This window comes from Streptomyces lancefieldiae, assembly GCF_031845825.1.
GTDB classification, from domain to species: Bacteria; Actinomycetota; Actinomycetes; order Streptomycetales; family Streptomycetaceae; genus Streptomyces; species Streptomyces lancefieldiae.
This window is the reverse complement of record NZ_JAVRFH010000051.1, coordinates 1-51,525: the sequence shown is the minus strand read 5'-3', so window position 1 is coordinate 51,525 and position 51,525 is coordinate 1. Positions and strand designations below refer to the sequence as shown.

Sequence of the window (51,525 nt, the reverse complement as noted above, 5' to 3'; positions counted from 1 at the left end):
GTGCGGGGGAGGACGCCGGAGCGCGGGGGAAAGCGGTTCGCGATGTCGTCCACGACCGCGGCGAGCGCATCGGCCTCGGCGAGCACCGTCTGGACGGGGAGCGGGAGGCTGGCGTCGTGGACGGTGTGGACGAGGCGTTCGGCGGCCGTCAGCAGGCGGCGGCGGGCGTGCTCGGCCTCGACCATCCGGGCATAGGCGGGGGCGTGGTGGGGCCAGGGGCAGACCTGGACGAGTGTGTGCAGGTAGGTGGCGGTCAGCCCGCGAGCCTGCTCCCGGCTGGTGGCGAGCACGCGGTCGAGCCACTTGGTGTTCTTCGCGTGCTCGGCGGGGTCGGGTTGCGGCAGAGTGCTGATCGCGGTGTACACGGCGACGTGGGCGGCGGTGGTGAACGAGTCGGCGGTGATGCCGCTCACGTCGTCGAGGCGGCGCGGGTCGAGGCGGAGGGCCCCAGGAGGGCCTGCGGCGCGGCCGCATGAGCGGACCAGATCGGCGAGCGCTCCGACGGACGTGGACCCGTGCCGGACCACCGCGGAGACAGCTGCGGTCACCTCGCCGTCGTCGGTGGTGACGGGCGCGGCGACGGAGAGGGTGTCGGTGGACAGTTGCCGGTCGCTGACTGCGTAGCCGCACGTGCGTGCCTGGGCGAGGACCGCCCTGAGCCGGCCGCTGACGGTGAGCGTGAACGGGGTGTGCCGGGGTACCGTCCGCGCGAGAGCCTCCTCCTGAACGGCTGCCGGTGCGTGAGCGAGCAGCATCAGTCCCGCCGCTGTCGTGGTGCTGCCCAGCCGTCCTCCCACTCGTTCAGCGTGGGCACGGCACAGCTCGGCGCGATGCGTTCGATGAAGACCACCTCGCTTGCGTCACGGACGGCGAGCTGCACGTTCTCACGGACGACGGAGGAGAGGTCTCCAGGTAAGGCAGTGCGCGCTCGCGCAGCCCTTGACTGCGCGGAGCCAAGGACGCGACCTCCCACAGACGCAGCCCGATGCGGTAGCGGCCTTGCGCGCCGCGTTCCAGAGCGCCCCACACGAGCAGGTCCCCCAGCATGCGGTGCACGGTGGACACGGGCAGACCTGATCGCCGGGCCAGCTCGCTCAGGGACAGGTGAGGACGCTGTGCGCTGAAGGCACCGAGGATGCGCAGAGCCCGGCCGATGACGGGCCCTGTCGCGGTGGCGGGCGAGGAACCGGCTTCCTGCGGGGAAGGGGAGAAAGGCGCGCTTCGCAGGGCGTGACGGGTCAAGGCGTGAGTCCTTCCTCGCTACCTGGACGTCCCGCGCTTCACCTAGCTCACGGGCCGTCGCTGAGTGCCTCGGCGTCCAGCGACGCGATTTTGCGAAGGATGTCGACGGCCAGCTTGCGTTCGTCACCGGGAAGCGCGTCGAGCAGTTGCTCGTTGACGGCTTCGGCCGGACGGATCAGGGAGTCGAGTAGTTCGGCTCCCTGATCGGTGAGGCTCAGCAGGGTCCGCCGACGGTCCTCCTCGTCGCGTACCTGACTGACGTAGTGCTGCTCGGTCAGCCGGCGGACGATGTGGTTGACCGTCGAACGGTCCAGTGAGGTAAAGCGCGCCAGGGTGCGCTGGTCGATGCCGGGGTCACGGCTGAGGGCGTTGAGGACGGCGAACTGCTGGGAGGTGATCTCCCTGGACACGTGCCGGTACCACAGGGCGGTGTGCACCTGTTCCGCGCGCCGGATCAGGTGTCCGACGTAGTTGTGCAGTTCCAGTGCGTGCGCCACAGTCTTCCGTCCGTCTGTCGCCGGGGTGGTGTTGGCCGGGTGCCGGCCGGTGTGGGGAGTCTACGAGTGCCGGCACCACCCCGGCGGCGACCGCGTGGTCAGCGGCTGCGGCGGCCGGGGCGCTGGTCGTAAGGAAGGGCACGGGAGCCGTCGACACCGACCTCCAGGCGACCGACCTTCTCGATGTCCAGGACCACGCGGTCTCCGTGGCTGAGCGGTCCCACTCCGGCCGGGGTGCCGGTCGCGATCACGTCGCCCGGGTGCAGGGTCATGACGGAGGAGGTGTACGCGATCAGTTCGCGGACGCCGAAGATGAGGTCCGCCGTGTTGGTGCGCTGCCGGGTGGTGCCGCCGACGTCGCAGCGCAGGTCGAGGGCGTCCGGGTCCGGGATCTCGTCGGCGGTCACGATCCAGGGGCCGAGCGGGGTGAACGTGTCGAAGGACTTGCGGGTGGAGCGGTCCTCGCCGGAGCGGACGGTGATGTCCAGGGCGCAGGTGTAGCCGAAGACGTGGTCCAGGGCTTCGTCCGTGCTCACGTGCGAGGCGGTGCGGCCGATGACGACGCCCAGTTCGCCTTCCTGGTCGGTGCGCTTGTCGGAGTAGGGGAGGAGGATGTCCTGGCCCGGGCCGATGACGGAGGAGTTCGCCTTGAGGAAGACGCCGAGGTCGGCGACCGAGGTGGTGTACTCCATCTCGGCCTTGTGGTCGAGGTAGTTGACCGGTGCGCCGATGATCTTCCCGGGGCGGGGGAGCGGGGCCTCCAGGACGGCTTCGGACAGGGGGATGCGGGGCCGGCCGGCTGCTTCGAAACAGGCCGTCTCCCCGTCGGCGGCCGCCTCGACGTACCGCTGGAGCGCACCGACGGGGCCGGCGGTGTCGGCTCCGGCGACCTGGTCGGTCACGTCGACGAGGTCGTCGCCGTCGACGAGTCCGAGGCGTCCCTTGTTGAACAGTGCCAGACGCATGCTGGCCTCCTTGTGGGTGTCGGGTGGGAGGGTCAGGCGCCGGGGTCGGCGTCTTCGGTGCGGTAGAGGCCGAGGGAGCGCATGACCGGCTCGTCGCTGTAGGAGAAGAGGACGGCGTCCGCGGAGGCCGAGGTGTTGACGTGCCGGTAGGAGGCCCAGCCGGGGACGGCGAAGGTGTCGTGCTCGGACCACTCCAGCCGCTCGCCGTCGACGATCGTGGCGCCCTCGCCGCGGACGACGTTGAAGATGGTCGAGGCCGTGTGGCGGCGGCCGGCTCCCTCGAAGCCCGGGCGCAGCCGCTGGACGCGGCAGCCGATGGTGGGCATGACCGGGCCGCCGGTCCAGGGGTTGCTGTACTCCAGGACGACGCCGTCGACGTCGCTGCCGTCGGCCGTGTCGGCGATGGCGTCCAGGGCGCGTTCGGTCTCCTGCCAGGTGTACCGGGTGACGGGGGAGTTGGGGCCGTCCTGGGTGAGCCAGGCGGGGGTGAGCCGGCCGTGCAGGAACTGGCGGCTTCCGGCGTCGTCGGGCTTGGTCACGGGCTGGAGACGCTGCGGGTACTGCTCGTAGAAGCCGGCCTCCAGGGCGTTGACCAGGGGGTAGTCGAGTGCGTCGAGCCAGATCATCGGCGCGTCGCCCTCGTGGGTGTGGTCGTGCCAGTGCCAGCCGGGAGTGAGCAGGAGGTCGCCGGGGGCCATGAAGACCCGCTCGCCGTTGACGGTGGTCCAGGCGCCGTCGCCTTCGAGGATGAAGCGGAAGGCGTTGGAGGTGTGCCGGTGGGCCTGTGCGGTCTCGCCGGGCAGGATGACCTGGAGGCCCGCGTAGAGGGTGTTGACCGTGGCCGGGGGGTCGGTGAGGCCGGGGTTGACGAGCATGAGGACCCGTCGTTCGGCCTCCTCCAGGGACAGAGCCTTGGAGAAGTGCAGGAGATGCGGGCGGAGTTCGCGCCAGTCCCAGCGGTAGGGGACGGCGCGGCTCTTGGGCTGGGCGGGGAACAAGTTGCCGTAGAAGCGCCACAGTGGGGCGGCTCCCAGGCCCTCCAGGGCCTTGTAGGCGAGTTCGTCGGTTGTCATGGTGTCCTCCTACGCGAGCCGGATCACAGGGCGGGAGCAGGTGCGGGGGTGGGCGTCCACACCCAGGAGATGTCGTCGAACGCCTCGGGGCCGCGCGACGAGAGGAGCATGTTGCGCAGGGTGGCTCCCATGCCTTCGAGGTGGCAGATCTCGCCGAAGCGGCGGGCGTTGGTCTGGACGAGAGTTGCCCGTTCCCGACGCCGGTCCGCGTATGCGGCGAAGGCTTCGGCGGGGTCCGCGCTCTGGCCGAGAGCCTGGCCGAGCGCCACGGCGTCCTCCAGCGCCTGGCAGGCGCCCTGCGCGAGGTACTGGAGCATGGGGTGGGCGGCGTCTCCGAGAAGCGCGATCCGTCCGTGCACCCAGGTGCTGATCGGGGCGCGGTCGTACAGCGGCCAGCGACGGTCACGGGAGACGAGCGGCAGCGCGTCCCGCACGGCCTCGCAGGCGCCGGCGAAGCGCTCCTCCAGCTCGGCCTCGGTGCCCCAGTCGTCGGAATCCGGCGTGTAGTGGTCGCTCTCGAACACGGCGACCTGGTTGTACAGCTCGCCGCGACGTACGGGGTACTGCACCAGGTGCATGCGCGGCCCGGCCCACACCATGACCGCCTCCGAGGCGGCGTGCTGGGACATCCGGCCGGTCATCTTCCCGGTGGGCAGGGCGCCGCGGAAGGCGACGTAGCGCGAGCAGACCGGTTCCCCGTCACCGACCAGTTCCTGGCGCAGCCGGGAGTGCAGTCCGTCCGCGGCGACGACCGCGTCGGCGGTCAGCGGGGCGTGGCCCTCCGCGAAGTGCAGGTGTACCCCGGATCCGTCCTGGTCTGCCTCGGTGACGGTGTGTCCCGTGCGCAGCGTGACGGCGGGGTGCTCCTGACAGGCGGTCAGCAGTGCGGCGTGCAGGTCGGTGCGGTGGGTGACCAGGTACGGGTGCGCGAAGCGGTCGGTGTAGGCCGAACTGCGCAGATCGAGGGAGGTGACCTCGTCACCGGTCAGGGCGTCCATCATGACCAGCCGGGGCGGGGCTACCGCGGATGCCCGGACGGCCGGCAGTACGCCGAGTTCGTCGAGGGCGAGGGAGGCGTTCGGGGCGAGCTGCAGGCCGGCCCCGATCTCGCCGAAGCGGGCGGCCCGCTCCACGAGCGTCACGCGATGGCCGGCGCGGGCGGTCGCCAGCGCGGCGGCCAGTCCGCCGATACCGCCTCCGACTACGGCGATGTGGAGTGGAGAGGTGAGGACGGGCATCTGGCCTCCAAAAGTCAGCTCGGGAGGACATCGGGAGCGGAGGCGGTAAGACCCGGCCGATGATCCGTACACCAATCATTGGTGTACGGAATATATTCCGAGAGTGTTTCCTCCGTGTCAATGGTTTGTGGAGCAACTCTTTCGGCCGCCGGTCGGCGCGCGGCGGAGACGCTGTCCACCTCTGGGGCGGTGCCGGTGCGGGCGGTGATGTCCTCGACGGTGGTCATTCACGTTACGGATGGGATCCATCCGTAACGTGAATGACGGTGAGGGTGGGCAGGGTGGCCCGGCAGGGCGCATGCTCGGACGGGGCCCGTCGGTGCGCTCTCGCTCGACGTCTCTCTCCGACAGCCGGAGATGATCATCGTCTCCGCGGTCGACCCTCCCGTACCGTCGGCCGGAGTTTCGCCGTGCTCGTCTTCCCCGCAGTACCCGGCATCGCTCCCGCACACGCTCCCCACGGCCCCGAGCCGACCCCGTCAGCGCGCGGGAGCCGCCAGCGTCGACCGGCGTACGACCAGTTCCGGTTGCAGCACGACGTGGCGGTGCGTGTGCCTGATTCCGTGGGCCGTGTCCTCGATGAGCAGTCGGCCGGCCTGCCGTCCCATAGCGGATGCCGGTCGTCGCACCGAGGTGAGCGGTACCACGGCGGACGCGGCGAATTCGATGTCGTCGTATCCCACCACAGCGATGTCGTCCGGCACTCTCAGACCGGCCTCGTACAGGGCCTGCAGGACACCGAGGGCGAGCAGGTCGTTGGCACAGAAGACGGCGGTGGGCCGCTCGGGCAGACCGAGGAAGCGGTGCCCGGCGTCCTTGCCGGCCGTCACGGTGAGGGCGTCGCAGGACAGTTCTCTCAGCGCGGTGGACGGCAGGCCGGATTCGCTGATCGCGGTGAGGGCGCCGCGGCGGCGGTCCCTCACCTGCTGGAGGCGGTCGGGGCCGCTGACGTAGGCGAGGGAGCGGTGGCCCCGCTCGAGCAGGTGCCGTACCGCGGCCCGTCCGCCCGCCACGTCGTCGATTCCGACGGAGCATGCCGCGGGCTGGGGCGCGTACTGGTCGGCCACGACGAAGGGGACGGCGTTTCGGCGGAAGGCCGCGACGGTGCGCCCGACTCCTTCGCCGGAGGCCAGCACGGCACCGCGGACCTGGTGCGACGTGATCAGCGACAGGTGACGTGCCGCCTCGGCCGGATCGTGGGCGCCCGTGCAGACCATGACGCCGAGGTCCGCCTCGCGGGCGGCCTGTTCCACCCCGGAGGCGAGCGCGGTGAAGAACGGGTTCGCCATGTCGAGCACCATGACGGCGATCACCCGGGAGGCCCAGCCGCGCAACTGCCGGGCGCCCTCGGCCCGGACGTAGCCGAGGGAGTCGATCACTTCCAGGACGCGCGAGCGCGTTCCCTCGGACACGATCTCGGGCCGGTTGAGGACGTTGGAGACGGTACCGAGCGAGACTCCTGCCTCCCGCGCCACGTCCTTGATGCCGACCCGGGGACGTGGGCGGCCGACAGGTCCGGCCACCGCCGTCGCTCCGCCGGAGCCACGTTCGCGGTGAGCTGGGGGAGTGGCGGTCGGTCGCCGGTCCACGGCCTAGCGTCCCTGCGGAGCGCTGGTGGTGGAGCGCACCACCAGTCGGGGGGTCATCGTGGTCTGCATGGCTCTGTCCCTTCGGCTTTCGACGCGCTCGACGAGCATCCGGGCGGCGGCGGAGCCCATGGTGTGTCCCGCCTGGTCCACGCTGGTCAGTTGCACGGGGGCCAGGGCGGCGAGCGCGGTGTTGTTGTAGCCGACGAGCGACAGGTCCCGGGGGATGCGCAGGCCGAGTTCGTGCGCGGCGCGGTAGACGCCCAGCGCGGCGACGTCCGCACCGGTCATCACGGCGGTCGGTGGACGGTCGGCCGTCAGCAGTGTCATGCCCGCCTTGAAGCCGCCGTCGTCGGAGTAGGCGGTGTGCTGGACTCGCGCGAGCCGGTCGAGTCCGTGCCGTTGCATCGCGTGCAGATAGCCCTCGCTCAGCACGGCCTCCGGTGTGCGCTTCCACTTGTTGGCCCGGGTGCCCGGGGCCGAGACCAGGGCGATGTCACGGTGGCCGAGGGAGACCAGGTAATCGACCACCAGGCCGGCGCCGAGGTCGTCGGCGTCGACGACCGAGTCGTAGGTGTCCGAGGCGTCGTGGTGCCCGATGACCACGGTCGGCGTCGAAGCGGCCGTGTCCAGCACCTCCGCGCGCGGTGTCCCCGGGGCGATGAGGATCAGTCCGTCCATCTGCCGGTCCACCAGGGAACGGATGGTCCTGGCCTGTTCCTCGGGGTCGAAGCCGGCCGCGCCGATCAGCACCGTGTAGTCGGTGTGGCGGAGCTCGTCCCGGATGCCGTCGAGGATGTCGGCGAAGAACGCGTTGCGGACGTTGTCCAGCAGTACACCGATGGTGTACGTCCGGCCGCGCATCCCTCGCGCCGCCGCGTGCGGGCGGTAGCCCAGGTCGTCGATGGCCGCCTGGACCTTCTCCCGCATGGCCTCGCTCACGCCGTAGGCATTGCGCATCACCTTGGAGACGGCGGCCGTGGACACACCGGCGTGCCGGGCGACATCGGTGATGGTCACGCGCTTGTTCGGCTTGGCTGCGGAAGCCCCGTCCATGGTCCACGTCCCGAAGTGAGTAGTCGTAGGTATAACGGTCTACACGTTACTCCCTGCTATCCGTCAAGCCTTTCGTTCATCACCACGGTGTTACCCGCTTGTGTCTTGACGATGGCGGGGCAGCGGTGCAGGGTGTTGCCCACTCGACGTGGAGAACGTTTTACACGCTCTGTCGGGTCGCTGCCCGCGTGCTGCCGGGGCCCTGTACTTCGCCCCTGGCGCTGTTTCCCGCACCTCGCCCGCTCGTCATGATCCTTGGGAGTCCTCCGTGCCCCTTCGTACCTCCCGCGCCCGTCGTGCGCGACTGAGCCTGCTCACCGCAGGCACCGCCTCGTTCGCGCTGCTCGCCACCGCGTGCGGCGGCAGCGGGGCCGGCGGCTCCTCCTCCGCCCCCGAGAACTTCGACTACCTGAGCGTCACCGAGAACACCACCGTGAAGACGGCGCTGACCACCATGTCCAAGGATGCCTGCAAGGCTGCGAACGACGCTCTGCCGCTGAAGGTGGAGACCGTTCCGCAGGCGAGCCTGGACCAGAAGCTCCAGTTGCTGGCCGGCCAGGATGCACTGCCGGTGCAGTTCGCCGCGGGCAACGCCCCCGCGCTCACCCAGGAGCTGGCCAAGTCCGGCAAGGTCGCCGACCTGGAGGCCAAGCTCAAGGAGCTGGGCGTTCTCGACCAGCTGGAGCCGGCCGCCGTCTCCACCATCAAGGCCCTGTACGGCGGCAAGCTCCAGGTACTGCCGTACGAGTACAACATCGAGGGCATCTTCTACAACAAGAAGGTCTTCGCGGACAACGGGGTCAAGGTGCCGGGCACCTGGGCGGAACTGGTGTCGGCCGCGGCGAAGCTGGAGGCGAAGGGCGTCCAGCCGTTCTCCGCATCCGGTCAGCAGGGCTGGCCGCTCACCCGTCTGATCAGCGGCTACCTCTACCGCAGCCTCGGCCCCGACGCCCTGCAGAAGGTGGCCGACGGCAAGGCGAAGCTGACCGACCCGGAATACGTGAAGGCCGCCGAGGAGGTCGCCGCCCTCGGCGAGAAGGGCTACTTCGGCAAGGGCGTCGGCTCCATCGACTACGACACGGCGATGAACCAGTTCCTCACGGGCAAGGCGGCCATGTTCTACATGGGCAGCTGGGCACTGGCGAACATCTCCGACGACGAGCAGAACAAGATCGGCGCGGAGAACACCGGCTTCATGCCCTTCCCGGCGGTGACCGGGGGCAAGGGCTCCGTGGACCAGTACCCGTCCAACGTCGGCCTGGGTATCACCTTCGCCTCGAAGTCCTTCGACAAGAAGACCGGCGACTGGGTGTCCTGCATCGCGAAGCACTACGGCTCCACCGCGCTGAAGGACCACGGCTCCATCTCCGGCTTCAAGGTGAACACCGAGGTCAGGGACGCCAACGCGGTCACCACCCAGGTGCGGGACACCATCAGTGCCTCGAAGCAGAACGTGCTGTGGTTCGAGGCCCTGTTCAGCACCAAGGCGACCACCGTCAGCCAGCAGAACGCGGCGGGTCTGGTCAGCGGCAGCACGAGCCCCGAGCAGTTCATGCAGACCGTTCAGGACGCGCTGGCCGCTCAGTGACCGGCCGGGGGAGGCCCGCACGCTCCTGCCCGCCCCGCCGCGCGCGGGCCGCCCCCCGTCCCTCCGAAGAAAGTGGACACCACCCATGCACCGCGTACTCGGTGACCGCAGGGCCATCGCGCTCCTGCTCGGTCCCGCCCTCCTCGTCTACTCCCTGATCATGCTGGTCCCGATGGTGTGGTCGCTCGGGTACTCCTTCACCAAGGGCAACACGATCAACGGCTTCACCGGCAACGGTGTCGCCAACTTCTCCCGCCTCCTGGACGACCCGGCCGTCCACGACGCCCTGTGGTTCACCCTGAAGTACGCCGTCGTCGTCACCGCCGGGCAGGTTGCCGCCGGGTATCTCCTGGCGCTCCTCTACGTCTTCTTCCTCAAGCGCGCCTCGGCGCTCGTCCGCACCCTGGTGTTCTTCCCGGTCGTGCTGCCCACCGTCGCGGTCGGCCTGCTCTTCCAGAAGTTCTTCCAGGTCGCCCCGCAGACCGGCCCGGTCAACTCCCTTCTCAACGCCGTCGGCATCGACTCGATCGACTTCTTCGGCAGCGCCGGCAGCGCCTTCTGGGTCCTGATCGCCATGGACATCTGGCGCTCCATGGGCTTCTACGCGGTACTCCTCTTCGCCGGTCTCGTCGACATCCCCGACGAGGTCCTGGAATCGGCCCGCCTCGACGGAGCCACGGGACTCAGGCTGGTCCGCCACATCGTGCTGCCGCTGTCCCTGCCGGTCCTGATGTCCTCGCTGATCTTCAGCATCAACGGCACGCTGAAGGTCTTCGACTCGATCGTCGCGTTGACCAACGGCGGCCCCGGCACGGGCACCACCCCGCTGACCCTGTACATGTTCCAGACGTCGTTCACCTACAGCGACTACGGCTACGGCAGCACGATCGCCCTGCTGCTGACCGTCGTGTGCCTGCTGGTGAGCCTGGTCGTCTACCGCGTCTCGCGGCGCGACCTCACGGAGGGCTGAGAGTCATGGCCACCATCGACACACCCGTGAAGACCTCCGCAGACGGCTCCGGGCACGCGCCCGTGCGTGCCCCGCGCGCCCGGCGCGGCCGTCCGGGAAGCCGCCTCTGGGTCAAGGTCGTCGTCGCTCTCCTGCTGGTCGTCGAGGTCTACCCGATGATCTGGATGTTCCTCACCTCCCTGAAGTCCAACGACGACTACCTGAACAACTCCACCTGGAGCCTGCCCACCACCTGGGAGTGGGGCAACTACACCGAGGCGTGGACGACCGGCAACATCGGCCTCTACGTACAGAACAGCCTGCTCGCCGTCGTCCCCGCGCTCGCGCTGATGCTGCTGCTGGGCACCGCCGCCGGCTTCGCCCTGCAGGTCATGGTGTGGAAGGGCCGCAGCCTCACTCTGCTGGTCTTCCTCGCGGGCATGATGGTCCCGCCGCAGATGATTCTGCTGCCCCTGTTCACGGTGTACTTCCAGACCGGCCTGTCCGGCACCCTGTGGCCGCTGATCCTCACCTACACCGGCACCGGCCTGCCCCTGACCGTCTTCATGATGGCCACCTACTACCGCAGCGTCCCCCGCGAGCTGTTCGAGGCCGCCACGATCGACGGCGCCGGCATCCTGCGCGCCTTCTGGACCATCAGCCTCCCCCTGGTGCGCAACGCCCTGCTCACCGTCGGCCTGGTGCAGTTCTTCTTCATCTGGAACGACCTGCTCATCGCGCTGACCTTCACCAACAACCAGGATCTGCGCACCATCCAGGTCGGCCTGCTCAACTTCACCGGCGACTTCGGCGCCACCCAGTACGGCCCTCTCTTCGCGGCCATCTGCATCAACGTCTTCGGCACCCTCGTGATCTACCTCTTCCTCAACCAGAAGGTCATGAAGGGCCTCACCTCGGGAGCGTTGAAGGGCTGACCCGGTCCTCGCCCCGGCCTGCCGTCTCCCCGGCCCTCGGCTCCGGGGAGTTCGCCGCGCCCACCCGTCACGCTCCCGACTGTGCCCACACGTGAAAGAAGGGTCGCCCCTTGCTCCCCCCTCAGCCCTCCCCGGTCAGCTTCGAACACCTGCCGGACGGACTCGGCATCGGAGTCGCCTCCCCCCGGCTGACCTGGACCTTGCCCGCAGGCACCGGCCGCCAGGTGTCGTACGAGCTGGAACTCGAACGCCGTGGCGGCATCCGCCGCACCGGGCGCGTCGACAGCGCCGAGCAGGTCCTCGTGCCGTGGCCCGGCGACCCCCTGACATCCCGGGAACGCGCCACCGTCCGCGTCCGCGTCTGGACCCCCGACGCCGCGGACCCCTCGGAGTGGAGCACACCGAGAGACGTCGAGGCGGGGCTCCTCGACGCCGCCGACTGGCAGGCCGTACCCGTGGGCGCCGACTGGGACGAGGACCCCGAGGGCGAGCGCCGCCCCGCCCGCGTGCGCAAGGACTTCCGCCTTCACCGGCCCGTGGCCCGCGCCCGCCTCTACGTCACCGCCCACGGCCTCTACGAGGTCGAGATCAACGGGCGCCGCGTCGGCGACGAGGCCCTCGCACCGGGCTGGACCGTCTACCCGCACCGGCTGCGCTACCGCACCCACGACGTCACCGCCCACCTCACCGAGGGCGCCAACACCGTCGGTGCCTGGCTCGGCGACGGCTGGTACCGCGGCAGGTACGGCTTCGACGGCGGCACCCGCAACATCTACGGCACCGACCAGTCCCTCATCGCACAGCTGGAGGTGGAGTACGACGACGGCACCACGCATGTCGTCGCCACCGACCGAACCTGGAAAGCGGCGTCCGGCCCGATCCTCACCAGCGGCCTGTACGAAGGGGAGACCTTCGACGCCCGCCTGCACGACCCCGCCTGGGCCACACCGTCTGCGGCCGGCACGGGGGACTGGACTCCGGTCCGCACGGGCACACGAGATGCCGGCACCCTCGTCGCTCCTCTCGGGCCGCCCGTGCGCTGCACCGACGAGATCACCCCGGTCACCGTCACCCGTACCGCCGACGGGCGTCACCTGCTCGACTTCGGACAGAACCTCGTCGGCCGACTCCGCGTATCCGTCGACGGACCGGCCGGCACCACCCTCACCCTGCGGCACGCCGAGATCCTCCAGGACGGGGAACTGGCCACCCGCCCCCTGCGTGAGGCGACGTCCGTCGACACCCTGATCCTCTCCGGTCGAGGGCCGCTCACCTGGGAACCACGCTTCACCCTGCACGGATTCCGCTACGCCGAGGTCACCGGCTGGCCGGGAGAAATGGCGCCGAGTCAGGTGACCGCCCGCGTGTACCACACGGACATGCGCCGCACCGGATGGTTCGAGTGCAGCGATCCGCTCGTCAACCGCCTGCACGAGAACGTCGTGTGGAGCATGCGCGGCAACTTCGTCGACCTGCCCACCGACTGTCCCCAGCGCGACGAACGCCTCGGCTGGACCGGCGACATCCAGGTCTTCGCCCCCACGGCGAGTTTCCTCTACGACTGCGCCGGCCTGCTCGACTCCTGGCTCACTGACGTCGGCATTGAACAGCTCCCGGACGGCACGATCCCCTGGTACGTCCCCGTCATCCCGGGCGAGCCGATGTGGACGCCGATCCACCCCGGCGCCGCATGGGGAGACGTCGCCACCCTCACGCCCTGGACGCTCTTCCAGCGCTACGGCGACCTGGAACTCCTCCGCCGCCACTACCCCATGGCCAAAGCGTGGGTCGAGCTGATCGAACGCCTCGCCGGTCCTACCCGCCTGTGGGACACCGGCGTCCAGTTGGGGGACTGGCTCGACCCGGCCGCCCCACCCGACGACCCGGCCGCGGGCCGCACCGACCGCTACCTCGTCGCCACCGCCTACTTCGCCCACTCCGCACGACATCTCGCCCTGGCCGCAGCGGAGTTGGAGTTCAACGCGGACGCCGAACGGTACGCGGCACTCGCCGCCGAGGCAGCCGACGCCTTCCGGCGCCGGTACGTCCTGCCCTCGGCCCGCCTCACCAGCGACAGCGCCACCGCGTACGCGATCGCTCTCGCCTTCGACCTGTTCACGCCGGAACAGCGCGGACCGGCTGCCGACCGCCTCGCCGAGATCGTGCTCGCCGACGGCGCGTGCATCTCCACCGGCTTCGTCGGCACCCCGCTCATCTGCGACGCCCTCACCGACAACGGTCACCTCGACGTCGCCTACCAGCTGTTGCTGCAGACCGAGTGCCCCTCCTGGCTCTACACCGTGACCATGGGAGCGACCACGATCTGGGAGCGCTGGGACAGTCTGCGGCCCGATGGCACCCTCAACCCGGGCGGCATGACCAGCTTCAACCACTACGCGCTCGGAGCCGTTGCCGACTGGCTGCACCGCGTGGTCGGCGGTATCAGCGCCACCGCCCCGGGCTACCGCCGGCTTTCCTTCCGCCCCCGTCCGGGCGGCGGCATCAGCTGGGCCCGTGTACGCCATGACACTCCCTACGGGACGGCCGCACTGTCCTGGGAGCTCACCGCCACCGGCATGACGGCCGACATCACGGTGCCGGAGGGCTGCACGGCCACAGTGGAACTCCCCGGCTGCGCACCCCTGGCCCTCGGGCCGGGCGACCATGTCCTGGACACCGCGGAACTCGGAGCGGCGGCCTGACCGTCTCCCGTACGCGAAGAGGGACAGCCCGACGCATCACGCGATGTGTCGGGCTGCTATTTGTCTTTCGAATTCAGATCATCCAGGGCGTCGATGGCAGAGAATTCCATCGGTCCGTTCAATTGAAATTTCAGGGCGCTATTAAAATTCCAAGGAAGGAACCTGCTGGTGAGGGCCTATTTTAAAGAGGAGGTTCCGGGGGGTTGACCTTGCATCGGAGGAGGCCATAGTTTCCAGCCTGCTGGGAAGAACTTCGTGGCTGAATGCGGCCGTGGCGCTGAGTGCTCACTGTGGGACGCGGCGAGCACTCTGCCGCCGAGAAGTGAAAAAAGGGAAATGCGATCCCTCGGGGCTCCGCGACCACGCGGCTGCTCCCAGAGCCCCATCGAGCCGGGGCCGGCCGTGACCTGACCCCTCGGCCGGCCCTCACCTCCCCCAACCCGCGGCGGCGCGTCGTACTGCCGCCATCCCAGTCCGGAGAGCCGCTGTGAACCGACGAACGTTCCTATCCGCCGCAGCCTTCACGGCCCTGGCCGCGAGCATGGCCCCCGCGGTCACCGACCGAGCGGTCGCCGCGCCGCGGTCCGTGGCGCAGGACCGGGCCGCCGAACTGCTCGCCCGCATGACGGCCGGCGAGAAAGAGGCCCTCGCACGCTGCGACTTCGCCGCCGTGGCCCACCTCGGCATCCCCGCCCTCACCATGGTCGACGCCTCCGCGGGGCTGCGCGGCGAGACGGGCGTCACCGCCTTCCCCGTGCCGGTCGCCCAGGCGGCCACCTTCGACGAGGCGCTCGCGGGCCGGATCGGGAAGGCCATCGGCACCGAGGGCCGGGCCAAGGGGTACAACAACGCCCTCGGCCCCACCATCGACCTGACTCGCACCTGGCACTTCGGCCGTCAGGCCGAGGCCATGGGCGAGGACCCGGTGCTCGCCGGACGGCTGGGCGCCGCCCTCACCGTGGCCATCCAGTCCCAGCACATGGCGGCCACCCTGAAGCACTTCGCCGCCTACACCCAGGAAGTCAACCGCTTCTTCATCGACACCAAGGTGTCCGACCGAGCGCTCCACGAGTACTACCAGGCGCCCTTCCGTCGGGTGATCGCCGCCGCCCCCGCCGCCTCGGTGATGATGGCGTACCCGAAGATCAACGGTACGTTCGCGACACGGCACACCGGCCTGTTCGACGACCTGAAGAAGGGCATGGGCCTCCAGGGCTACACCGTGCCCGACTTCTGGGCCGGGGACGACCAGGTCGCCGCCGCCCGGGCCGGCATGGACCTCGCCGGGCTCGGCCCCGGCGCTGTCCAGATTCCGGCGGGTTCCCTCACCGGCGGTGCGATACCGGCCGCCCGGCTCGACGACGCGGCCCGGCGCATCCTCGTCACCATGTTCGCGAACGGCCTCTTCGACCACCCCGTCCCCGCCCCGGCGGGCAATGTCAGCACCCAGGCGCACAAGGACCTCGCGCACGAGGCGGCCGTCGCCTCCACGGTGCTCCTTGCCAACCGCTCCGCGGCCCTGCCGCTCACCAGTGCCGTGAAGTCGCTCGCCGTCATCGGCCCGGCCGGGGCCGACACCTTCACCGGCGTGTCCGGCTCCACCTACGTGGACCCCGGGACCTGGACCACTCCGCTCGACGCGATCCGGGCCCGCGCCGGAGGCTCCGTCAAGGTCACCCACGCCCAGGGAACCAAGGGCGACCTCCCCCTCACCACGGTCCCCTCCACCGTCCTGCGCACCCCCACCGGGGCGGCCGGCCTGACGGCGAGCTATTACGCCAGTGCCGACGGCACCGGCACACCGGTCACGACCCGCACCGACACCACCGTCGACTTCACCGCCGCCCCCGTCGAGGGCCTGCCGCAGGTGTGGTCGGCCAAGTGGACCGGCACACTGACCCCGACCACCACCGGCCTGCACCGCTTCTCCCTGCTGCCGTCCGGGACAACCACGCTGAAGATCGACGGCAGGACGGTCGTCTCCGGCACCCGCCAGATGGCCCGCTTCTTCCTCGGCCCCTACGACTACCCGCTCCAGGGAACCGCCGAACTGACCGCCGGACGCGCCGTCACCGTGGAGATCACCTACAACAACGCCACCGCGGAGCCCGGAACGTGCGGCCTGGCCTTCGGCTGGCAACCCGAGTCCCTCATCCCCGCCGCTGTGACAGTGGCCCGCACGGCCGACACCGCCGTCGTCTTCGTCAACCGGGTCGCAGGCGAGGGCATGGACCACGACGGATACGCGCTGCCCGGAGACCAGGATCAGCTCATCAGCGCCGTCGCCGCCGCCAACCCCCGCACGATCGTCGTCCTCAACACCGACGGTCCCGTCGCCACCCCGTGGCTGAACGACGTGGAGGCCGTCGTGCAGGCGTGGTATGCGGGCCGCGGTGCCGGAACCGCCGTCGCCGCCGTCCTCTTCGGCGACAGCGACCCGGCCGGCCGCCTTCCGGTGACCTTCCCCGCCGACGCCACTCAGGGCCCCGGTACCACCCCCGCCACGTACCCGGGCACGAACGGCATCGTCTCCTGCGACGAGGGCATCGCCGTCGGCTACCGCTTCTACGACGCCAGGAATCAGGAACCCCGCTTCCCCTTCGGCCACGGTCTGTCCTACACGACCTTCGCGCACGGCTCTCTGGAAGCCACCTACGACAAGGTCGCCCAGCAGGTCATCGTCGAGGTCACCGTGGCCAACACCGGACGGCGCGAGGGCACCGAGGTCCTTCAGGTGTACGCCACCCTTCCCGCCTCGGCGGCGGCGGAGCCTCGCCGCCTGGTCGCGTTCCAGAAGGTCACCCTTCCAGCGGCCGGTTCCAAGCGACTGAGCCTGACGATCCCGGTCCAGGACCTCAGCGTCTGGTCGTCGGGCGCAATGACGCTCACCCCGGGTGTCTACACCTTCGCGACGGCGCGTTCCTCCCGCGTCGTCACCGCACAGCGTGCCCTCACGCTCGGCTGACCACCGTCGGCCCCCTGGGTCGCGGGCGGCTCGTGTGACCGCTGCGCGGTCGAGTGAACGTCACACGAGCCGCCGCCGGCCGACCCGGCCCTGACACCCCACGCCTCGCGCCAGCCAACCTCATTCCTCTTCCCGCCCGGAGTCCGTCCGTGACACGCACCTCACACCTGCTCGGCCTCGCCATCAGCCTGGCGCTCGCAGCCACCACGACGACCGGATGCGGCCCGTTCGGGACCGAACAGGACGGGCCGGTCGAGTTGTCGGTCAGGGCAAGCGCCACCGACAGGTCCGCGATGGACGCCGTTGTCGCCGAGTTCCACCGCCTCAACCCCGACACACACGTCACGGTCGACTACTTCGACACCGGCGACCTCCAGCAGAAACTGCCGGGCCGGCTCCGCGCGGGTGACGGCCCCGACGTGTTCACCGTCTGGCCCGGCAACGGCAATCCCGCCTCCGTCACCGCGCTGGTCCACGACGACCTGCTGGAGAACCTGAGCCTTCGCCGCTTCAACCTCACGATGCCCATAGGCGTCAAACCGGTCACTGACGTGAACGGCAGCACGTTCGCGGTACCTGTGACCTTCAGCGGCATCGGCACGGTCTTCTCCACGGAAGCTCTGGACGCCATCGGAGGAGCACCTCCCCGGACCTGGACAGAACTCCTGACCCTCTGCGACAAGGCCCGCGACCACGGCAAGGTCCTCCTCGCCCTGGGCAACGCCACCCCCTGGGTCACCCAGCTCGTCACCTACGCCCTGGTCGCGACAACCGTCTACGCCGACCAACCAGGCTTCGACAGCGACATGGAACTCGGCAAGGAAACCTTCGCCGACTCCGGCTGGCGAACCGCCCTGCGCAAATACATGGAGATGGACGGGCGCGGCTGCTTCAACGCCGACCCACTGGACACCACGTACGAGGAAACGCTCGACCAGGTGGCCACGGGCCGGGCCGTGGGAGTCGTCCAGGTCGCGAGCGTACTGTCCGAGCTACGTGCCGCTGCCCCCGGCCGGACTCTGCGCATGACCGCACTGCCCGCCACAGATGACCCCGACGACACACGGATGCCCGGTGCCGTATCGGCCGCCTATGGCCTCAACCCCGACACTCCACACCGCAAGGAGGCCCTCGCTTTCATCGACTTCCTGGGCTCCGCTCGCGGACAGAACCTGTACAACCGCTCGGGCGCCACCCTGCCGGCCATCCCGAACGCCTCCTTCACCGTCGACCCCGCGATCAGGGAGGTCGCGGAGCGGCAGAAGGCCGGAACCACCGTTCCCTTCATGGATCAGCGCTGGCCGAACTCCGCCGTCCAGCAGACACACTTTGCCCAGGTCGAAGCTCTATTCTCCGGGACCACGGACATCGAAGCGGCCTTGGCCGCTCTCGACAAGGCTTATCGAGAGCGAACTTGACGCAGGCATGAGAAGAGCATCCTTGAGGGCCAGTGAGCGGATACCGTCCAGACCTCGTCGCGACTCCACTCAATCCGGGTCAGCTTCCGATGGAATGTCATGCCCGGCCTTCACGACCAGCGCCCAGCCGTTCTTGTGCTTGAACGCAGTAACAGCCCCCGCAGTACGCACGAGTCGATCGCCGTGGCACCGAGCACGATGGCTTCGCGGCCGTTCGTGCGGCGGCCGATGAAGCACTGCTGGCGAGGCGCACCACAGCCTGTCTGTCAGGGCCGGTCACGAGTAGGCGAGAAGCCGACTTCATGTCAGCCTGTCCAGGTTCGGTTGGGGACCGGTTCGGACGAAGTCATCCGGCTGTCGTCGGAGCACGCTGGTGTGCCGGAGGCGATGGGACGGTTGTGTAGTGCCATCCCGGACGGGTCTGACTCTTGAGACCTTTGACCGCAGTGTCCAGTCACGGGCGGTGCTGCTGACCGCCATGGGTGACAACAGCGACCGCCTACGCGGTGAAGCGTCGTTTGCCGCGTGGCGCGGAGCGAGTCCCGTGGAGTACTCGTCCGGGAGCCGGCAGCATCGTCGGCTCAATCGCGGCGGGAACCGGCAGGCGAACGCTGCGCTGCACCGTATCGTGTCGAGTCGGCTGCGCTGGGACGCGCGGACTCAGGCGTACTACGAGCGACGCGTGATGGAGGGCAAGACGCGGCGGGAGGTCATCCGCTGCCTCAAGCGCTATGCGGCCCGCGAGGTCTACCGGCTGGTTCAAGAGGATCGCCGGGAGCTGAGCCACACACCGGCCGTGCTTCTTGTGGCACGGCGCTGAACTTGTGCGCTGCCGGCTTTGAGCTCCCCTGGCCGGTGGACTGCTCCCGCGGGGTCGTAGAGTGCCCCAGAATCTGCATGGCGATGATAAAAATCGACATCGTGTAGATTTTGAGGTGAGGGAGCGACCAGACTCCTTCCGAGTCCTAGCTGGAGGAACAGTGCAGCAGCAGAAGTGGCTCATCACCGGCGTCAGCTCGGGCCTCGGGCGTGCCTTCGCCCAAGCCGCCCTGGCCGCCGGGCACACCGTCGTCGGCACGGTCCGTTCGGACAAGGACCTGCGGGCCTTCGAAGAGCTCGAACCAGGGCACGCTCACGGCCGCATCCTGGACGTGACGGGCGGCGACGCCGTCTCGAGTGTGGTCGCGGAGGTGGAGCAGAGCGTCGGCCCTCTGGATGTCGTCGTCGCCAATGCGGGTTACGGCGTGGAGGGCACCTTCGAGGAGACGCCGCTGGCCGAGGTGCGGCGGCAGTTCGAGGTCAACGTGTTCGGGGCAGTGGCCACCCTGCAGGCGGCCCTGCCCCACATGCGTCGGCGGCGCCGCGGGCACCTGATGGCTGTCACCTCCATGGGCGGGCTGATGGCCGTGCCCGGCATGTCCGCCTACTGCGGCAGCAAGTTCGCCCTGGAAGGCATCCTTGAGGCGCTGAGCAAGGAGGTCGCGCAGTTCGGGATCCACGTGACGGCGATCGAGCCCGGGTCCTTCCGCACGGACTGGGCCGGACGGTCCATGACACGAGCCGAGCGGTCCATCGACGACTACGACGAGTTGTTCGCCCCCATCCGTGAAGCGCGGCAGAAGGCCAGCGGGAACCAGCTGGGCAATCCGGCCAAGGCCGGGGACGCCGTCGTGCACATCGCGTCGGTGGACCAGCCGCCGGCCCACCTCGTCCTGGGCTCGGACGCGCTGCGACTGGTCACCGCCGCGCGCGAGGCCGTGGACGAGGACATCCGCGCATGGGAGACGCTCTCGCGTACGACCGACTTCGCCGAGGGGGCTCAGCTTTGATGTCCGGTCACCGCCCCACGCCAAGCCGACGCACCACCGAACGCAAGGGCGACGTCCGGGAGCGGACCATTCTGGACACCTGCGAAGCTCTGCTGGCGCAGAAGGGCTACGACGCCATGACCGTCGGCGACATCGCCCAGGGCGCCGGCATCACACGCGGCGCCCTGTACTTCTACTTCGGCTCCAAGCAAGAGGTGGTCACGGCACTTGTGGCCCGGACCGTGGAGCACTTGTGGGAGCGGTCCCGGGCCACCGCGCAGACCAACGAGCCACGCCAGGCCATCGCAGCAGCCATGCGGCGCACGGTCGAGCTATGGAACGAGCATGGCCTGGTCATGCGCACGGCGATCGACCTGTCACTGACCGTGCCGGAGATCGGTGAGCTGTGGAGCCGCACAGCTGACTTGTTCATCACAGCCATCACCGCTGTCCTGGAACGAGCCGGCATTCAGGCGGGCACTGAACCAGAACAAGCGTCGGCGATGGCACGCTCCCTGTGCTGGATGATCGAGCGCACCTTCTACCACGCCTCACAGGAGTCCCGCGAGAGTTTGCAAAAGGCATCTTTGACCTGCGAACACATCTGGCTGATCAGCGCAGGCCTGGCGGCCTGATACATATGGCGTCCCGGGGAACGACCGGCCCGAAGCTCGGGTCGAACCACACATCGACCTGCGTTCCGTCTACTCCTCGTCGGCGAGCAAGCCGAGCGGGAACCCGCTACCGTCCGCCGCCGATCGGGCGGCTTCCGCCTCGGGCGGGCCGGGCACCATGGCCGCCGCCGCGGCGACGAGGGCGAGGTGGGAGTTCATGTCCAGCTCCAGATCCGCCCAGTTCGCTTGGCCCAGGTGAACAGCGAGCGCAGGGCCACGAGTTGGTCATGCCGCAGGCGGCCGTGCAGTGTCTTGATGTGGGTGAGAACGTCGTCGCGGGTCACTTCCCGCAGGTGGTCGTAGCGGTTCGACCATTCCAGCAGGGCCGGACGGACTCGGTTGAGGTAGAGCCAGACCGTGCCCTCCCGTCGCGGGAGGCTGCGGGGGCCACCGTTCTCCGGGCGGGTGAGCCGGGCCTTCACCGACGCTCGGCACAGCCTGCTCACAGGCACGGCGACGTTGCCCGAGTCGTTCGGCCAACCCTTCTTCACGTTGCTCCGCGAGGAGCCGGAAATGAACGCGCTGTTCAACGAAAGCGTGGCGGAAGTCACCCGGATGGACAGCGCGGCAGTGACTGAGTCCTACGACTTCAGCGACGCGCGGAGGGTCGTCGACCTGGCCGGGGGCGACGGCACCCTGCTCACGGCGGTCCTCGAAACCTTCCCTTCGACGGCCGGCGTGCTGTTCGACCAGCCGCACATGGCCCCAGTGGCGCGGCAGCAGATCGACGCGGCGGGCCTGAGAGAGCGCTGCGAGTTCGCAGGAGGTGACCTCTTCGGCCCGCTCCCTCAGGGAGGCGATGTCCATCTCCTCAATTGGGTCCTGCACGACTGGCCAGAGCCCGACGCCATCGCTGTTCTCCGAGGCTGCCGGCGGGCCATGGCGCCGGACAGCAAACTGCTGATCATCGAGCACCTCATCCCGCCCGGAAACACACCCCACCCCAGCAAGGTGTACGACGTGGTGATGCTCGTACTGCTGGGCGGTCGTGAACGAACCCGAAAGGAGTACGGGAAAATGCTGACCGAGCCAGGACTGACCCTGCACCGTGTCATCGACACCGGTTCGGCACTGAACATCATCGAGGCCCGACCCGCCTGAACACAAGACAGCACCAAAAGGCACATCCGATTCCTACCAAGACCGCTACACACAACGCTGCCAAAGGCGGCACGCGGGAAGCAGCCGAAGAAGCGGCCCGGCAAGACGCAGCGTAAGGTGTCTCTGCAGGCGCAGCCGGCGAAGAAGGCGTGGGGCGGGAAGCCCGCCTGAGAAGAAGACCACCGCCAAAAACCTCACCCGCCACCACCAGCACGGCCGGAGACATCCCGATCGCGGCTCCCACTCCCACGACCGCTGCACCCCGGTCGTGGCGACCAACCACCCTGGACCTGCTGCGCGAACACGGCCTGGCCGCCAGGTGGAGCCGGCGGCCCACCCCATTGCCGGGCAGACAGGACGCAGGCCGCCGGCATGCTCAACGCGCACGTCTGGGCGACGACACGGCCACGTCAGCAGACGCAGGAGCCTCCTTTGATGTCGAGCCTCACAAAGCAGGACACCTTGAAGAAGTTGCTCTCCGAAGCAGACTGGCCGCGTCGCTGAGTCATCAATGTGCGGTGAGCGGGTGTGGAGTGTGTTGGCGTTCCAAGCAGGTCGCACCCGCGCCCAAGCCCGATGACACATGGCCGCTCCCGGGAGGCACGGCCTGGGTGTTGACAGTGGACAGTGGGAATTCCGCCACTGGCGGTCAGATAGCGGGGAGCCATCTGGCCGTGGATGGCTACCGGGTATGAAGCGTTGGACTATGCGGTGCGGACGAGATCCATGATCCAGTTTGTGCGCCAGGTAGTCCCGTCGTCATAGGAGAACGCCTGCTCCCAGCGCGGGGCCTCCGGGTTGTGGGTGGTCCACTGGAAGCGGACCTTGACCTCGTGTCCACCGAGCACGTCATCACAGAAGAACCTGCCGACGCCGTCTGTGAAGGAGCCCTCCACGTACGGGTCCAAGTGCCCCGGCCGACCGCTGGAGGCCCACCAGATCCGCCATACCTTGGCCTCCGGGTCGAACTGCCGCAGCGTGAACCCTTCGAAGGAATCGGTGAAGATCCGATCGACATGCCCGAGGCCGCCAAGGATCGGCTCCGCCGACGCCGTGGCATCGAACTCGATCCACTCCTCGCAGGCGGGGTCGGTGACGTCCACCAACTTGCGGTTGCGTACCTGCCAGCCACCGAAGATGAAGTCGAAGTCGGAACGCCCGTCGACGGGCACGGCGGAACTCACAGCGGAACTCCCAAGGTGTTGCGCTGCCGACCTCGTTCGAGCAGCGCGAAGGCCGAAACGATACGTCCTGATGTTGCCTGCACCGGCAACATCCTGATCAAGAACGCATCACAGAACGTGACGCGGCAGCCGGCCGTACACAGGGAACTCGAAGTGGCCGCCCACAGGCTCAGACGTCACCGGCCGCCAAGCCGTGTGAGCACAGAGCCGCGAGGCCCGCTTGCGCACCTGAAACGGCTGTGTGCCTGGGAAGGAGGGGGGTGCTCGTCGGCCGGGGGCCACCCGTGGCGGGGAACGGGCCCGCTCCCGGTGCGCTGTGGTCAGTCCAGGGACTTCCAGAAGTCGTACTGGTGGTCCTTGACGAAGTCGACCGGGTGGATGCCGTCCGGTCCCGAGGCGAGGGACTGCGCGTTCGGGGAGGCGGGGTGGTGGGCTTCCACGGGGCCTTGCCAGTGCGGGCGAAGTTCGACCAGATGCGGATCGTCGCGTCAGAAAGAGCCTGCTGGGGCTCGGTGAGCGGGTCGAACCCGGTGAGCCGCGAGGTCTGCGGCACTGGCGCCGTAGCGCAAACCGCAGGCCGTGCACGATCCGGGCAAGATCCCGCTGGACGCGGCCCTGGCCGTCGCACTCGTGCGAGACTGCCTGGCCGACATCGGCGTGCTGCGAGCCGAGCCGGACCGGCTCGGGCCGGTGGCCTCCGGCCCGACCGTCTCCCGTCTCATCGACACCGACAAGGAAATAAGAACCCGGTTCCCTTTGCTTGAAGGCCCGGCGGCGGCAGGCGGGCGGTCCTTGGTCTCGGCCGTGACCAAGACCAACCGCCCTGAGCCGACCGAAGCTCAAGCGGGTGGCTGCGTGGATACCTGCTGCGGTGTACGTCGAGGGAAGAGTGACCCTACATTTGACTGACCGATCACTCTCCTACATGCTGTCCTCATGCCCAGACCGAGGAGCGACGACAAGCGCGCGGCGATCATCGCCGCCGCCACGCGGATCATCGCTGCTCAGGGGCTGGGGGCGGCGACGGCGGCGATCGCGAAGGAGGCCGGCGTCTCGAACGGGTCACTGTTCACCTACTTCGACACCAAAGCGGATCTACTGAACCAGCTTTACCTGGAGCTGAAGGGCGAGATGGGGGCAGCCGCACTCGGCGGCCTGCCCGCAGTCGATGCGCGCACCCAGATGCTGCACATGTGGTCACGATGGATGGACTGGGCAACGGCCAATCCCCTGAAGCGCCGCACTCTGGCCCAGCTCCAGGTCTCCGACGAGATCACGGCGTCCACCCATGAGTCCGCAAACCGGACCATGACAGGCATCGGAGAGATCCTGGAGCGCAGCCGGGCGAACGGCCCGATGCGCGATGCCCCGGCGGCTTTGGTGTTCACGCTGTCCAATGCCCTGGCTGAGGCCACCATCGACTACATCATCGGCGATCCGGACCGTGCCGACGAGCACAAGCAGTCCGGTTTCGAGGCACTCTGGCGCATGATCGGCTGACCCGCCCCGGGCCCACTTCCTCACCCTCACGCACACCCGTTAATGACTGACTGGTCAGACATCCAAGGAGCGCCATGCCCGACAAGGTGTACGTCATCACCGGCCCGACCTCCGGCTTCGGCCGCCGCACCGCCCTCGAACTCGCCAAGCACGGCACCGTCGTGCTGGTCGGACGTAACGCCGCCAAGCTCGACGACGTGCGCAGCAGCATCGAAGGCAGAGGCGGAAAGGCCGTGTCCGTCCTGTGCGACCTCTCGGACCCGACGAGCGTGCGGCGCGCCGTCGCTCAGATCACCGAGCTCGGCCTTCCGATCACTGGCGTGCTCAACAACGCCGGGATCTTCCCCAACCGTCCCGGCACGAACGCCCTCGGCTGGGACATCGCCTACGCGACCAACCACATCGGGCCTTTCGTGTTCACCGAGACGCTCGTGCCCCACCTCCAAGACGGCACACAGGTGGTGTTCATCGTCTCGGCTGTGGAGGATCCGGAGCGCAAGGCCGCCACCATGTCCGGCTTCCGCGGCGCCCGGTACCTCTCCGCCGAGGCGAGCACCCGTGGCGAGTGGAAGCCCGGCGGCTCGAAACTGCCCGGCGGAGACGCCTACGCCACGTCCAAGCAGTGCAACCTGGCAACGGTGCTCGCCTTCGCCCGCGAAACACCCCGACTGCGGTTCAACGCCATCGAGCCCGGCTTCGCGCCCGGTACGAATCTCGGCCGTGACGCCGGCCTGTTCCTGCGTCTGCTGTCGAAGTACGTGCTCTCACCACTGTCCCCGCTCATCAAGTACTGGACCAACCCGGGCACCGCTGCTCGCATGATCACCCGGATACTCACCGACGAATCGGACGCCACCGGCGTCTACTACGACGAGAAAGGACGACCAATGCGGGGTTCCGCACAGGTGCACGACCCGGCGTTCAACGCGCGGGTAGTCGCCGAGACCCGTGCACTACTGGGGACAGTGCACGTCTGAGGAAGGACTTCGGGTGCCCCCCGACAACCGGACTCGGGCCAAGTCCAGCCGGTGAGCCTCCCGCAACCGGTCCAGCAGCACCTGTTAGCCACGCGCTTTTACGCGGCAGGGTGTCGGGTGGGTGATCAAAAACGCGAGGAGTGCTCGTGGCCCGCAACGGTGAGACGTGTCCAGGGGCCAGGTCGTCGCAGGAAAGAAGCACTTCAGATGAAGAAGCGTATCGGGCCCTACCCGCGTGTGGGCATCGAGGGCGGCGGCCGGGCGGTGGTCTCGCAGGCCGGGGGTGTGCTGCTGGTTGGGACCGTCCGCAAGGCTGGCTTGGACACCGCGATATCGGCCGGGCTGCTGCCGTGGCGGAAGGCTCGGGCGGTGCACGATCCGGGGATGATCCTGCTGGACGTGGCCCTGGTGGTGGCGTTGGGCGGGGACTGCCTTGCGGATGTCGACATGCTGCGGGCCGAGCCGGCCGTGTCCGGGCCGGTGGCCTCCGACCCGACGGTCTCCCGCCTCATCGACACCCTCGCAGCCTCCGGGGAGAAGGCCCTGCGGGCCATCCGTGCCGCGCGGGCCGAAGTACGCGAGCGAGTCTGCCGGTTGGCCCACGAACCCGCGCTTGATGCGGGCGGGACGGTGACCGTGGACCTCGACGGGGTGCTGGTGATCGCGCACTCGGACAACGAGGACGCCGCAGCTACGTGGAAGGGAACCTACGGCCACCACCCGCTGACGGGTTCGTCGACCACAGACCGGGCGGCACGGGCGAACCGGTCGCCGCTCTGCTTGTCGGCGTAAGGACTTTTCCGACGAGTACGCGGACACCACGGGCCGCCCTGTCCTGGTGCCACGCCTGACAGCCGAAACCTTCAGACACCTCGGCCGGTCCCATCTCGGCCTGCCCCCGGCTGACGTCCTGAGCGGGCTGGACCACCTAGCCGAAGACCTCGACTCTCCGTTCGCCACCTGCACATACCTCACCTGCCAGCCGGTCTCAGGCATCTGCGAGTTCGCCTCCGCCGGTCACCTGCCGCCTGTCGTGGCCCGTACCGACGGGACCGCCGAACTGATCGACCCGCCGCCCGGCCCTCAGCTCGGCATCGGCGGCAGCACGTTCACCACCCACCGCCTCGTCCTCACCGCCGGCAGCAGGCTCCTGCTTTGCGCCGACGGCCTCGTCGAGACCCGGACCGACCCATCGACGAACGGCTCCAACTCCTTCGGACACTCCTCACCAGCGCCCCGCAGGACCTGGAAGACACCTGCGATCTCCTCCTGGAGCAGCTGCGCCACCCGGGCTCACGCGACGACGTCGCCCTCCTCCTCACCTGCCTGTCACCTGGCCCGGCCAGCGCGGCCGGGTGACAGCGACATGGGCGGGAAGCCCGACCACGGGCAGCCCTCCGGCACCGCCGATCACAGACATCGGACGAGGTGAGTCGCCTTCGCGCAGGCCGAATTCCTCCCCCGGTTGCCGGTGATGGCGAACGGTGTCTTGCTGGAACCAGGGGGAAGCCCGTTGGGAGCGGAAGTTCCGACGGGCGGTTCCGGCTCGTCGTTCGGCCACCTGCGGAAAGGTTCGCCAATGACCACGCTGCTGACCGGCGCCACCGTGTGGGACGGGCTGGACGACAGGCCCGCCGGAGTCCGCGACATCCTGGTCGAGAAGAGCAGGATCTCCAAGATCGCCGAAGAGATCACAGCACCCGACGGGGCCGTGGTGATCGACCTGACCGGGCACACGGTGACCCCCGGGTTCATGGACTGTCACACCCACGTCACCGTCACCCCGGCGATCTTCCCGGCCGTGACCCGCTCAGCCGCGGCGACCGCACTGGCGACCATCCCGGTGCTCAAGACGATGCTGCTCAACGGGTTCACCACGATCCGGGACCTGATGACCGCCGACACCGGGTACAACACCATCGATCTGCGTGACGCGATCGCCGCAGGGCTGATCGAGGGACCGCGCATGCTGGTGGCCCCGCATCTGATCTCCGCGCGGGGCGCACACGGCGACTTCTCCGAATTACTGGACGACCAGTACCAAGGCCGGCCACGACCGATGGAACTGGCCGCTGCCGACGGCTGCGACGAGATCCGCAGGCGGGTGCGCACCGAGATCCGCGCCGGCGCCGACTGGATCAAGTTCGGTGCCACCGGCGGGTTCTCCAGCCCTTCGGACGATCCGGCCCAGACGACCTACAGCCAGGAAGAGATGGACGCCCTGGTCGCCACCGCCCGCGATCTGGGCCGCCATGCGACCCCCCACTGCTACGGCGACGAAGGGGTGCGCCGGGCGGTGCGCGCCGGGGTGCGCAGCATCGAGCACGGCAACCTGGCCACCGTCGACACGCTGCAGATCATGATCGACGAAGGTGTCTACCTGGTGCCGACTCAGTTCACCACCCTCGACGACGCCCGCCACGTCGATGACGACGCCTTCTGGGCAGGCCAGCCCGTCTTCAAGCGCCGCAAGTACAAGATCCACCAGAAGGCTCTGCTGGACGGCGCGGACCATGTCGCGAACTCCGACATCAAGATCGCCTTCGGTACCGACGCCGGTATGTTCCCGCATGCGGAAAACTGGAAGGAGTTCCCCACCATGGTCTCCACCGGCATCACCCCCGCCCGCGCCCTGAAGGCCGCGACCAGCGGCGCCGCCGAACTCCTCGAACTCGACGACCTCGGCGTCCTCGCACCGGGCAAGACCGCCGACATCATCGCCATGCCCGGCGACCCGTTCACCGACATCGACAACACCGGCAAAGTCGACCTCGTCATGAAGGAAGGTACCGTCCACCAACGCCCCTGATCGGGAATGTGGTTCAGCGGACTCGTCGTCTCCAGCCGGAAGGGGCGGGGAGTGAGGACACCGGATCGTCCTGTTCCGGCCTGTCGCCGACCACGGGTCTGGACCGAAGGCGGTGTGTGGCTGTACCTGCACGCCGCGCTGCTGGTCGAGCTGTACCAGTGGATGCGCTCCATACTACTTTGACTCCAGGCAGTCGGGGCCCTCATCCGGGACCCCAAAGCCTCTCTGAACTGCTGCTTTCCAGCCTGCGTCCAGGTCGACATCTTTCCGATGACGCACCACGTGGAGTGTGTCGCCATCCTTGAACCGGCCGCAAAGGGCTCCTGACCTGCGGTTTTACCCGTGCGCATTATGTGCGGTGTGGGCGTTACGGGCGATATCTTGACGCTGAAATGACGCTCGTGACGCTCATTTGACGCTCGTTCTGATGGGGTGTCAGGCGGTGTCGGCAGGTCAGACCCTGTCGAGATGGCGAGCATCGATGGGGCGCCGAGGGCAGGCGACGCCGAGCGCAGACCTACTGAGTCGTGCTGATCAGATGTTCCGGAAGAGACCAGTGAGCGCTGTGACCTGCCGCGATGGGTGTCTGATGGCTGCTGACCTGCGCGAATGACCTTTCGGTTGTTTCACGCTCGTGTCGGTTGATGGGGCTGGAAGTCCCAGAAAAGTCCCAGGGGACTTCCACTGCTCACGAGTGTCTTTCGGCTCTGTACAGCAATATGGACTCGCCCACTCTTCGTTTCCGACGAGAGCACCCCAACCTGGATGTCGAGCGCCCTGGCACTCACTCGATGCCTTGCCGGGTGCGGGACCTGATGGCCGACGACTTGTCGGCCGCCGTCGGCAGTGAGCCGGTGATGCCAGCCAGGATTTGGAGCTCTATTGCGAGCGGCCTGTCGCGCGAGCCCGGCGGGCGAAGACACAGGAGCTTTGAGCGGCTGCGTTGCCGCAAGCCAGCTCGGCGATTGGTTCACCCTCGCGTACGTGAGGGTGTTCCTACGCTGCCATCGGGACAAACCACCTCGAAGGAGTTCTCCCCCGTCGCTGGAGGTCTTCCGCGGAGCGGCGTCGGGCAAGGCCAACGCCGTCCATGAGCCGGGCTGTCTGTGTCTGGGACATGGTCGCCTCCAGGCGTCGCCGACCACTCGCCCAGGCGCACGGCATCGACCGATTCGTCAGACCGCTCCCCGGTGGTGCTCCACCTCAGCGCCAGTCACGGCCCACGCACCACTCTCCAGCGGCACTCTTCCGCTGATCAGGAGCGGGAAGTGGAAAACACCCACTCAGGGCAGTTGGTCGTAAACGGCTTGCACGTAGGCGGTGCTGCGGTCGGAGCCGAGGAGGCCCGATCCCATCTTGTTCATGACGTAGGAGATGGTCATGCGCCGGTCGAGATCCGCGATGATCATCGAACCGCCCCAACCACCCCAGAACGCGACCCTGCCGTCGGGAATCCAGGGCAGAGTGGCCTTCTTCGGCAATGCGAAGCCGATACCCCAGCGCACCGGCAGGCCGTTGACGAGGTCGACGCCGTCGGACTGCACGTCGAAGACGAAGTCGATCGTCTTCTCACCGAGCAGCCGGACGCCGTCGACCTGGCCGCCTCGGGCGAGCGCGGACAGGATGCGCGCGGCGGAGCGGGCGTTGCCATGGCCGTTCGCCGCGCCGATGTCCGCGGCCCGCCACGCCGGGGTGTTCGCGGTTTCCGGAGCCACCGCAGGGCCGGTCAGGGTCTTGTGGGCGGGAGAGTCCGTCCCGGCCGACGCCCCCGTCGCCGCTGGGACGGACGGCCACGGGGGCGGCGGCACGATGTCCGCGACCCGTGTCCAGTCCGCCCTGGCCGCGCCAATCTGGAAGTCCGCTCCCAGCGGGCGGGCGATCTCCTCGGCGACGAACTGCCGCAGGGACCGGCCGGTGATCCTGTGCACGAGTTCCCCGATGAGGTGCCCGTAGTTCATCACGTGATAGCCGGAGGCAGTACCCGGCTTCCACCACGGGGCCTGCGCGGCCATCCTGGCCGCGGCCCCGCGCGCGTCGTACAGGTCCTCCACGGTCGCCGGCTGCTCGAGCCCCGAGACACCGGAGGTGTGAGAGAGCAGATGACGGACTTCAACCTCCCGCTTGCCGGCCGCGGCGAACTCGGGCCAGTACCGGGCCACCGGCGCGTACACGTCGAGTTCACCACGGTCCACCAGCATGAGCGCGGCAAGGCTGGTGACGGTCTTCGTGATCGACCACACGTTGGTGAGGGTGTTCTCCTCCCAGGCGGTGGTGCGGGCGGCATCACGGTGGCCGCCCCACAGGTCCACCACACGCTCACCGTCGATGTCCACGACCAGCGAGGCGCCGATCTCCTCACCGGATGCGATGTTCTGCCGCAGTGACTCCCGTAGTCCGGCGAAACGGGGCTCGGACGTGCCGTGGAGTGTGGTCATGATGCGCTGCCCTTGGTCGATGGTGTCGGGTGGTCGGCCCCTCTGTGCCCCGTGGACGAGACGGACGCCCTGTGCGGGGTACGCCGCCGAGGCGGCTCCAGTGGGTGTGGCCGACGCCGTCAGTCTCCGAGGCTGACACCGGTGTGAAGGTCAAGCGCTGCAGGTCCCGGCGCTTTCAGGCGCTGTCGTGCGCCGTGCCGCACGGTCATCGTCTGTGAGGCGCGGCGCGCTCCAGGCGCGCTCTGCGCGCTCTGCGCCTGTTCCTGCTACCCGTTGGTCTCGCGCAGAGCGGTGAGGTAGTCGGCGATCGCGTCCCGGTTGCGGGTCAGGCAGTCGATGCGTGCCGTGAGCCGGGCCTGTTCGGCTTCCAGGAGCGCGACCATCTCGGCTGTCAGACCGGAGAAGCGGATGCCGCTGTGCGGGGTGGGGATGCACGGCAGGACCTGCTTGATGAGGCGGGTCGGCAGACCGGCCGTCAGGAGGTCCCGAATCTGGGCGATCCGTCCCAGAATGCTTTCGTCGTACTCCCGGTAGCCGTTCTCGGAACGGCCGGGCACGATCAGCCCCTGTTGTTCGTAGTACCGCAGCAGGCGCGGGGTGGTTCCCGAGCGCTGAGCCGCCTCTCCGATGCGCATGTGTTCGATCCTAGGCCGGATGGACGTCTTGGCCGGGCAGGCAGGTTTTCGCTGGTTCGGCCACGGCTGCTCAGGCGGGTCCAGGTGGCGCCCGGCAAGGCTGTGACCTGCGCAATTTGACCTTGCCATCAGTGTCAGGGACGGAGACTGACGGCGTTGGCGAGGTCCCCGTCCGGCGGCGAACCCCACCTGCGGTGCTGTGCCGTGAGACCACACCGGGGCCGCGCGATCAGCGACCGATCAGTGACATCGACGAAAGACATGAGCACCATGAACTTGACACCAAAGGCCGCGGCACTGCTGGAACGCTGGGTGCAGGCAGCCAGTGACATCGGTCCCGCGCTTGCCGGGGAAGGCGACCTCACCTGGACGGAAGTGCGGGACAGCTACGGCAAGCAGCTCGCCGCCGCCCTTCCCGCGCCGCACGGCGTGAGCTTCGAGAGGGTCGAGCTCGATGGCGTGCCGACCATGCTGGTGGTGCCGGACGAGGTGACCGATGACCGGGCACTCTTCTACATCCACGGAGGAGGCTACGTACATGGCGCGGTCGAGGCATATGTCGGGCTGGCCGGCCACTACGCCAAGCGCCTGGGCGCACGGGCCTACGTTCCTGACTACCGACAGGCCCCGGAACACCCGTTCCCGACCCCCATCGACGACGTGTTCACCGCCTACCGGGCACTCCTTGCGGCGGGAACCGCCCCCGGAAAGATCGCGATCTCGGGTGACTCCGCTGGGGGCGCGATGGTGATCACCATCATGCGCAAGGCACGCGACGCGGGCCTGCCGCTGCCCGTGGCAGGTGTGGCCATCTCGCCCTGGGCCGACCTGACGCACTCCGGCCCCTCGGTCCGCAGCCGCGCCGGCATCGACCCGCTGTGCACCGGTGAGTTCCTGGACGACCTCGCTCGTGCCTTCCTGGGCGACGCGCTGGCAACCGATCCAGACGCCTCCCCCGTCTTCGCCGAGGTGCGTGGTCTGGCCCCGACTCTGATCCAGATGGGCGAGAACGAAGTGATGCTCAGCGGCGCCATCACGCTCGCCGGACGGCTCGCCGAACAACGCGTCCGCACCACCCTTGAGGTCTGGCCCCGCATGTTCCATGTCTGGCACATGCTGGCCGGGCACATGGCCGAGTCCGACGAGGCCCTCGACAACGCCGTCTCCTTCATCACCCGGGAGTACGAGCGAGCACGTTGAGCCTGCACTGCACCCCACCACGCGTCCCGGTCCTGAGCCTGCCCGGCACGTGGGGTGATCTTCACCCGCCACAGGGTTGCCAGCGGGCCGACCACGGCAAACCGACACGGTGAATGGCTGGCCGGATACCGCCATCCCCGCAACGCCGAGCGCCCTGGCCTAATGCCCGCGGTCTTCGAGGCGTTCCAGCGGGCGCAGCCGCTGATCGAAGGAGCCGAAGCAGTCGGCGACCCGATCACAGTCCTACCCGCTGTCTTCCACGCGCTGTGGCACAGACAGCTGACGACAGACCTGGATAGGCCACCTCACGAACGCGTCATGATCGGTCCCGGCTCCCTCCTCCAAGCCGATACAGGCGTGCCGACCGGCCGCCTTCATGAAGACGGCCGGTCGGCGAGGTTGGCTATGCCGAGGTGACACAGGACCTCAGCGAACCCGCGGAGGACGCGGCTACGGACGCAGGTGGCGACGAGGCCGAGGCCCGGCGTGGGGATGCGGCGTGAGCAGCGGGCGGCGGGTGGTGGCGGTCGGTGCGCATGTCCGCTTCCGCGGAGTGCGGTGGCAGGTCGTCGCCCTGGCCGGACAGCGCGTGCACCTGGCTGGCGAGGACGGCAGCGTGAGACGGTCCTGGCGGGGCACCTCTTCGCCGATGCCGGCTTCGCCGTGCTGGGATCTCAGGCGGAAGTAAAGCAGCCTCCGGTGGTACCGCGGTGGGGGCTGTTCGAGACCGCCCCGGCCGCGGCGCGGGAGAAGGCGCTGGCCTGGCAGCGGCAGGTGAGGGAAGTCGAGTCCGGTCTGCCCGGGTGGTCCCGGCAGCGGCGGGACGATACGGCCGCAATACGCCCCCGAACGGCACACGCTGGCCGAGCGGGAGCGGGCCAAAGCCGAGGAGCTCACCTCGCTCGGTTTTGCCCGGGTGTCGCGTACGACGGTGCAGCGCATGCGCCTGGCCTACCGCAACCAAGGGCTGTGGGGGCTCGTCGACCACCGCACGACCCGCGGCCCAAGCCCTTCAGGGCGGCAGGACGAGAGGGTGGTCGCTGCGGTCAAGGACGTGCTGCGCCGGCAGCGGGGCCGCTCCAAGGGCACCGTCAGCGCTCGGATGCCTCGGGGCGCGCAGGTCCTTCAGGACCGTCACGGCACCAGCGTGCCCATGCCGGCCCAGGTCGGGGGATCACGGCGGCCATCATCCTGTTGACTTCCTGACCAGGGCGATAACCGCCGCGCGGAAACCGCCGATAGTCAACTACGGATGCTTCAAGGGTGCCCCGTAGCCGGTGGTTTCCCTCGGAGGCTTTGGAAGTAGCCGGCGGCCAGTGGAGCGCCGTCTTCTCTGTTGATAACGCCTCGGAAGGATTGCGAATTAGGGACCCGAGGGAGAGCGAGCGTTTAGAAGGCACGTGCTCTATCCGCTGAGCTACGGGGGCTGACCTGTGTAAACGCAGCCTCCGGGAGCTGTCCCCCAAGTCGCGGGGGACACATGGGGGAATCGCAGATTGCCGGTGACCGGGGGACGCGAGCGCTCCCTGATCGGGCAGTACGTAGGGTCTCACATTATCTTCACGCCCCCGAAGTCTCTCGCGGAAACAATCCCGCACCCCGTCGGCGTTGGCGATCTCCGAGCCGAGGAGGGGAAGGTGTCGGGCCTGAAGCTGTTCCGCACGGACACGACGAATAGCGGCATGACGCAGGTCATGCCGCGTCTTGCTGAGGTCGAGGCCGATGTGCAGAGTCTCGTCGAGGCGCACATGGAGATGCTGCTGGGCGTCCGGTTCCTGGCGAGCGAGTACAGCACTGGGCCCGCCCACGGGGGTCGGATCGACTCGCTCGGGCTGGACGAGAACGGATCGCCGGTCATCGTCGAGTACAAGCGCGGCACGGACGCCGGCGTCATCAACCAGGGCCTGTTCTACCTGGCGTGGCTGATGGACCACCGGGCGGAGTTCGAGCACCTGGTCCGCGACCGGCTCGGGGTGACGGCCGCGTCTCAGGTCCTGTGGAGCGGACCGCGCCTGATCTGCATCGCCGGCGACTTCACCCGCTACGACGTGCATGCCGTGCGCGAGCACCGGAGATCGATCGACCTGGTTCGCTACCGACTCTTCGGCAGGGACCTGCTCGGGCTTGAGACCGTGGCCTCCGTGAGCGGCGGCATTCAGGTGGCCCGCCGAGCACGGCGCCAGGCGGTTGCCCAGGCGGCGGCTGATGTCCAGGGCGCGGCGATTCGCGAGTTGGCGGGTGCGGTCGACGAGGTCCTGCTTGGGCTCGGGGACGGTGTGAACCGGGTGGAGCGCAAGACCTACCGGGCGTATCAGCGGCTCCGGAACTTTGCCTGCTTGTGCCCGCCGCAGCGCAGCAAGCTGCTGGTCTACCTGAAGGTCGACCCGAAGGACGTCGATCTTGTTTTGGGCTTCACCCGGGACGTGTCCGGTCTCGGGCACCACGGCACGGTTGATCTGGAGGTCCAGCTCCGTACGCTCAGGGACGTGGAGCGGGCGCAGGACCTGTTCCGGGCAAGCTACGCGGCGGCCTGATCGCCTGCAGAGCCCGGCCTCGTGACGGGTTGCGGCACCTGTGGTGTCTGCGGTCGTGGCAGGAGCCTCTCTACGTACGGGCAGGGCGTGGCGGTGGTCCAAGTCCGGGTCGTCGATGCCGGAGCCGATGACCTTGGCGGTCGACGCGGACCACATGGCGTCCATGCCCGCGTCTCCCCAGACCTTCTGGCCCTGGCGGTAGGACTGCAGTGAGACGTGAGAGGGTCTGGGGCGTGAGTGAGACACCACCGAACACCCTGCAATACCGCTTTGACGGGCCAGAAGAGGCCCCGGTCCTGATCCTCGGTCCCTCACTGGGTACCACATGGCACAGGTTGTAGAGACCGTCTATGGGCGTCCGCGCCAGTCCATGCTGGGTGCGTTGTAGCAGGTCAAAGCGTCGTGGCCTGGGGGCGTCCGTGTCGTTGGTGACAGACGTGTGATAGGCCGTCGCTCTGCCGGGGAGCATCCTTGGCGGGCTTCTGCGCGGAGCCATGAGATGAAGCCCCACCGGAACGCTCCGGTGGGGCATCGCTGTGAAGTTGACTGTGCGTGCACGGGTGACGCGTTCGGCTCGTCATGCGCTTAGTCTTCCAGCGCTGTTCTCGGGGACGCTGAATTTGCAATCGCGTCCATGGTGGACGATGGGGCCCGCCGGAGGCATGTCCATTCCCTTGTGGTTGGGTGCGAAAGCCATGCCCGGGTGCAGCCGGTGCAGCGCGGCGAGGAGGGCGGCGGTAAGGAGGAGCGAGCCGGGCCTGGACGGTACCCGGCCCCGGTGGTCAGCCGGTGAAGGGCATGGGACCGAAACGGCCCCATGCGACGAAGGCGGCCAGGGCGAGGTAGATCAGGTCGCCGGTGATGGTGGCCTTCTCGCCGCGGCGCAGGCGCATGGTGACCGCGCAGACGAAGAGCAGAACGAGTCCGGTGGCGGCCAGCGGCACCAGCACCGGCGCGATGTCGAGCACTGCGGGCAGAATCAGTGCGATCGCAGCCAGCAGTTCGACGGCGCCGATGGCCTTGAGAGCGCCGGGGCTGAACTCCAGGACCCACTGCGCAGAGGAGCCGACCGCGGCCAGCTTCTGCTGCGGCACGAACATCTTGGAGCTGCCCACCAGACAGACGGCGGCGAGTACTCCAGCGGTGATCCACAGCGCAACGTTCATCGTCAACTCCCTGATCGAGGACTTCCGCACCCGAGACGAGGCAGCGAGTCGGCCTGTGACATGCCCGAACCCGAACGGCGCAGAGACGTGGGTCACACCGTGCCGTGTCACAGGAGCGAGGGCCGCCTCGTCTCGGGGGTGAAGGCATCGACGAACGTGGAGGAGCACACGATGGACGCGCGCCTGAACTACTTTGCCAACCCGGCCGCCGGCAAGGCCCTCAAGCACTTCATGTCGGCCGGTCGGGAGCTGAAGGAATTGCCGCTGCCCGCGACGACGCAGGAGCTGGTGGCGCTGCGCGTGAGCCAGATCAACGGCTGCGCGGTCTGCATCGACATGCACACCAAGGAAGCCGTCGCGGCTGGCGAAAGCTCGGTGCGGCTGAACCTGATCGCGGCTTGGCGGGAGGCAACGGTCTTCACCGAGGCTGAACACGCCGCGCTCGCGTTGGCGGAGCAGGGAACCCGGGTCGCGGACGCGGCCACCGGGGTCAGCGACGAGGTGTGGGCGCGTGCCGCCCAGCACTATGACGAGGAGCAGCTCGCGGCCCTCGTGCTGCTGGTCTCGTTCATGAACGCGGTGAACCGGCTGAACATCATCACCCAGCAGCCGGCCGGCGATTACCAGGTCGGCCAGTTCCACTGAACCGCTACTGCAACCCTGGCCCCGGCAAGGATGCCGGGGCCAGGACGCCATGCCAAGACCATCAATTCGTTCGAGGACACGCGCGTTGACCGTTCCGCCCGCGCATCGGATGATCTATGAACGATGCCTCGTCGGTGAGGGGCCGACCAGGCATTCAGAACGCAAGGGGGAGCCGGCGTGGGCAAGGTCGAGGAGTTCGAGGAGCTGCGGCCGCTGCTGTTCTCGATCGCCTACCGGATCCTGGGCAGCGTGGGCGAGGCTGAGGACTCGGTGCAGGAGACCTGGCTCCGCTACGACGCCTCGACCACCCGGCCGGTGTCGGTCAAGGCGTTCCTGTCGGCCACGGTGACGCGGATCGCTATCGACGTGCTGCGCTCCGCCCGGGTGCGGCGGGAGGAGTACGTCGGTCCGTGGTTGCCCGAGCCGCTCCTGGACGATCCGTACGAGGAGCCGGCACGCGCGGCGGAGCTGTCCGACTCGGTGTCGATGGCGGCGCTGCTGCTCCTGGAGCGGCTCAGCCCGCTGGAGCGGTCGGTGTTCGTGCTGCGGGAGGTCTTCGCCTTCGGCTTCGACGAGATCGCCGCGGCCGTGGGACGCTCGGAGGCGGCGTGCAGACAGCTGCTCGTACGGGCCCGCCGCCACATGAACGAGGGACGACCGCGATTCGAAGCGGACCGCCAGGAGCGGCAGGAGCTGGCGAGGCGGTTCTTCGAGGCACTGGCGCAGGGAGACGTGGACGGACTGCAGAGTCTGCTGTCGGCCGATGTCCAGCTCGTCGGGGACGGCGGTGGCAAGGCCCCGCAGCTGGCCAGGGCCGTCGCCGGCGCCGAGAACGTGGCCCGGCTGCTCGCCACCGTGTACCCGCTGATGGCTCGGGTCGACATCACGTGCGAACCGCGCGAGGTCAACGGCCAGCCGGGCGCGCTCTTCCGCGATCGCGACGGCAAGATCCTCCACGTCCTCGCCCTCGACATGCTCGACGGGCAGATCCAGACCATCCGCTCCGTCATCAACCCCGACAAGCTCGGCCACCTCGGTCCGGTCGCCGACGCCTGGGCCGTTGACCGAGAAGTGAAGCAGACTCGTAAACAGCCCAGGTGACCTCCCAAGTGGCAGGATCTGAATCAGAGCAGTCGCAGGTCAAAGCCACCGGAAGCTTGTCTTACCGCCTGGCCGGGACCAAGGCGCATAAGATCGACGGCGCGAAGCACACCATCACGATGTCACGGAGTAGCTGAGATCCGTCGCGGTGAGCGAGGCGGGCACCAAGCGCAACCACATCGTGCCTCGCTCGCCCGGGTCATCATGCAGGTAGTGCACGAAACGCTCGTCCCACAAAGCCTCGTCCGCACCCAAGTAACGGGCAAGCTTGCGCCGCCCTCTGGGCACGTCAAAAGGCACAAGTTCGGCTTGGCCTCGAGCGATCACCTGTTGGACGCGCCCTGTCGTGAGATCGCACTCGTCCACCGTGAGGGCGACGCTCGGGTCGTCCTTCACGCGGTCGAACAGCCGGGCCCATGGGCCTGTCAAGATCCAGAAAGCACCCTCTTCCCAGAGGAACCAGACAGGACGCACCGTCGGCCCGCTCGTCGCGATACGAGCGGTGAGCGGCTGCTGCAGGAAAGCTTGCACATCAAAACCAGGAGATTCCACGTCCTCAATCCTCTGTTGCTGCCGATCACTCCGCCACCGACTTGCGACCTACGACCAAAGCCTCAGACGCCTCAACCCCCGGAAGAGAAGGCCGAAGTGCCCTCCGGTGGCCCCGACGCGGACCAATCCCCGGGGCCGCTTCAAGCCGCCCAAGAGACACAGCGGCTTCATCGACCGGGGCCGCTGAACGATGTGACGCCAGGGCCACTGGACAACGTCACAGCAACACAAGGGCGCCCAGCCAGCAACGACGTTGGATGAGTCGGTCGAGGTGCACAAGGCCCAGAAGCGGATCCGGCTGCTGGAGCAGGGAAACGAGGTGTTGCGGAGGGCTGCGGCGTATCTGTCGTAGGCGCACCTGCCAGCACAATGATGTACCCGCTAAGGGCCGTCCCGTAGTTGATGACCAGGCGTACCGGGTAGTGGCTTGTATGCGGGGCGCGGTTCACCTGCTGCCCGACTTGATCCACGGCCATTTCACGATGCAGACCACGACAGGGGCGACGAGTAGGGCCAGTAGCCACAGGCCCACGCTCGCTGGAGAGTAGATGTAGTAGTGCCAATGCTCTGGCAAGGGCGACGGCGCGAGTAGGAGCAAGATCAGCGTGGCCCATGTGGCCAGCACGGCGGCTGTCATGCGTACTGCGGTCATCTCTATCGGCTCCCCGAACGATGCTCTTCTTTATGGATTGGACAGGCCGAGCAGGCTGCGGTCCACGGACATCACCGAGCATCCCGCCGCTGAGGTGAACGCACCGGAAGTCATAGTCGCCCCCCGCCAGGAGGCCGGAAGGTGGTGCACATGGGCTGCGGCTGGCGAAGTGAACGCCGGTTACGGAAGTTGATCTCCGTTCGTGTACGCGAGCGGGCCTGACCGGCTCACTGGGCCGGCCCCGTGCGACAGGTGACAATGCCGCGATGGAGGTTTCCTTACTCTCCTGCGCCTCTGGGAGACCTGGCGACACCACCGAGTACGGGCCGGCGCCGGGACCGTGACATTTCCTCAGCTGTGCAGGCTTCAGGGGATGAAGAGGGCAATCAACAGAGCCAGAGGAAAGAAGAGCAGGGGAACCGACATCATCCAGCCCATGCGCTGGGACGTTCTCGAACCGACAAGAACGCAGAAGGGCACCATGATGAGTGCGTAGAGCAAGTAGAGGACAAACACTACGGCTCCGAATCCAGCCCCCATGGTTCCTCCAATTCCAGACGCCGGGACGGCGTCGTTCAGTCTGCTGCTGAGCCTGCTCCCAGGCCCTGGGGATCTCGACGCTGTACGCCCAGTAGTCCGGCACACCCGGCTCGGTACCGCCGATGACACCGATGGCCTCGTCGTTGGGGGCGTCGAAGCGATGCGCGTACACCGTCGCGGTGCTCATCTGCAGCCAGACGCGGGGCGGTCGGGCAGCAGCCGCGATCGCGGCGCCCACAACCCGGGTGGAGTCGACTCGGGAGTCCATCATTTCCCGCAGATTGGCCGCCGTGTACCGGCAACTCACGGAGCGTCCGGCCAGATTGATGACGACATCGCTGCCATCCACCGCGGCAGTCCACGGCCCCGGGGTCCGACCGTCCCACTGAACCTCGCCCTCACGCCTGGGCCGTCTGGTGAGAATCACGACCTCGTGGCCGGCGCCGGCCAGTGCACGCTTCAGGACAGTGCCGACCTGTCCGGTGCCGCCCGGAATCACGATCTTCATCGGCTCCCCTCCTCCGTCTCGGATGAGCTTAGACCAAAGAGTTGAACGCGTTCAAAACTATCGTGCGGTCCACCCTTTCAGTCGGCCCCGCCGCGCGGCCAGGGCGCTGGACGTCAACTGGGAGCGTTGTCCGTCTGATCTCGTAATGCCGAGAGTTGTCAGGGGACGGGTGGCGTTGCGTGTGCGGGGGGATCGAGCACCGCGGACTTCGAGACAGCCGTCAGCTCGCCATGAACAGGTCATACAACGCCCCGGAAGCCTGGCTGGCTGCTGGTCTCAGCTGATCTCCGCACCGTGAAATTCGATGACCTCGGTAGCGGTCATGACAGGAGATCGACGAGTGCTCCCTTTCCCGTTGCCTCGGCTTGCTGGAAGACCAGCCAGCTCAGGGCCAGGTCCTGCCAGGGCAGGCCGACGGGAGCGTAGGCGGTGAGTTCCCGGCTGTGGTTGCGGGCGAGTACATCGCCGCGGATGACCTCTCCGAGGGAGGCGGCAGCTGTCGAGGAGGGCAAGCCGGCGTTGGCGAGGGCGCCGTGCGTTGCGACAAGTGTGGTGTCGTCGACGATCAGCCGGGCGGAGAGAAGTACCTCGGGGGCGAGTTCCTGCTTGCCGGGTTCGTCGGCACCGAGCGTGGTCAGGTGCTGTCCCGGACGCACGTCCTTCAGATGCAGCAGAGGTTCATGCGACCAGGTGGCCAGGACCACCACGTGTGCCGCGGCGGCTACCTCCGCCGGCGTCGACGCCACGGTGCCGCCGTGTCTCTGGGCGAAGGCGGACGCCCGCTGTGCGTCGACGTCGTGGACGACCAGACGGTCCCATGATCTCAGGGTGCGAAGTCCACGGATGGTCAGTTCGGCCTGGGCTCCGGCACCGATCACCCCGACCGTGCAGGCGCCCTCGCCCGTCGGCCGGGCGATCAGATCGGTGGCCAGGGCCGCGGCGAGGCCGGTCCGCCAGGCCGTGATGGTGGCGGAGTCGATCAGGGCCAGCAATTCGCCATCCGTGCCGCTGTGGAGACAGATCACACCCCGCAGGGACGGGACCGCGCCAGGAAACTTCGCGTTGACCTTGACGGTATAGGCGTCCGTCCCCGGAAGCAGTCCGGGCAGCAAGGCTGTCGCAGTACCTGGGAAGGGAAGATCGGTGCGCACCCGCTGGCCTGGCAGAGAACTGTGCACGGACGCGGCAAACCCTTCTCGAAGCACCCTGATGCAGTCCGAGGGATCCAGCAGTTCCAGCAGGTCCGTGCGCGTCAGAATCCGGGTCATGCGCCTCAGAGTTTCACGCAGTTCTCCGGCGGCCAGTAGAGGGGGCGATGCCACGCCTGGTCACAGACGCCCTCGAGCAGCATGCGCAACCAGCTTTTCACGGGGATGTCGGTAGAGAATGGGCATGATCGGACGCCGTTGGGGTGCCAGCGACAGCGAAACCCTGCTGTCGCTGCCCATGCGAAGCCTTCGTCACCTCGCCCGGGCTGCAGGCATGGAGGGGCGTGAGAGTCGAGGCGCCTGCCGAAGCGGTGTGGCCATGGATCGCACAATTCAGGCTTGCGCCGTACTCGTACGACTGGATCGATAGCCTTGACCGACGCTCGCCTCGCCAACTGCTAGACCTTCCCGAGCCTCGAGCAGGGCAAAGCCCACTGCCACTGGCGGGCGCAAGCTTGTCGGATCGTCTCGGTCGAACCGGGCAAGCAACTGACGGACGCCATTATGGGTGCCTTTTTGTCTTACGTCCTTGTGTGCCTGACTCACGACACGACGCGTCTGCTGCTCAATATCGTCATGCAAACCAGCCGCCGGGTGGCCATTGACCTGACGGTTGGCGATGCGGTCATGGCTCGACATCGGACAACAGCTCACGGGATGCAATACCGAACGAAAACGACTTCTCGCATCGAATTCATTCGTACCGCAGGCGCAGTGACTCCTGTTCGGCCTCCTCGACCTGGTCCAGGGTCAGGCCGGGCAGGTTCAGCTGGGCCAGGGTCACCTCGGCGCTGCTCGGCTGGGCGTCGGCAGGGAGCCACTGCTCCGGTCGCCAGGCGTTGGCGCGCATCAGTGACTTCGGGCAGTGCGGGTAGACCTGCTCGATGTGCACGACCAGCGCGGTGACCGGTGGTTTCCCTACGGGTGTGAGTTGGGCCAGCAGTTCCGGGCGTGCCGAAACACAGGCGCGGCCATTGACCCGCAGCGTGGTAGGGCGACCGGGGATGAGGAAGAGCAGCCCAACGCGTCCGGTCTGCAGCACGTTGTGCATCGTGTCGAGCCGCTTGTTACCGGTCGCGTCGGGGATCACCAGGGTCTGCTCGTCCAGCACCGAGACGAACCCGGCGGCACCGCCACGCGGCGTCACGTCCGCCCGGCCCTCGCGGTCCGCACTGCCGATGAACACCAGTGAGGAACAGCCGATCAGCGCCCGGGCCTCCTCGGTGAGGCGGTCGGTCTCCTTGCGTAGCGAGTTCGGGTTCGGCTGCGGATAGAGCTCACGCAGCTGGTCCGGGCTGGTGACGGCATCCGCCCGCAAGGAATCGAACAGCAAGCCGACGGCATCGGTGTCGATCATCATAGGGACGACCCTAGAAGACGACCCGGTGTACCGGGGGCGGAAACCGGAACGTGCCCCTGCTCGGAGAGCCTCCGACTCAGGCCATGGGGATGACGCGTCCGGGATCTTCGATGGCCCGGGCGACGAGGTCGTGGATCATGAACTGCCCGGGGCCGCAGTTCTCCTTGAGGCGGGCGAGGTTGTCGGGGCCGAACCAGTCGTAGGCGGAATGCTTGGACCATTCCAGCACGGGGTGGTCCAGGTCACCGTCGACCTCGACCAGGTAGTCGGCCTCGTGACGCAGACCACCGCCGTCGTCCCCCGTCCAGGTCGTGGTACCAAGGAACCGCCGCACGTGGGTCAAGTGCCAGCCGGTCTCCTCCTCGACCTCACGTGCGAGAGCCTCCAGAAGCGTTTCCCGCTCCTCGACATGGCCGCCCACGATGTCCCAGGTGCCGGGAAACAGGCGACGCTCCCAGCTTCGCTTCTGGGCAAAGGCACGCCCCTCCCTGTTGAGGATGACGGCGCCAACGGTCCAGACCTCGCCCGCACCAGGGCTGGGCACCTCGACATCATCGTTGACGGTGAACGACCGCTTGTGAGTGGGCATGACCGATAGCGTAGACCTGGCTCTCGCCCGGCTTGCCGGAGTCATCGTGGCCGGCGGCCGTGGCATCCGTCGGCTACGGGGCTGGCCGCGCCGCAGACCGCACCGCCGCGATGCACCGCACCAATCGATCCACGAATCAGGGACGACACCATGAGATGGGACAACCACCGCGTCGTCATCACAGCAGCCGGCCGGGACTTCGGACGGACCCTGGCCATCCGCCTCGCGGACCTCGGTGCCGAGGTCTTCCTCTCGGCACGCCACCTCGCCGCCGCCGAGCGAGTCCGCGACGAGCTCCGCGACCGCGGCCACCAGCGGGTGCACGCCTTCGCCTGCGACCTGACGGAGCCCGCCTCGATCCGCGACTTCGCTTCCGGCGTCGCGGACCACACCGACCGCGTCGACGTCCTCATCAACAACGGCTCCCGCTACCTGACGGGGCCGGACCTGCTGTCCGCGACCGACGCCGACGTCGTCGACACCATCGCCTCCGGCGCCACGGGCACCGTCCTGGCAACGAAGAGCTTCCTCCCCCTCCTGCTCAACTCGGACGAGCCGGATGTCGTGACGATGGTCTCCGCATGCGGAACACCGGGCCACCACCGCTCGGACGCGCACGACGCCTTCTACGCGGCCAAGAGCGCCCAGGCGGGGTTCACCCGAGATCCTCTCCAGGCGCCTGCGTCCTCAGGGAGTCCGGGTGATCTCGCTCTACCCGCCCGACTTCGACAACGCTGATCCGCTCTCTGAGGAGTGGGAGACCACCCAGCGGGCGGCCGAGGACGCCCTCACCGCGCAGTCGCTCGTGGAGTGCATCCTCTTTGCCGTCGCCCAGCCCCGTGACTGCTTCATCAAGGCGTTTCATTTCGAACAGGTCTGACCCACGCACTGGCACGTCACAGTACGACGGCCGGGGCCATGCCGCTCGGACGGCCGTCGCCGACTGGGCTGTGGACATTCAGGCAGATCGAGTTGCCGATTACTCGGGAGACTGGGCAGTCCCTCATCCGGCAGGCGGAGCCGTGATCAGGTCCATGCTCGGGTAACTGCCGGTGACGAAGCCCGCGGCTTCGTACACCGGCCTTCCGGCCATGCTGGCGTGCAGTTGGACGTAGTGGATGCCCGCCGTGCGGAGGTGGCCGACCAGTGCGTCCACGATGCGGCGTGCGTGGCCTTGGCCGCGGGCGGGGACGTCGGTCACGATCCCGTCGAGGTAGCCGCGGCGTCCGTCGGGCCAGCGCGCACTGGGCAGATGGTAGGTGATCCAGGCCATGCCGCAGGCGAGGAGCGGTTCACCGGGTTCGCCCCCGACGACCAGGCAGACGCAGTCGTCGCGGTGGTTGATGCGCTCCTCGAACCAGCCGTGGGCGATGCGCCGCCACGGCGTGTCGGCCGGCCCGGGATCCATGCCCAGGCCCTCCAGCGCGACTGCGCGCAGCCGGATCAGTTCCGGTATGTCGGCCGTGAGGGCCTCGCGAGGTTCCATGTCCTGACTCCTCCTGTTCCAGCTTGCTTCAGCGATCGATCTTGAGCAGGACACGGCCGAAGGGCCGATCCTCGATCAGATGGCGTTGCGCCTCGGCCGCCTGTTCCAGCGGCAATACACGAGCGACAACGGGGTTGATGCGGCCCGCGGCCAGCCACTTCAGCAGGGTTACTCTGGCAGCCCGTGCGACGTCGGGCGGGGTCGTCGTGAACGTGTAGCCACGGGCGGTGGCGTTTTTCCATATCAAGTCGGTGATGTTCACCGTTCCTTCGATGCCGCCGGCGTATCCGACACCGACGTAGACACCTCCGTGTGCGAGGGAGGCGATGCAGTCACCGAGCAGCGGACCGGCGACGCCGTCGACCACGACGTCTACGCCCCTGCCGCCGGTGATGCGTGCGACACCGCCGGCCAGGGGTTCGCGGGACAGGTCGATCACGTGCCGGTGACCGGCGGCGCGAGCCTGTTCCGCCTTGTCGGTGCGGCTAGCGGTGGTCAGGACCAGGGACGCGCCTAGCTCGCGGGCCACCTCCACGGCGCCCATGCCGACAGAGCCGCCGATGCCCGGTGCCAGGACGGTGCAGCCGGCCTTCAGCCCGGCCACCCGGGTCAGCACAAGGTAGGCGGTGCTGTATCCGGCACCAGCGAACAGGGCACAGGCGGCCTCGTCGCCCACTCCGTCGGGAATCGGTATCAGCTGGGGGGCCGCCGCGGTCAGTTGCTCGCGCCAGGTGCCGTCCGTGCGCCAGCCGAGACCGCCGCCGCCGACCACCACGCGCGTGCCCTCCGGCAGGCCGGTCGCTCCAGGGTCTGTGACCCGACCCACTGCGCCGCCGCCGGGTATGAGGGGCGGCGCCCGATGCAGGGAGGCATCCATCCGGCCCGCCCTGATCGTGTCGTCGGCCGGGCTCACTTCGGCGTAGGAGAGCCTGATCGACGCCCGGCCGCCGGTGGCCTGTTCGGCGGGGCGCTCCACGAGTTGCAGTTCCTCGTAGCCGCCGTGGCGCCGGTACTCGATCGCCAGCATGGCGTTTCACCTCCGTAGGTGAGATGGCAGGACCACCCGGGTCCGCCGGAGGTCCGCGTCGATGAAACAAGTTCAGTTACAACTAAGGGTGAGCGCGAAACCGGCCGCGCCGGGGCGCAGGTTCAGTCGGAGCGGGTGGCCAGGGTGTCCCGCAGGACGTCCGCGATCGTGACCTTCGCGAGCTCCCGGCGAACGGCCTCCTCCGCGTCGGCGTAGACGTCGCGCAGCGCGGGCCGAATGCCACGGCCGATGGGGCACGCCTGGTTCGGTTCGCCGCGATGCAGGGCGAAGAGAGGCTCGTCGTGCACCGCGCGGAAGACGTCGAGCATGGTGATGGACTCCCCGGCGCGAGCCAGCGTCCAGCCGGCCCCCGCGCCGTGCCGGACCGTCACCAGCCCCGCCTCCCGCAGATCCGCGAGGCTGCGCCGGATCACGACCGGGTTCGTGGCCACGCTCGTGGCGATCTGGTCCGAGGTGACCACGTCGCGCCCGCGATCGTGTACCAGGGCCATCCAGGTCAGCGCATGGACGGCGACGGTCATCCTGCTGTTGGCGCTCACATCCTCCACCCCCTTGCTGTAACAGTAACTCTTACAGCAAGGGGAGGCGGTGGAAAGCGGCCACCGCGCGCTGTCGCACACGGTCAGGACGGACGCGAGCGACGCGGATCCCCTGTGAACGCGGCCTTCGCCATGTCCCGCCCGAGCGCGACTTGACCCTCCCCCTACGTCAGGCTTGAGGCTGTGTGCCGACGAAAGGGCGGGTGGATGAGCTATTCCGTGGGGCAGGTCTCGGCGTTCGCCGGTGTGACGGTGCGTACGCTGCATCACTACGACAAGGCGGGACTGCTCTCGCCCAGTGACCGCAGCCACGCCGGGTACCGGCTCTACAGCGAGGCCGACCTGGTCCGTCTCCAGCAGATCCTCTTCTATCGCGAGCTCGGCTTCCCCCTCGACGAGATCGCCGCGATCTTCAAGGATCCGCACGCGAACCCCCTGGAGCGGCTCCGGGCCCGGCAGCGGCAGCTGCACGAGGAGATCGCCAGGCTGCAGCGGCTGGCCGAGGTGGCGGAACGGGCCATCGAGGTCCAGAAGACCGGTGTGCCCCTGACGCCCGAGGAACGCTTCGAGGTGTTCGGTGAGGTCGCCTTCGACCTGAGTTACGCCACCGAGGCGGAGCTGAAGTGGGCGCACTCGGACGGACAGCGCGAGGCGATGGCGCGCGCGGACGCCCACACCAAGGAGGACTGGCGCCGGCTCATGGGCGAAGCCGCCGCCTGGCGCGCGGAGCTGCTCGCCGCCTTCGACGAAGGGGAACCGAGCTGCGGCGAGCAGGCCATGGACCTCGCCGAGGAACACCGCTTGCACATCGCACGCTGGTTCACCTCCTGCCCGCCCGACATGCACCGGCGCATCGCGGACGACTTCGTCGCCGACCCGCGTGCCTTCGCCCTGGTCGTACCGCCCTCCCAGCAACGCCCGGGCCTGGCCGCCTACACGCGCAACGCGGTCCACGCCAACGCGGACCGCCACACGGGCCCCCGCGCCGATTCCGAGGAGCAACGATGAGGATCCTGATCGCCGCGGCCGGATCGCGCGGCGACGTCGCGCCCTACACCGGCCTGGGCGCCGCACTGAGCCGGGCCGGATACGACGTCGCCCTCGCCACCACAGACACCTTCGCACCCCTCGCACACGAGGCAGGGCTGGAATTCCGCAGCCTGCCCGCCGACACGCGCGGGCAGGGCGGCGTCACGGGCCAACGCGACCTGATGCGGGCCGCCGCTGCGTTCATCACCGAACTCGGCCAGGGCTTCGCCGACGCGGTGGACAAAGGCACGGACCTGCTCCTGCTGTCGACCACCACGGCCCCCCTCGGCTGGCACCTCACCGAGGCCACGGGCATACCGAGCCTCGGCGTGTACCTCCAGCCCACCGCACCGACCGGCGACTTCCCACCCGTGGTGACCGGCACCCGCTCACTGGGCCGCCTCGCCAACCGGGCCACCGGACGCTTCGCACTGAGGATGGCCGACCGCGTCTACACACAGGCCGTCGCACAGCTGCGCCACCGCCTCGCTCTCCCTCCGGCCTCCCCTTCCGAGGTGCGCCGACGGCAGGAACAGGCGAACTGGCCGATCCTGCACGGCTTCAGCACGGCCCTGGTGCCCCGTCCCTCCGACTGGCGCCCCGGCCTGGACGTCGTGGGCAACTGGTGGCCCCACCACGATCCGGCCGACCGGCTGCCCTCCGAACTCGAGGACTTCCTGTCCGCCGGACCCCGGCCCGTCCTCGTCGGCTTCGGCAGCATGGCCTCCGGCGACGGGGAGCGGCTGAGCGAGATCGCCGTGCAAGCCTTGCGCCGCGCCGGACTGCGAGGGATCCTCCAGGCCGGCAGCGCCCAACTCGCCGCCGACGGGGACGACGTACTCACCATCGGGGACGTACCGCACGCCCTGCTGTTCCCACGGCTGGCCGCGGTCGTCCACCACGCCGGCGCCGGCACCTCCGCCGCCGCGCTACGCGCCGGAGTGCCTGCCGTCACCGTCCCGGTGACCGCGGACCAGCCGTTCTGGGCCGGGCGACTCGCCGCCCTCGGCGCCGCCACCGACCCCATCCCCTTCCGGTCCCTCACCCCCGAACGGCTCGCCGACTCCCTTCACCAAGTGGTGAAGCAGCAGACACACAGTCGAGCCGCAGCACAAGCGGCACAACACATGGCGACCGAAAACGGAGCACGGAAGACACTCAAGGCCATCCAGCAACTGACCGACGGATGACGCCAATCGGTCCCTCGCGCTCGTCCGGCGTCCAGAAGGAGCCTGGGCCCCCGTGGGCCGCGTCCGCTCAGACGGGCACGCCTGTGAAGTGATCTGACTCACCCCCTGTCACAGGGACCGGTGGGGCGGTGTCTCGTGGTCGAACCGCTCGAACCCGCTCGAAACGAGGGAGACATCATGGCTGAGCATTCCGATGTGGTGGTGATCGGCGGCGGTTACGCCGGCGTCATGGCGGCCAATCGCCTGACGCAGCGCGGCGATGTGACCGTGACGTTGATCAACCCGCGCCCGGTCTTCGTCCACCGGGTCCGTCTTCACCAGTTGGTGGGCGGGACAGACTCCGCCGTAGTCGACTATCGGGAGGTCCTGGCGGAGGGCGTTCGGCTGGTGGTCGACAGCGTGACGCGGATCGACGCGGCGGGCCGCGGTGTGGAGCTGGCGAGCGGGGGCGCGGTCGGCTACGACTACCTGGTCTACGCGGTGGGCAGTGGCAGTGCCGACCCGCGGGCGCCCGGGGCGGCCGAGTTCGCCTACCCGATCGCCGCCCTGGAGGAGGTGCAGCGGCTGGTGCCAGTCCTCGATGCCGCGCCCGCATCGGCCGCGGTGACGGTGGTCGGAGCCGGTCCGACGGGCATAGACATCGCCGCCGAGCTCGCGGAACAGGGCCGCGGCGTGACCCTGGTCTGCGGTGGGGTGCTCGGCCCGTACCTGCACCGGCGGGGGCGACGTTCGGTGGCCGGCCGGCTGGCGGCGCTCGGAGTGACGGTCGTGGAAGGCCCCGACGCGTTGGTGACGGCGGTGACGCGTGACGCGGTGCGGCTCGCCGACGGCCGGGAACTGCCGAGCGCGGTGACCGTCTGGACCGCCGGATTCGGCGTGCCCGACCTGGCCGCGCGCAGTGGGCTGAGCATCGATGCCCTGGGCCGGCTGCTCACGGACGAGACGCTCACGAGCGTGGACGACGAGCGCATCGTCGCGGCTGGGGACTCGGCGGCGCCGTCGGGCCTGCCGCTGGGTGCGCGGGCGGCCGACACGGTGCTCAGCCGGTTGGCCGGGGAGCAGCCCGAGACCCTCAACCAATCGTTCGGCGCGCAGTGCATCAGCATGGGCCGGGGCACCGGCATCTTCCAGTTCGGCAACAGGTCCGACGTCGCAATGTGGTTCCACATCGGCGGTCGCCTCGGCGCGAAGATGAAGGAGACGGTGTGCAAGGGCATCCTGAAGCACCTGGCCGATGAGGCGCACAAGCCCGGTGGATACAGCCTGCACCGCATGAAGGGAGGCGCCGGGCGCAAGAAGGCGCTGGAGGCCATGCGCGCCGAGGCACCGGTCGTCGTCGAACGGGTTTCCTAGGTCCCGGCCGGCCGAGGGGGAAACGATCAAGACATGAGTGATGACCACGCCATTGACCGGGCGACCGCGACATTCGTCGCCCACCGCAACCTGCTCTTCACCGTGGCGTACGAGATGCTCGGCTCGGGGGCCGACGCCGAGGACGTCCTGCAGGAGACGTGGCTGCGGTGGGCCGAGGTCGACCTGGAGCAGGTGCGCGACCAGCGCGCCTACCTGGTCCGGATGACGACCCGGCAGGCGCTCAACCGGCTGCGTACGATGTCGCGGCGCAAGGAGTCGTACGTGGGCCCGTGGCTGCCGGAGCCACTGCTGACCACGCCGGACGCGGCCCAGGACGTCGAACTCGCCGAGAGCGTGTCGATGGCGGTGATGCTCGTCCTGGAGACGTTGTCACCGACCGAGCGGGCCGTCTTCGTGCTCCGCGAAGTCTTCGACGTCGGCTACGACGAGATCGCGGCGGCGGTCGACAAGACCCCGGCAGCCGTCCGCCAGATCGCGCACCGGGCCCGCCGGCACGTGGACGCCCGGCGCCCGCGCGAGGTGGTCTCCCAGAACGAGGCGCGGGCGGCCCTGCAGTCGTTCCAGCGAGCACTGGAGAGCGGGAACCTGCAGGGCCTGCTCGACGTGCTCGCGCCCGAAGTGGGGTACATGAGCGACGGCGGTGGTGTGAAGCACGCTGCGCTGCGGCCGGTCGTCGGCGTCGGCAAGGTGGCCCGCCTCTTGGCCGGCGGCCTCGACAAGAACTCGTTCCCGATCGCCTTCGGCCCCACCGTGGTCAACGGCAGCCCCGCGCTGGTCGTCCACCTGGACGGTGAGCTGGACGGCATCATGGCGGCCCGCGTAGAGGCCGGCCGCATCACCGGCCTGTACTTCGTCCGCAACCCTGAGAAGCTGTCCCGCATCGCAACCCAGACCCCCGCTCACCCTGCGGTGAACGTCCAGTGGCGGAGCAGATTGCCCTCATGTTTCACCACACCGCCTGATGGAACACGCAATGCTTGCCTTGCCGCATGGCTTTGCGCTCCTGGACATGCCCCCGGAGCGCAAAGCCTGGTTCATCTGCTCGGCCGGCGGCATCGACCCCGGTATGGGCACACCTGTGAGAGCGGTCGAAGCCGATATCCGGCGATGACACCTCAGCCCGAGAGCGTGCACTACATCGGCGATGGCCCCGCACAGACGGGTGCCATCGTCGCGGCTGCCGTCGACCAGGACGACGAAGTCGTCCGTGTCGAGGACGATGCGCCAGTTCGCGCGGCCCTGGTGACGATGGTGTGCCCGCCCGCCTCTGATGAAGGTCTCCTCGCGGCGGACGATCTGCTGGGACCCTGTGAGGCCCGACCCGAGCGCGCCGCGGAGGACTACTGAGGTTTTCACGGCGAGGTCGGTGGGGTGAGAGCCAGACCTGTGGCGGTCAGGCAGCCGTCGACCAGGTGGGGGCGGAGCTGGATCCTGCGTAACTCGCGGCGAAGGGTGCGGTCGAGGTCT

43 protein-coding genes, 8 pseudogenes and 1 riboswitch are annotated in these 51,525 nt (G+C 68.6%); of the genes and pseudogenes, 25 read left to right on the top strand and 26 right to left on the bottom strand.

All coding sequences use genetic code 11. The features are described from left to right. The 8 genes from RM812_RS33395 to RM812_RS33360 form a co-directional block, all read right to left on the bottom strand. The coding region (locus RM812_RS33395; RefSeq protein ID WP_311581262.1) for an IclR family transcriptional regulator domain-containing protein at positions 1-797 on the bottom strand (797 nt) is incomplete at its 3' end. 4 nt (positions 798-801) lie between these two features. Beyond that, positions 802-1,242 carry a helix-turn-helix domain-containing protein gene (locus RM812_RS33390; RefSeq protein ID WP_311581259.1) on the bottom strand — a complete coding sequence of 147 codons (441 nt, stop codon included), beginning with the start codon at positions 1,240-1,242 and terminating at the stop codon, positions 802-804. A gap of 47 nt (positions 1,243-1,289) precedes the next feature. Then, a complete protein-coding gene (locus RM812_RS33385; RefSeq protein WP_311581256.1) occupies positions 1,290-1,739 on the bottom strand; it encodes a MarR family winged helix-turn-helix transcriptional regulator in 450 nt (149 codons plus the stop codon). Positions 1,740-1,837: 98 nt separating this feature from the next. Beyond that, positions 1,838-2,704, bottom strand: coding sequence for a fumarylacetoacetate hydrolase family protein (locus RM812_RS33380; RefSeq protein ID WP_311581253.1), 867 nt, complete (start codon positions 2,702-2,704; stop codon positions 1,838-1,840). A 32-nt stretch (positions 2,705-2,736) separates the two neighbouring features. Next, positions 2,737-3,777, bottom strand: a complete 1,041-nt coding sequence (locus RM812_RS33375) for a cupin domain-containing protein (protein WP_311581250.1) — start codon at positions 3,775-3,777, stop codon at positions 2,737-2,739. Between the two features lie 23 nt (positions 3,778-3,800). Beyond that, a complete protein-coding gene (locus RM812_RS33370; RefSeq protein ID WP_311581247.1) occupies positions 3,801-5,015 on the bottom strand; it encodes an FAD-dependent monooxygenase in 1,215 nt (404 codons plus the stop codon). 479 nt (positions 5,016-5,494) lie between these two features. Beyond that, positions 5,495-6,538 carry a LacI family DNA-binding transcriptional regulator gene (locus RM812_RS33365; protein ID WP_311581244.1) on the bottom strand — a complete coding sequence of 348 codons (1,044 nt, stop codon included), beginning with the start codon at positions 6,536-6,538 and terminating at the stop codon, positions 5,495-5,497. A gap of 69 nt (positions 6,539-6,607) precedes the next feature. Next, complete coding sequence (locus RM812_RS33360; RefSeq protein ID WP_311581242.1) at positions 6,608-7,657, bottom strand: LacI family DNA-binding transcriptional regulator; 1,050 nt, start codon at positions 7,655-7,657, stop codon at positions 6,608-6,610. Positions 7,658-7,925: 268 nt separating this feature from the next. On the opposite strand from RM812_RS33360, the gene RM812_RS33355 reads away from it, so the two are divergent. From RM812_RS33355 to RM812_RS33315, 9 genes and pseudogenes are all read left to right on the top strand, one after another. Further along, positions 7,926-9,245: an ABC transporter substrate-binding protein gene (locus RM812_RS33355; protein ID WP_311581239.1), complete on the top strand. Its 1,320-nt coding sequence runs from the start codon at positions 7,926-7,928 to the stop codon at positions 9,243-9,245. Between the two features lie 85 nt (positions 9,246-9,330). After that, positions 9,331-10,215, top strand: a complete 885-nt coding sequence (locus RM812_RS33350; RefSeq protein ID WP_244789937.1) for a carbohydrate ABC transporter permease — start codon at positions 9,331-9,333, stop codon at positions 10,213-10,215. A 5-nt stretch (positions 10,216-10,220) separates the two neighbouring features. Further along, positions 10,221-11,129, top strand: coding sequence for a carbohydrate ABC transporter permease (locus tag RM812_RS33345; protein WP_311581234.1), 909 nt, complete (start codon positions 10,221-10,223; stop codon positions 11,127-11,129). A gap of 110 nt (positions 11,130-11,239) precedes the next feature. Further along, the gene (locus RM812_RS33340) at positions 11,240-13,831 is read left to right on the top strand and encodes a family 78 glycoside hydrolase catalytic domain (protein ID WP_311581231.1); all 2,592 of its coding nucleotides are present in this window, start codon (positions 11,240-11,242) and stop codon (positions 13,829-13,831) included. 487 nt (positions 13,832-14,318) lie between these two features. Next, positions 14,319-16,796: a beta-glucosidase family protein gene (locus RM812_RS33335; protein WP_311581228.1), complete on the top strand. Its 2,478-nt coding sequence runs from the start codon at positions 14,319-14,321 to the stop codon at positions 16,794-16,796. Between the two features lie 149 nt (positions 16,797-16,945). Beyond that, positions 16,946-18,214 (top strand): ABC transporter substrate-binding protein, encoded by a 1,269-nt coding sequence (locus tag RM812_RS33330; RefSeq protein ID WP_311581225.1) that lies wholly within the window; start codon positions 16,946-16,948, stop codon positions 18,212-18,214. A 454-nt stretch (positions 18,215-18,668) separates the two neighbouring features. Further along, positions 18,669-19,034: pseudogene (locus RM812_RS33325) on the top strand (transposase); the annotation flags it as partial. A 160-nt stretch (positions 19,035-19,194) separates the two neighbouring features. Then, entirely contained in the window at positions 19,195-20,043 is an 849-nt protein-coding gene (locus tag RM812_RS33320) for an oxidoreductase (protein ID WP_311581221.1), read from the top strand. Further along, positions 20,043-20,657, top strand: a complete 615-nt coding sequence (locus tag RM812_RS33315) for a TetR/AcrR family transcriptional regulator (RefSeq protein ID WP_311581218.1) — start codon at positions 20,043-20,045, stop codon at positions 20,655-20,657. Before RM812_RS33320 ends, RM812_RS33315 begins: the two co-directional genes overlap by 1 nt. A gap of 69 nt (positions 20,658-20,726) precedes the next feature. Here the strand turns inward: RM812_RS33315 and RM812_RS33310 are convergent, their stop codons facing one another. Both RM812_RS33310 and RM812_RS33305 read right to left on the bottom strand, forming a co-directional pair. Further along, the gene (locus RM812_RS33310; protein ID WP_311581215.1) at positions 20,727-20,855 is read right to left on the bottom strand and encodes a hypothetical protein; all 129 of its coding nucleotides are present in this window, start codon (positions 20,853-20,855) and stop codon (positions 20,727-20,729) included. Next, a complete protein-coding gene (locus RM812_RS33305; RefSeq protein ID WP_311581212.1) occupies positions 20,852-21,187 on the bottom strand; it encodes a hypothetical protein in 336 nt (111 codons plus the stop codon). The genes RM812_RS33310 and RM812_RS33305 overlap by 4 nt, the downstream gene beginning before the upstream one ends. Positions 21,188-21,209: 22 nt before the next feature. Here RM812_RS33305 and RM812_RS33300 point away from each other — a divergent pair, with 22 nt between their 5' ends. Then, positions 21,210-21,797 carry a methyltransferase gene (locus tag RM812_RS33300; protein ID WP_311581209.1) on the top strand — a complete coding sequence of 196 codons (588 nt, stop codon included), beginning with the start codon at positions 21,210-21,212 and terminating at the stop codon, positions 21,795-21,797. A 704-nt stretch (positions 21,798-22,501) separates the two neighbouring features. Here the strand turns inward: RM812_RS33300 and RM812_RS33295 are convergent. After that, entirely contained in the window at positions 22,502-22,981 is a 480-nt protein-coding gene (locus RM812_RS33295; RefSeq protein ID WP_311581207.1) for a hypothetical protein, read from the bottom strand. Positions 22,982-23,524: 543 nt separating this feature from the next. Between RM812_RS33295 and RM812_RS33290 the strand changes: the two are divergent. The 6 genes and pseudogenes from RM812_RS33290 to RM812_RS33265 all read left to right on the top strand — a co-directional run. Next, positions 23,525-23,707 (top strand): annotated as a pseudogene (locus RM812_RS33290) (IS1380 family transposase); the annotation flags it as partial. Positions 23,708-23,917: 210 nt separating this feature from the next. Beyond that, complete coding sequence (locus RM812_RS33285) at positions 23,918-24,481, top strand: TetR/AcrR family transcriptional regulator (protein WP_311581204.1); 564 nt, start codon at positions 23,918-23,920, stop codon at positions 24,479-24,481. A gap of 74 nt (positions 24,482-24,555) precedes the next feature. Then, entirely contained in the window at positions 24,556-25,458 is a 903-nt protein-coding gene (locus RM812_RS33280) for an SDR family NAD(P)-dependent oxidoreductase (RefSeq protein WP_311581201.1), read from the top strand. A gap of 207 nt (positions 25,459-25,665) precedes the next feature. Next, positions 25,666-26,240: pseudogene (locus RM812_RS33275) on the top strand (transposase); the annotation flags it as partial. Positions 26,241-26,296: 56 nt separating this feature from the next. Continuing rightward, positions 26,297-26,890: a PP2C family protein-serine/threonine phosphatase gene (locus tag RM812_RS33270; protein WP_311581199.1), complete on the top strand. Its 594-nt coding sequence runs from the start codon at positions 26,297-26,299 to the stop codon at positions 26,888-26,890. 147 nt (positions 26,891-27,037) lie between these two features. Next, on the top strand, positions 27,038-28,267 hold the full coding sequence (locus RM812_RS33265; protein ID WP_311581196.1) for a metal-dependent hydrolase family protein: 1,230 nt from the start codon (positions 27,038-27,040) through the stop codon (positions 28,265-28,267). A gap of 1,140 nt (positions 28,268-29,407) precedes the next feature. Next, a riboswitch (ZMP/ZTP riboswitch) is annotated at positions 29,408-29,494 on the bottom strand. Between the two features lie 56 nt (positions 29,495-29,550). Here the strand turns inward: RM812_RS33265 and RM812_RS33260 are convergent. Both RM812_RS33260 and RM812_RS33255 read right to left on the bottom strand, forming a co-directional pair. Then, positions 29,551-30,702, bottom strand: coding sequence for a serine hydrolase domain-containing protein (locus RM812_RS33260; RefSeq protein WP_311581193.1), 1,152 nt, complete (start codon positions 30,700-30,702; stop codon positions 29,551-29,553). A gap of 266 nt (positions 30,703-30,968) precedes the next feature. Continuing rightward, entirely contained in the window at positions 30,969-31,337 is a 369-nt protein-coding gene (locus RM812_RS33255; protein WP_311581190.1) for a MerR family transcriptional regulator, read from the bottom strand. 270 nt (positions 31,338-31,607) lie between these two features. On the opposite strand from RM812_RS33255, the gene RM812_RS33250 reads away from it, so the two are divergent. After that, positions 31,608-32,537, top strand: coding sequence for an alpha/beta hydrolase (locus RM812_RS33250; protein WP_267716008.1), 930 nt, complete (start codon positions 31,608-31,610; stop codon positions 32,535-32,537). 1,637 nt (positions 32,538-34,174) lie between these two features. Beyond that, positions 34,175-35,071: a DUF5655 domain-containing protein gene (locus RM812_RS33245; protein WP_311581271.1), complete on the top strand. Its 897-nt coding sequence runs from the start codon at positions 34,175-34,177 to the stop codon at positions 35,069-35,071. A gap of 102 nt (positions 35,072-35,173) precedes the next feature. Here RM812_RS33245 and RM812_RS33240 read toward each other — a convergent pair. Together RM812_RS33240 and RM812_RS33230 are read right to left on the bottom strand one after the other, a co-directional pair. Next, positions 35,174-35,281: pseudogene (locus RM812_RS33240) on the bottom strand (TraM recognition domain-containing protein); the annotation flags it as partial. Between the two features lie 572 nt (positions 35,282-35,853). Beyond that, entirely contained in the window at positions 35,854-36,237 is a 384-nt protein-coding gene (locus RM812_RS33230; protein WP_311581183.1) for a DoxX family protein, read from the bottom strand. Between the two features lie 171 nt (positions 36,238-36,408). Between RM812_RS33230 and RM812_RS33225 the strand changes: the two genes are divergently transcribed. Continuing rightward, positions 36,409-36,882 (top strand): carboxymuconolactone decarboxylase family protein, encoded by a 474-nt coding sequence (locus RM812_RS33225; protein ID WP_311581180.1) that lies wholly within the window; start codon positions 36,409-36,411, stop codon positions 36,880-36,882. A gap of 177 nt (positions 36,883-37,059) precedes the next feature. Next, positions 37,060-37,983: an RNA polymerase sigma-70 factor gene (locus RM812_RS33220; RefSeq protein WP_311581177.1), complete on the top strand. Its 924-nt coding sequence runs from the start codon at positions 37,060-37,062 to the stop codon at positions 37,981-37,983. Positions 37,984-38,097: 114 nt separating this feature from the next. On the opposite strand, the gene RM812_RS33215 is transcribed toward RM812_RS33220, so the two are convergent. From RM812_RS33215 to RM812_RS33185, 7 genes and pseudogenes are all read right to left on the bottom strand, one after another. Next, a complete protein-coding gene (locus tag RM812_RS33215; protein ID WP_311581174.1) occupies positions 38,098-38,535 on the bottom strand; it encodes a pyridoxamine 5'-phosphate oxidase family protein in 438 nt (145 codons plus the stop codon). A gap of 445 nt (positions 38,536-38,980) precedes the next feature. Beyond that, positions 38,981-39,187 (bottom strand): hypothetical protein, encoded by a 207-nt coding sequence (locus tag RM812_RS33210; protein WP_311581171.1) that lies wholly within the window; start codon positions 39,185-39,187, stop codon positions 38,981-38,983. A gap of 580 nt (positions 39,188-39,767) precedes the next feature. After that, a pseudogene (locus tag RM812_RS33205) lies at positions 39,768-40,235 on the bottom strand (NAD-dependent epimerase/dehydratase family protein); the annotation flags it as partial. 320 nt (positions 40,236-40,555) lie between these two features. Continuing rightward, entirely contained in the window at positions 40,556-41,503 is a 948-nt protein-coding gene (locus tag RM812_RS33200) for an ornithine cyclodeaminase family protein (protein ID WP_311581168.1), read from the bottom strand. A 273-nt stretch (positions 41,504-41,776) separates the two neighbouring features. Next, positions 41,777-42,082, bottom strand: a complete 306-nt coding sequence (locus RM812_RS33195) for a phage tail protein (protein WP_311581165.1) — start codon at positions 42,080-42,082, stop codon at positions 41,777-41,779. Between the two features lie 55 nt (positions 42,083-42,137). Beyond that, entirely contained in the window at positions 42,138-42,803 is a 666-nt protein-coding gene (locus RM812_RS33190) for an MSMEG_1061 family FMN-dependent PPOX-type flavoprotein (RefSeq protein ID WP_311581162.1), read from the bottom strand. Between the two features lie 76 nt (positions 42,804-42,879). Next, complete coding sequence (locus RM812_RS33185; protein WP_311581159.1) at positions 42,880-43,392, bottom strand: NUDIX hydrolase; 513 nt, start codon at positions 43,390-43,392, stop codon at positions 42,880-42,882. 150 nt (positions 43,393-43,542) lie between these two features. On the opposite strand from RM812_RS33185, the pseudogene RM812_RS33180 reads away from it, so the two are divergent. Then, positions 43,543-44,272 (top strand): annotated as a pseudogene (locus RM812_RS33180) (SDR family oxidoreductase). Positions 44,273-44,395: 123 nt separating this feature from the next. On the opposite strand, the gene RM812_RS33175 reads toward RM812_RS33180, so the two are convergent. The 3 genes from RM812_RS33175 to RM812_RS33165 all read right to left on the bottom strand — a co-directional run bounded on the left by RM812_RS33175 (position 44,396) and on the right by RM812_RS33165 (position 46,465). After that, positions 44,396-44,878 (bottom strand): GNAT family N-acetyltransferase, encoded by a 483-nt coding sequence (locus RM812_RS33175; protein ID WP_164420010.1) that lies wholly within the window; start codon positions 44,876-44,878, stop codon positions 44,396-44,398. Between the two features lie 28 nt (positions 44,879-44,906). Continuing rightward, complete coding sequence (locus RM812_RS33170; protein ID WP_311581151.1) at positions 44,907-45,905, bottom strand: quinone oxidoreductase family protein; 999 nt, start codon at positions 45,903-45,905, stop codon at positions 44,907-44,909. Positions 45,906-46,027: 122 nt separating this feature from the next. After that, complete coding sequence (locus tag RM812_RS33165) at positions 46,028-46,465, bottom strand: Rrf2 family transcriptional regulator (RefSeq protein ID WP_311581147.1); 438 nt, start codon at positions 46,463-46,465, stop codon at positions 46,028-46,030. Between the two features lie 207 nt (positions 46,466-46,672). Here RM812_RS33165 and RM812_RS33160 point away from each other — a divergent pair, with 207 nt between their 5' ends. From RM812_RS33160 to RM812_RS33145, 4 genes and pseudogenes are all read left to right on the top strand, one after another. Then, positions 46,673-47,473, top strand: coding sequence for a MerR family transcriptional regulator (locus RM812_RS33160; protein WP_311581144.1), 801 nt, complete (start codon positions 46,673-46,675; stop codon positions 47,471-47,473). After that, positions 47,470-48,684, top strand: a complete 1,215-nt coding sequence (locus tag RM812_RS33155; RefSeq protein ID WP_311581141.1) for a glycosyltransferase — start codon at positions 47,470-47,472, stop codon at positions 48,682-48,684. Before RM812_RS33160 ends, RM812_RS33155 begins: the two co-directional genes overlap by 4 nt. 177 nt (positions 48,685-48,861) lie before the next feature. Next, positions 48,862-50,037, top strand: a complete 1,176-nt coding sequence (locus tag RM812_RS33150; protein ID WP_311581268.1) for an NAD(P)/FAD-dependent oxidoreductase — start codon at positions 48,862-48,864, stop codon at positions 50,035-50,037. 33 nt (positions 50,038-50,070) lie between these two features. Beyond that, positions 50,071-50,955: pseudogene (locus RM812_RS33145) on the top strand (RNA polymerase sigma-70 factor); the annotation flags it as partial. Positions 50,956-51,410: 455 nt separating this feature from the next. Here RM812_RS33145 and RM812_RS43380 read toward each other — a convergent pair. Further along, positions 51,411-51,525, bottom strand: a pseudogene (locus RM812_RS43380) (IS630 family transposase); the annotation flags it as partial.

What these genes read in the sequence shown, in the direction of transcription:
- RM812_RS33380 (WP_311581253.1), bottom strand. Translation starts at nt 2,704, where the DNA reads ATGCGTCTGGCACTGTTCAACAAGGGACGCCTCGGACTCGTCGACGGC.
- RM812_RS33375 (WP_311581250.1), bottom strand. Translation starts at nt 3,777, where the DNA reads ATGACAACCGACGAACTCGCCTACAAGGCCCTGGAGGGCCTGGGAGCC.
- RM812_RS33370 (WP_311581247.1), bottom strand. Translation starts at nt 5,015, where the DNA reads ATGCCCGTCCTCACCTCTCCACTCCACATCGCCGTAGTCGGAGGCGGT.
- RM812_RS33360 (WP_311581242.1), bottom strand. Translation starts at nt 7,657, where the DNA reads ATGGACGGGGCTTCCGCAGCCAAGCCGAACAAGCGCGTGACCATCACC.
- RM812_RS33350 (WP_244789937.1), top strand. Translation starts at nt 9,331, where the DNA reads ATGCACCGCGTACTCGGTGACCGCAGGGCCATCGCGCTCCTGCTCGGT.
- RM812_RS33345 (WP_311581234.1), top strand. Translation starts at nt 10,221, where the DNA reads ATGGCCACCATCGACACACCCGTGAAGACCTCCGCAGACGGCTCCGGG.
- RM812_RS33315 (WP_311581218.1), top strand. Translation starts at nt 20,043, where the DNA reads ATGTCCGGTCACCGCCCCACGCCAAGCCGACGCACCACCGAACGCAAG.
- RM812_RS33310 (WP_311581215.1), bottom strand. Translation starts at nt 20,855, where the DNA reads ATGAACTCCCACCTCGCCCTCGTCGCCGCGGCGGCGGCCATGGTGCCC.
- RM812_RS33300 (WP_311581209.1), top strand. Translation starts at nt 21,210, where the DNA reads ATGAACGCGCTGTTCAACGAAAGCGTGGCGGAAGTCACCCGGATGGAC.
- RM812_RS33285 (WP_311581204.1), top strand. Translation starts at nt 23,918, where the DNA reads ATGCCCAGACCGAGGAGCGACGACAAGCGCGCGGCGATCATCGCCGCC.
- RM812_RS33280 (WP_311581201.1), top strand. Translation starts at nt 24,556, where the DNA reads ATGCCCGACAAGGTGTACGTCATCACCGGCCCGACCTCCGGCTTCGGC.
- RM812_RS33265 (WP_311581196.1), top strand. Translation starts at nt 27,038, where the DNA reads ATGACCACGCTGCTGACCGGCGCCACCGTGTGGGACGGGCTGGACGAC.
- RM812_RS33260 (WP_311581193.1), bottom strand. Translation starts at nt 30,702, where the DNA reads ATGACCACACTCCACGGCACGTCCGAGCCCCGTTTCGCCGGACTACGG.
- RM812_RS33255 (WP_311581190.1), bottom strand. Translation starts at nt 31,337, where the DNA reads ATGCGCATCGGAGAGGCGGCTCAGCGCTCGGGAACCACCCCGCGCCTG.
- RM812_RS33250 (WP_267716008.1), top strand. Translation starts at nt 31,608, where the DNA reads ATGAACTTGACACCAAAGGCCGCGGCACTGCTGGAACGCTGGGTGCAG.
- RM812_RS33230 (WP_311581183.1), bottom strand. Translation starts at nt 36,237, where the DNA reads ATGAACGTTGCGCTGTGGATCACCGCTGGAGTACTCGCCGCCGTCTGT.
- RM812_RS33225 (WP_311581180.1), top strand. Translation starts at nt 36,409, where the DNA reads ATGGACGCGCGCCTGAACTACTTTGCCAACCCGGCCGCCGGCAAGGCC.
- RM812_RS33210 (WP_311581171.1), bottom strand. Translation starts at nt 39,187, where the DNA reads ATGACCGCAGTACGCATGACAGCCGCCGTGCTGGCCACATGGGCCACG.
- RM812_RS33200 (WP_311581168.1), bottom strand. Translation starts at nt 41,503, where the DNA reads ATGACCCGGATTCTGACGCGCACGGACCTGCTGGAACTGCTGGATCCC.
- RM812_RS33195 (WP_311581165.1), bottom strand. Translation starts at nt 42,082, where the DNA reads ATGTCGAGCCATGACCGCATCGCCAACCGTCAGGTCAATGGCCACCCG.
- RM812_RS33190 (WP_311581162.1), bottom strand. Translation starts at nt 42,803, where the DNA reads ATGATGATCGACACCGATGCCGTCGGCTTGCTGTTCGATTCCTTGCGG.
- RM812_RS33185 (WP_311581159.1), bottom strand. Translation starts at nt 43,392, where the DNA reads ATGCCCACTCACAAGCGGTCGTTCACCGTCAACGATGATGTCGAGGTG.
- RM812_RS33175 (WP_164420010.1), bottom strand. Translation starts at nt 44,878, where the DNA reads ATGGAACCTCGCGAGGCCCTCACGGCCGACATACCGGAACTGATCCGG.
- RM812_RS33170 (WP_311581151.1), bottom strand. Translation starts at nt 45,905, where the DNA reads ATGCTGGCGATCGAGTACCGGCGCCACGGCGGCTACGAGGAACTGCAA.
- RM812_RS33160 (WP_311581144.1), top strand. Translation starts at nt 46,673, where the DNA reads ATGAGCTATTCCGTGGGGCAGGTCTCGGCGTTCGCCGGTGTGACGGTG.
- RM812_RS33155 (WP_311581141.1), top strand. Translation starts at nt 47,470, where the DNA reads ATGAGGATCCTGATCGCCGCGGCCGGATCGCGCGGCGACGTCGCGCCC.
- RM812_RS33150 (WP_311581268.1), top strand. Translation starts at nt 48,862, where the DNA reads ATGGCTGAGCATTCCGATGTGGTGGTGATCGGCGGCGGTTACGCCGGC.